The following is a 57,671-nucleotide window of genomic DNA, read 5'->3' on the forward strand; positions in this document are numbered from 1 at the left end:
TGTCGCTGGTGTCGTAGGCTGTGCCTGTTGAAGCATTTTGGGTATCTACGACTGTTGTATGAATCGTGTTCCCTTCTGTATCAACGTAGGTCACATTGACATTGCCTTTGACTTCCTTATAAACGTAGGTCACATCGGTGTTGCCTGGAACAACTGTGCCGGTTTCTTGTCCGCTTGTCAACTCTGGGACAAGTTCGTAGGTCTTACCATCTGCTGTCGTGATGGTTGCTGGCTTGTTGTCCGTTGTGTCGTAGGCTGTACCTGTTGAGCTTTCTGGTGTGTCGATGACAGGATCTTTGAGGACAGTGCCGTCTTCATCCACGTAGTGTACGGTTACGGTACCTTTGACTTCTTGGTAGACGTAGGTCACGGTCTTCGTGCCAACGGCTACTTCACCTGTCGTTGCATCAGAACTTGTTAAGTGACCTTCTGCGTCTACTGTACCAACGGTGTACTCACCTGCAGAAACAAGTTCATAAGTCTTACCATCTGCTGTCGTGATGGTTGCTGGCTTGTTGTCGCTGGTGTCGTAGGCTGTGCCTGTTGAAGCATTTTGGGTATCTACGACTGTTGTATGAATCGTGTTCCCTTCTGTATCAACGTAGGTCACATTGACATTGCCTTTGACTTCCTTATAAACGTAAGTGACGGTCTGCTTACCGAGTGCTAAATCTCCGGTTGTCGCAGCAGAGGTTGTGAGGTGTCCCGCACTATCAACAGCACCTGCTTCATAAACACCTTCTTCTGCTAATTCGTAGGTCTTACCATCTGCTGTAGTGATGGTTGTTGGGGCAGCCGTCTCGCCTGTAGCGTCGTAGGTGTTGTAGGTCACCACACTAGCGCTTTCTGTACCGATATCCTGTGTAGAGACAAGCTCGAGCGTATCCTTGATTGTCTCGCCATCTGTATTGACATAGGTCACTTCTACACTTCCTTGTGGGATGTAGTAGTAACGAACGTCAGAGAAGGTTGTGATAGCATTGTTTAGTGTTGCTTTATTTCCGACACTATCAGCAGCAATCATCGTCTTATCTGCATATGGCAGCATGAAAGTTACCTTGTAGGTGACAGGAGTCTTATCTGAATCCAATAGATTCTTATATGCTGTAACAGATACAGAAGAAGAAGAAGAAGAAGAAGAAAAGTACTTGCCGTCTGTCCGTGCGAGGTAGAAAGCGTTCGCATCATTTGCCGCAACGTCACTATAAGTGTAGTTACCGTTTGATGACTTCGCTGTCAAGTCTGTCACAGGAGTGTAGATCTTGTCTGTGTAGGTCGTATAGTCTGAGATGTTTGTAAAGAAAGTCTCTGCATCTGGGAGTGAACTACTTGTAGAAGGTGTCATGTACACCGTTCTTGATAGAGTCTGCTTGGTATCGACAACAGTCGCTTTGATGTAAAGCGTTATTTTTGCACCTGCTACTGTCGTCTGTACTTTCCTATAGCTGACTGAACCTTTGAAGCGTGGTTGATTGACGCTTACTGTACCTGACTCGTTGTTGGTTGACTTGACATAGCGGTAGCCGTCTATCTCTATCGGCGTTGTGGTATAGTCATAGCCTTGCCATGCTGTTTGTTTATAGGTATCCTTGATAGACTCATCTGTCAGTAGATTGTAGTAGTCTGTCTTTTGGTCAATGAGTCGTGGGATAACGAGGTTGTAGGTAGAATTTTTATTATCACTTGATGATGACAGTGCCGAGTAAGAGTTAGTATAGGTAGTGTTTGGGTCTGTTTCATTTAGCTGGATACTATTGTCATCTAATAAGGAGAAAGTCGTGTTTTCAAGTGTTTCTTTCACTCCTGAGCCACTGAAACGGTTGATAGAGAACTGCTTAGTGACTGTACCGTCTTTGTCATAGACTGTTACATAGATTTCTTTTGATTCCTTATCATCTGCGACATCATCATCTGCGATAGAGGCTGCGTCTTTGACTGAGAAAACATAGGTAGAGCCAGTGGCGTTGTTCTTCATGTTATTGAAGGTGAAGCGTCCATCTTCTGGGTCTTTTAGGACACCGTTTGATTGGTCAGGGATAGAGACTGAGTAGCCAGCGTAGGTATCATCACTTGTAGATGAGCTATCTGTATCAGTCGTTGCACGCTTTCTTCTGACTTTACCAGTGCTTGAGGCGTCGTTACTTGTGGTGAGATTGCTAAGCACGGTAGCGTCTACCTTGCTTGCTCTCAGAGTATCGGCAGAGTTTGCGTTTGTAGCTGTCGTATCTGCGACATTGACAGATAGCGTGTTTGTGCTTTCTGCGTCTGTGCTTGTAGCAGCGTTGTTTGATGTTTCATCAGTAGCTGTAGCAGCTGTTGCTGTGTCATCTGCTTTTTCAGTGGCAGTTGCCTTAGCAGATGCTGTGTTTGCACTTGTGCTTGCTGTAGCTGTCGTATCATCTGCTACTTTTGTTGTTTCTGTAGTATCTGCATCCTCTGTAGCTGTAGCGCTGTCGCTTGAGGATTTGTCCTCTACTGCTTCTGTAGCGCTTGCCTTATCAGCATCTGTGGTATCAGCAGTTGAGGCACTACTTTCCTCACTCTCGCTAGCCTTTGTTGCTGAATCTTCAGCTACAGGTGTGGTGCTGTTGCTACTTGTTTGGTCAGTGGCAAGATCTGCACTGGCGTCTGCTTGAGTTGTGGTAGTGCTCGCCTGATCGGCTTGTTCTGTGTCGCCACTACTATTTCCAGATGTCACGAGTGCAGACGATTTGTCTGTGCTTGCTGTGTTGTCAGCGGCTACTGACTCGTTTTGCCCAAGGAATATCAATGTTCCAATAAGCACTGAAGCCGTACCGACACTTAACTTACGAAGAGAAAATCGCTGGCGCGATTTCTTACTAGAATGTTTACCGTACATTTCAGAAGTACTCCTTTTCCATAAAATAATTTTTTACGCCTTATTTTACGTTATTTTTTCGACAAAATCAAGAAAAATGTTCAACTCTTTTTAAGGTTATAATAAAAAATTGTCATTTACTCAAGAAGTGTTTCATCAGGCTCCCAAGCCTGGCTAAAATCATAATCTTTGAACAGTGCTGCTAGGCCTGTAATCTGCTTGAGACGTAGGATTTCGTCCTTGTCCATACCCAGATGTTTTGAAATCCAGTTATCAGACCGCCCAAGCTCATGTAGGTCTTTGACGATGTTACTCATCAGGTCGACATCGTGACTGCCTCTAGCACGATTGTGTCGGATGGTTGATGCCATGCGATGTTCTAGTGGCTTATCAATCACGGATACGGGAAGCTTGCCCCCCTCTCTTTCATAGATGTCAGGATAGTCTTTCATGATTTGGTAGCGATGAAAGCCATCGACGATGATATAATTGTCATGACTAGCGTCATAATAGCAGACAATGGGCATGGTGTAGCCATCTGACAGGATACTATCATAGAGCAATTTCATCTCAGGTGGCGCTACTGCGTTGGGATTGTAGTCATTGGGTGTGATTTTCTCAATAGGAATAGCCTGCACGTGATAGACAGGGCTTTCATACTTCGTCATGTTTTTCCAGCTCCTTTATGCTTTTATACTTTTCCTTTATCCTATTTATCTTCTCCTGCTCCTGCCTTGTCAGACCAAAGCCCATAAAACGGCAGATGTGATCATTTTTTAGTATGCAAAAGCACATACGCTTCCAGCTAGGGATGTCCTTGGTTGTCGTTATGTCGTCGGTATTGTCTGGGATTTTATCCAGAAAGATAATGCGAGAGTTTTTGAAAATGGTGTAGTTGGATACACCGTTTCGCTTGATACGATAACCTTTTTCTTTTAATTCTGCGATAGTCTCCTCACTCAGACCTCCACCCACATGATGCCAAAAATGAATAGACTTGTTAAACTTTTGAATATAGTTTTTTTGTAGCCTTGGTGGTAGAGTGACAAGGAGAAATTGCGTGTAGGATTTCCACGTATGCCCAGGTGGCAAGACAGCTCTACGATAGGCGAGCGCTTTGGAGCGTCCATAGATATTGCCAAAATTTGCCCCTCGCACTCTTCCTAGTAGTTTTGTCCAGATTTCTGGATCGATGACGCGATATAGATTGAGCGAATCGACTGCATAGTCTTGAAAGGGAGAGGCGACACGCATCTGGGAGACAGATAGACCTGCCTTGTAGTACAAGTCATAGAGATGATTGTAGTCATAGTCAAAGCGATAGTAAGCATGCCAGATGTCTTCTACGGTCCAGTCGTAAAGAGGGGAAGCTGCCCAGACATTCTTAAATTGATTGGTAATCCAGCAGTTGTCTTTGTAGGCGTGCTTTTTGTTGATAAAACCGCTGTAACGCTGCATGGACTCGTCAGCTCGTATACCAAGTAGTGCAATCGTTTTTTTATCACCATGCTCTTTGCAATACCATTTACCAAACTGCTTTGCTAAATCTTCTTGGTGCATTTTGTAGCGATAGGTCGTCATGGGATTATTTTCGAGGGTGACAACATAGTCGTACTTTGGGCGCTCTCTCACCCAGATGTCCTCCTTTTCATCATCCCAAGGATACCAGAACATCTCATAATTGCTAACAGCGGTTCGACTCGCCATTGGAAGACAAACCCAATAACAGGAAACGTGAGGCTGCTTTGAGAGATACTTAAAGGTTCTATCGACATACTTTGTCGTCTCACTATACTGCGCCTCGAAGTCTTGATGAAAGATGCCAATGTGCTTCTCAGGATAATGCTCATCTCGGAAATCAAGTAAAAGACGAAGTAAAAGCCCACTATCCTTTCCGCCTGAAAAAGAGAGATAGATATTGTCAAACTCCTTGAAAATAAAATGAAAGCGCTCAAGCAGTGCCTCATAGACATTTTTATCCTGATACTTTTTATTCATTTTAACTTGGGTCATGGCAGTCCCTTTCTAATCTGCTAAATGTTTCTCTAGCGAACATCTTTGTTGTTTTGTTCGTCTTTAGACTTTTTAAGAACTTAGTAGACTAATGAGTGTCTACAAAGCCATCATTCGTTTTGATTGGCAAACTGGCTGTTATAGAGGTCAGAATAGAAACCTTTATCAGCTAGTAGGCTTTGGTGAGTGCCTTGCTCGATGATTTGTCCGTCTTTTAGGACAAGGATTTTATCTGCTTCTTGGATAGTTGATAAACGGTGGGCGATGACAAAGCTGGTGCGCCCTTCCATGAGTTTACTCATGGCTTTTTGGATGAGGAGCTCAAGACGTGTATCTACCGATGAGGTTGCTTCATCCAAAATGAGAATCTTAGGATCGGCTAAAAGAGCACGCGCAATGGTGAGGAGTTGCTTTTGACCGAGAGAGACATTGCTAGACTCTTGGTTCATCTCCATGTTGTAGCCACCAGGAAGCGTGCGGATAAAGTGGTCAACGTTGGCTGCAAGAGCCGCTTCTACGATTTCATTGTCTGTAGCTTCGAGATTACCAAAACGCAGATTTTCCTTAATCGTATCCTCATAAAGCCAAGCGTCTTGCAAGACCATACCAAACTGCTTGCGGTATTCTTGTCGAGAAATCTGGCGAATATCACAACCATCAACCTTGATAGCGCCACTAGTCACATCGTAAAAGCGCATGAGTAGGTTGATAAGTGTCGTCTTACCAGCACCAGTAGGTCCTACGATAGCAACCATCTCACCGGGATTGACTTCTAAGTTAAAATCACGGATAAGAGGTTTATCAGCGACATACTGAAAGTCGACATGCTCAAAGCTGACACGTCCGCTAAGGTCGTGTTCTAAGTGCTCTGTAACCTCTGAAACTTCTGGATCTTCATCTAGTACCTCAAAAATCCGCTCTAGAGAGGATTTGGCGCTTTGGAGGACGCTTGCAAGCTGAGAGATAGTTTGGATAGGTTGGCTGATTTGCCAGACGTATTGGACAAAGGCTTGCATATTACCGACGGTGAGTTTACCAGCGAGGACTTGCAGACCACCTAATAGTGCCACGATGAGATAGGCAGTTTCGTTGATAGCGTTTAGCACTGGCATCATGATACCAGAGACAAAGCTCGCTCTAAAGCCAACCTTGCGCAGCTCATCTGTAATGGCTTGAAAGTCCTTGGTAGAGGCTTCTTCACGTCCGTAAAGTTTGATAACGTTAAATCCTGTCAATTTTTCTTGGACAAAGCCGTTTAACTCTCCAACGAGATTGGCTTGACGTTTAAAATAAGGTTGTGATTTTTTCAGGATATACTGAGAGATGATATAGGTCAGCGGAACACAAACCAGAAAGACTAGGGCTAACTCGGCATTGAGGTAAAACACCATACCAAGGACAAGGACAATGGTAAGCATCGCCTCGATAATCTTGAGAACACTCTGCTGAAGTGCATTTGAGACGGTTTCAACATCACTGGTAAAGCGTCCTAGCATGTCCCCAAACTGATGCTTGTCAAAATAAGAGATAGGAATACTGTTGATTTTATGACTGAGGTCGCGACGCAAATCACGCACACTGTTTTGGACGACGTTGGTCATGAAATAGTTTGAACCGTAAGAACCAATCTCAAACAAAAAACCACGCATAAAGTAGATAATCAATATCACACCGACATAAGACACATTGATGTGCGCACCTTGAACACCTTTTGCCATATCAAGGAGATTGTTGGTAATCTCAGTGATGGCAAGACCAATAACAAAAGGCTCCAGCACACTCATAACAGCGCTAAGAATTTTCAAAAAAACAGCAAGGAACAAAGCTCCCTTGTAATGCTTGAGGTAATCCCACAAGCGTAAAAAGACACTTCTTTGTTTCATCATTTCCTCCTATTTCGTTGCTTGTGATTGATTGAGTTGGGAGTTGGCAATTTCACGGTAGATGGCATTTGACTTCATGAGTTCATCATGTGTGCCACGTCCTACGATTTCGCCCTCATCAAGGACAATAATTTGATCGGCATTCATGATAGTACCGACACGTTGCGCTACGATAAGCACGGTGCTATCGCCTGTTACTTCTTTGAGGCGGCGACGTAAGATAGCATCAGTCTTATAGTCAAGCGCTGAAAAAGAGTCATCAAAGATATAAATCTCAGGGTCTTTGACCACTGCACGAGCGATGGACAGACGTTGTTTTTGACCACCAGAGAGATTGCTCCCACCCTCAGCCAGATGGGTCTCAAAAGCTTCTTTGCGGCTTTCGATAAATTCTTTAGCTTGGGCGACATCAGCTGCCTGACGCAGGTCATCTAAGGTTGCATCTTCTTTACCATATTTGAGGTTATCTCCGATTGTTCCTGTAAAGAGCAGTGCTTTTTGCGGAATAAAACCAATCTTTTGACGTAGCGCCTTAAGGTTATAGTCTCTAACGTCCACACCATCCACTAAAATCTTACCGAGTGTCACATCGTAAAAACGTGGGATGAGATTAACCAGTGACGACTTACCAGATCCTGTCGATCCGATAAAGGCAATAGTCTCCCCAGGACTTGCCTTAAAACTGATATTATGTAAGACTGGGCTTTCTGTCTCTCCAGGATAAGCAAAGGTGACATTGTCAAACTCAAGATAACCACGCTCTTTGGTCTCTGTAATGCCCTTTTCATTTGGATCAATGGAAATAGGCATCGCCATAACCTCCTGAATACGACTGCTAGAAACAGCTGTCCTAGGGTACATCGTAAAAAGATTGGCAAAAAGCAGGAATGAAAAGAGAGCGTGAAAACTATACTCGATAAAGGCAACCAAATCACCAATTTGAAGTGAACCAGCGCCAAGTGGTTTAAGAGCAAACCAGACAATAGCAATAATCATAGCAACGATGATTTGTACAAAAAGTGGCTCTGTGAGTCCTGTCAATTTAAAGAGACGATTAGATGTCATTGTATAGTCGACATTTGCCACATCAAAGCGTTCTTCTTGAAAATCCTCTCTAGCAAAAGCACGGATAACACGAAGCCCTGTGAGGTTTTCTCGAACGTACTGGTTTATTTTATCCAAAAGCGCCTGCTGCTTTTCTGACAGCGGACGTGTCTTGATAGCGACATAAGCCACCACCCAGATGAGAAAAGGGATAGCAACAACAACCACCCACGCAAGAGAGGGGCTTGTCACTAAAATCATCATAATACTAAAGAGAATCATCAAGGGAGCTACTACACCCATCCGCAGCACCTGCTCTGTAAACTGCATCAAGACAAAAGCATCACTTGTCATACGTGTCACAAGTGACGGTACACCGATTTTTTCGTACTCATGGTGCGAATACTGTTGCAACTTAGTATACATATTATTTCGCATGTCACGAATCATCGTTGATGTCAAACGCCCAGAAGCATAGCTCAGCGTAACACGTCCAATAATTCCAAGCACAACGATAATCGCCATCATACCTGCCCAAAAATAAATTGCCTTGGCGTTTCCTTTTGTAACCCCTTGGTCAATCATGCGTGCCAGCATGGTTGGCATTCCTAGATTAACAACAACAAAGAGAAGTGCTCCTAAAAGGTCTAAAAACAACCACTTAGGATATTTTTTGATGTAAGACCAAATATAGCCCATAACATCTCCTTTCTTAATTTTCTAATTCACTTAGATACTCATAGCGCTCATACTTCTCAAGTAAGCGCTCGTTTGCATCGTCTAGCTCTTTTTGTAAATCTGATAGTCGTATAAAGTCACTACCGCACGTCTGCATCTCATCTTCAATTGCTTTGATATGCTCTTCTAACTGGCTAATTTCCTCCTCAATTGTCGCCCACTCTTGCTTTTCAAAATAAGACATACGCTTTTTAGCAGATTCTTTTTTTACGGCTGTGGTCGGTTTGGCATTTTGCTTTTGTTTTTCAAGAGTTGCTTGCTCAAAGGCTTTCTCATCGAGATAGTCTGTATAGTTCCCAACATAGGCACGCACCGTACCATTTTCAAAAGCTAGAATTTTGCTAGCAACTTTATCTAGAAAATAACGATCGTGACTGACTGTGATAACAGGACCAGAAAACTCTTGTAAAAATTTCTCCAAAACAGTCAAAGTAGCAATATCCAAATCATTTGTCGGTTCGTCAAGCAAAAGAACATTAGGCTTTTCAATCAGTAAACGTAAGAGATACAAGCGTTTTTTCTCACCACCTGAGAGTTTTGCGATTGTCGTGCCATGTGTTGATCGTGGAAATAAAAACTGCTCTAAAAGTTCTGTCACACTGCGTACGCCATCTCCAGTTTTGACCTCACTTGCAACCTCTTGGAGATAGCTAATGACACGCTTTGACTCATCCATATCAATCAGCTGCTGCGAGAAATAACCTATACGCACTGTCGCACCTAGCTCAACTTCACCAGCAGTAGGCTCTAAACGCTTAGTCATGAGATTGAGAAGTGTAGACTTCCCAACACCATTGTCACCGACAATCCCAATACGATCCTTATTTTGGATAAGGAGGTTAAAGTCGGATAAAATCTGTCTTTTTTCATAAGAAAAGGACACATGAGAGAAAGCAATTACTTTCTTGCCGATACGACTGGACTCAAAATGAAGGGCTAGTTCTGCCTTATTGCCCGCCTTTTTCAAATCAGTTTTCAAGTCATTAAAACGATTGATACGAGCTTGTTGCTTGGTTGCACGCGCTTGCGGTTGGGTACACATCCAAGAAAGCTCCTGTTTATAGAGTTGCTTTTTCTTGTGAAGCATACTAGCATCACGCTCATCCTGCTCAGACCGTAAGCGTACATAGTCTTGGTAATTACCTTGGTATTCAGTCAGCTGGCTATCTGCCAACTCAAAAATACGTGTAGCTACATTGTCCAAAAAATAACGGTCATGTGTAATAAAAACAACAGTCTTTTTACTGGTTTTGAGATAAGTCGTCAGCCATGCAATGGTAGCAATATCCAAATGATTGGTTGGCTCATCTAGTAAAAGCAAGTCCGAATCTCCAAGCAAGACTTGCGCCAACTGGACACGACGTCTAAGACCGCCAGATAAGCTTGAAATGCTACTGGTCAACTCTGAGATACCAAGCTTTGTTAGGACAGTCTTAACTTCGCTTTCAATAGACCAAGCATCAAGACTATCCATCTCCGCCATCACTGCCTCCAGTGCATCTTGCTTACTCTCATCATAATCCATCAACAAAGTCTCATAGCGATGTATCAACTGCATCTCACGTAGACTTGAATCAAGAACCGTCTCAAGTACTGTCTTGTCTTCATCAAAGTGAGGGACTTGTGTCAAGTAGGTTATCTTATAATCATTGGAGCATGAAAAAGGCGACACATCACCGTCATATCCTAGCTCACCAGAGATAACGTCTAAAAGTGTCGTCTTACCTGTACCATTCACTCCGATAATCCCGATTCGATCAAGATTACGAATGATAAAGGAAATATCCTTAAAAACAGTTTTATCACCCACCGACTTGGTCAAGTGTGTTACTAAAAAATCACTCATCTTGTCTCCTTCTCACAAACTCTAAAATAGAGTGTTGATCATTGGCTAAGTCACCATCCACAATCGCAAGCTCCACAGCTGACAAATGCTGTCCCAAACTAGGACCAGGTCTTAATCCAATCTGCTTGATAAGATCTGCTCCATTCACCACAATCTCTCGCTTATCGTAGATAGGCAATTGGAGATATATCGTATCAATACTCTCATAGTCAACCGATAACCCCTTTGCCTTACGCAAACGCTCCGCTAAGTACACTAAGTTTCTGCCATATTGGTAAAGCAAACGCCTATCAACAGACTGAACCAAACGCGTCTTATAAATGGTCATGATAGCCGTCACTTCTTTTTGAAAGTGACTAGAGGTTTTCCACGCTTTCAAAAAATCCTTAGGATGTTGGCAGTTCATCTGCAAAAGAAGTGCCGCCCAAGCTTGTGTCGAACTATCAAATGAGGGCAACTCCATCTCCTCAGTCATTGCAAGTAGAGCAGATGCTTTGTCTTGCAATTGTGGCAAATAGCGATAAGCTTCACACTTCACAAAAGTATGCAGACCTTTTTTCCAAAAAGGCGCCAAAAGCAACTTATCCAGCTCGATAAAGGAACGCTCTACTGAGATTTTCTCTAGGAGATATGCATGGCTCTTCATAGCTGAAAAAGTCCTCTCCTCAAGTCTAAAATCAAGACTTGCTAAAAAGCGCAGGCCTCGCAAAATCCTAAGTGCATCCTCACTAAAACGCTCCTGTGGCTCGCCGACAGCACGCAAAATTTTATCCTCTAGGTCACTCAGTCCTCCAAAATGGTCAATAACCTCACCATCTTGATCTAAAGCAAAAGCATTGACCGTAAAATCACGGCGTTTGAGATCCTCATCAAGTGAACGGACAAAATTGACCTGACTAGGACGTCTATAGTCTACGTAGACTTCCTCTGTCCTAAAAGTCGTAATCTCATACTCACCATCATCCTCTAGTACCAAAACCGTACCATGCTCAATACCAATATCCACTGTCCGCTTAAAAATCTGCTTGATCTCCTCGGGATAAGAACTTGTAGCAATATCAACATCGTGGATAGGGCGATTTAGCAAAGCATCACGAACACTACCACCAACAAAGTAAGCTTCGTATCCTGCCAAACGGATTTTCTGTAATATGGGCAAAGCCTTCTGAAATTCAGAAGGCAAGTGTGTCAATTTCATAGTAATTTTTCCAAACCATAAACTAATTTTTGCGCTGTTACTACTTTTTTAATTCCTAGGTTGACGCCACTCATAAAAGAGCTCCGATCATAGGAATCATGACGAAGCGTCAGTCCTTCGCCTTGCGCCCCAAAGATAACCTCTTGATGGGCAACCAGTCCTGGCAAGCGCACACTGTGAATACGAAAGCCATCATACTCAGCCCCACGAGCCCCTGCTAGAGACTCGGTTTCATCAGGAAGGCCTTGATGTTTAGACTGTCTTACTCGAGAGATGAGTTCTGCCGTCTTGATAGCCGTTCCGCTAGGAGCATCTTTTTTCTGATCATGATGCAACTCAATAATCTCGAGATCTGGGAAATACTGTGCAGCTTTAGCTGCAAACTCCATGAGCAAAATAGCTCCAATGGCAAAATTTGGAGCAATCAACCCACCCAGCTTTTTCTCAGCTGAGAAAGCAATCAACTCTTCTATTTCACTTTCTGTAAATCCGGTTGTCCCTACAACAGGAGCAAAACCATTCTCAAGGGCAAAACGCGTATTAGTATAGGCTACTTCTGGTACGGTAAAATCCACCCAAACATCTGCATTTAGTCCCACTAGCTCCTCTTTTTGATGATAGACAGGTACACCATCTAGCTCTTTTTGTTTAGCTATAGGTGATAAGAGAGCAACAAGTTCAAGCTCCTTATCCTTTTTGACCATGTCCAGTGCAGCACTCCCCATGCGCCCTGTAAATCCTGCAATGATGACTTTTATCGGCATTCTTATCTCCTTTTTTAAATTCTTGGCGTAACACCAAAACAAATCGCTCCCTCACCAAGGTGTGTAGCAATAACGCTGCCAAAACTAGTGATATCAACTTGATTATACCCTTTGTCTGCCAACATTACTCGTAAGCGCTTTGCCTTATCAAGAGCATGTCCTTCAATGATAAATATATCATAATCATGATCGCTAGCTGCAGTTGTCTCCTCTAAAATCGCAAGCATGCGCTTCATGATTTTCTTTTCTGTGCGAACTTTTTCATAAACGATGATTTTCCCCTCATCATCAAAATACAAAAGAGGCTTGATACTTAAAAGATTGCCAAGCATCGCAGCGCCATTTGATAAACGTCCCCCTTTGACAAAATGATTTAAATCATCTACCACAATATAAGCTTGCGTTTTATCAATCTGATAAGCAAGCTTTTTTAGAATAGTCTCAAAAACGACTCCCTCGTCTGCTAAGCGTAGGCAATTGATCACCATACGACCTAGAGGATAGGAGGTGATATGACTATCTGGAAAAGCAATAGTCATATTTTTATACTCATCAATTAAGAACTGAATATTTTGCCAAAAGCCTGAAATACCAGAGGATAGAAAGAGACCGATGACATGAGTAAAGCCAGCGCTTTCAATCTCACTTAAAATTTCTTCTAAATCTGCAAGACTTGGTTGGCTTGTTTTGGGAAGAGTCTTTGAGGTAGCCATTTTAGCATAAAACTCGCTAATGGTTAGATTTTTCCCTTCAACATAAGTTGCTCCGTCAATCGTGATAGGAATGTCAAGGATAAAAACATCCTCTCGTTCTGCAACTTCTTGCGGTAATACCGCTGTATTATCAGTAATTATAGCTAATTTCATTAACTGTTAAACTCCAAATTCAAGCCCGGACGGTCAAGGGCAATTTCTGTAACTTCATACGTTAATCGCTGCACCACATCAAGTAGAGGGGCTGCTATGTTTTCAACTTCTTCTTGACTAAAATCTCTTGGTGCATTAATCAAACGATTTTTGATATGAATTAACTGTGACACCGCACCACTAATGACAAACTCATCACGGACAACCATAAATTGCAAAACAGCAACAACACTTGTCTTAACTGCTATCTCGTCACGCTCTGAGAGCTGAAAAGTCACCTCAAAATTTGTCTCTGGGGTTCCGTTTTCTTTTTCCCACTCTAAATTTCTAGCATCATAGTGGTATTGATTTACAAATTCTTTTTCACGGGTAAGTTCCATGTTCTTCTCCTTATCTATCGTATGAGATGTCACCACAAATATAAATTTTTGTATCTCTTAAATGTTTCAAATTAAACAACCTCATTTAGCAAGCCAGATTCATTATAGCATATTTTAAGAAAGGATTAAAGTTCAAATTTCTTTTAGACTAGATTGCTATCAGTCAACACTAATCTAAATATTCTTTTAAGAAGTGACATTCGATAGGGCTTAGTGCTCTGTAAGTTCCGATTGCTAGATTGTCTTCTAGCCAAAAAGGTCCAAAACGAATGCGCTTTAAGTAGGTCACTCTAAGACCGTAAGCTAAAAACATCTTTTTTACTTGATGGTGCTTTCCCTCCTTGTATGGTCAGATAAGCGCTGCTTTTTGTTTGTCCAACTTCTAAGAGCTCTATCTGTGCTGGTTGACAGAGCGTCCCATCTGAAAAAGACACTCCGTTTTCAAAAAATGGAGTGCATCTTTTTTAAGTAATCCGTTTACCTCAACATAATAAGTCTTTTGAACATGGTGCTTAGGATGTAGCATACGAAAACCAAGAGGACCATTGGTTGTCAAGAGTAATAATCCCTCGGTATCACGGTCTAGCCTGCCAATCGGATATAGACCTTCTTTTCTATCCCTAGGTGCTACTAAATCTACAACCGTTTGATGTTTGTCATCACTGACTGCACTCACTACACCAGAGGGTTTATTTAACATTAGATAAATTTCTCCCTCAACAGAAATGGGGTTACCAGATACAGTAATCTTCTGCAGATGGCTATCAACGTTTAGATTTATTTTAGTAACCACCTGTCCATCAATACGCACTTGGTGAGAGCGGATAAGTCTTTTGACAACACTACGTGATCCAATATTTGCTTTTTCCAATAATTTGTCCAATCGCATGCCATTATTGTAGCACATCTTTTAAGATTTCAAAAGAGAAGCTGCCTCTTTATCCAAAACGAGGTAGAGATGAGGATGTCCTTTTAAGCTACTAGCTGGTAGTTCCAGTGTTTGCTTGCCTTCCACTAATCCTCTTATAGCTTCTGCTTTATCTTTTCCATAAGCCATCAGCACAATCTGCTTAGCTGCAATGATTGAAGCAATACCCATTGAAATCGCTTGCTTAGGTACTTCTTCGTTATCAAAGAAACGACTGTTTGCTTCAATCGTACTCTCTGTCAAATCAACCACGTGTGTCGTCTCATCAAAAGGCGTCCCTGGTTCATTAAAGCCTATATGTCCATTGCGGCCAATTCCCAAAATCTGAAAATCAATTGGATGTGTCGCAAGTAGCTCATCATAACGTTTCGCCTCAGCTGATAAATCTTCTGCTAAACCATTTGGCAAGTAGTGCGCTTTAAAAGGCTTTGCCTTAAAGAGGTGCTCTTCCATAAAGTACGCATAGCTTTGCGGATGACTAGCCGACAGACCCACATACTCATCCAGATTGAGACTGATCATTTGGCTAAAGTCCAAATCGCTTTTTACAATTTCCTGGTAAAATGTCAAAGGAGTGCTACCTGTTGCCAATCCCAAGGTTCTACTGCCTTTTTTCATACTATCTCTTAAGAGCTCAAAAGCTTTTTTACCACCTTCTTTAGCATCTGCTACTGTCACAATGTGCATGTTATATCCTCCTTTAGGTATAGACCAATATTTGTTATTATTATATGGTATAGACCAATATTTGTCAAGAAAAATCTCAACTATCTTTGACTTTTTTTGTGATATAATAAAAAAGCACCATTCATGGATAAATAAAGGAGAATTTTCGTGAATACAAATGATTTTGATTTTGATTTACCAGAGAAGTTAATTGCTCAGACTCCTCTTGAAAAACGAGATGGTTCCAAACTCTTGGTCATTGACCACAATAAACACACTATGGTAGATACCCATTTTGACCACATTTTAGATGAGTTAAATTCTGGCGATGCGCTTGTTATGAACAATACGCGTGTGCTTCCTGCCCGTCTTTACGGTGAAAAAACAGACACACATGGTCATGTGGAATTGCTTCTTTTGAAAAATACACAGGATGACCAATGGGAAGTTCTCGCAAAACCTGCAAAACGCTTACGTGTCGGAGCTAAAATAGCATTCGGTGATGGGCGTTTAACTGCTACTGTAGTTGAAGAATTAGATCACGGCGGACGTATTGTTTCATTTGCTTATGACGGTATCTTTCTTGAAGTTTTGGAAAGCCTTGGCGAAATGCCATTGCCACCATACATTCATGAAAAATTAGATGACCCAAACCGTTACCAAACCGTTTATGCTAAAGAAAATGGCTCTGCTGCCGCTCCGACTGCTGGACTTCACTTCACTAAAGATTTGCTTGCCAAAATCGAGTCAAAAGGTGTTAAGCTTGTCTATCTGACACTTCATGTTGGGCTAGGAACTTTCCGCCCAGTATCTGTCGATAATATCGAAGAGCACGAAATGCACTCTGAATTTTACACACTGTCTGAAAAAGCTGCTCAAACGCTCCGTGATGTGAAAACTGCGGGTGGACGTGTTGTTGCAGTCGGAACAACATCTATCCGTACGCTTGAAACTATCGGTTCAAAATTCAACGGCGACATCAAAGCTGACAGCGGTTGGACAAACATCTTTATCAAGCCTGGCTATACATTTAAAGTGGTTGATGCTTTTTCAACAAATTTCCACTTACCAAAATCAACACTTGTCATGCTAGTGTCTGCCTTTGCAGGACGTGAATTTGTCCTTGAAGCATACCAACACGCCATTGACAAACACTATCGTTTCTTTAGCTTTGGCGATGCTATGTTTATCAAATAACTCTTCAAAAAAAATGCAAAAGGAAAAATGATGATTTACCTCAAACGTTTACTGAGTATCATCCTTTTGTGTATTATCAGCTTTGTCGTTTTTCAACATGAAAAAAATAGCCTAGAGTTTGAAAAACACTACCAAAGCACACAGCAGGTACTCAGTTATTTTCAAAAGCATAACAAAGCCTATCAAAAACTACACCTTTTGGAGAAGATGCGCATGCGTAAGCACATGATGATAGGTATCAAGAAACTCCAGAAAGTCGGCTGGTCAGATGAAACAATTAAAGACGCATATCTGCGCTACCTCTCACAAAATACTCTTTCTAAAAAAGCTATCCATCGTGCACTCACTCAAACGACTATCATCGGCACCACTACGTTTAGGAGACTTTGGAAAACAGAACTAGCAAAAGTCGAAAACCAGCAGCCACTATACCGCCTAGAGCATGCCAAACACCTACTTGCTATTTTTTTAAGTCAAGATCATATGCCACAGGTCATCAGTGGACAACAACAGCAAACCAAAGCACTACTCACTCACTTTGATGATAGCCTCTCACCAACTGATAGTTTATGGAACGACTTAGCAGAGCTGACACAGATTGCTTATCCCAATGATAATTTTTCTAAAAACGATACATTAGCCATCCAACTTCATCAGTTTCGCTACATTATCTCTAGCCAGCAAGCCCAGTGGATTCGACGTCATTTTAAGACAGGAAATGATACAGATGCCGATGCCCTTGCTAAATATCTCGCTAAGCTAAATAGCTCTGACTACACACTAAATGAATCAGCTAGATACCACAACAAAGTGGCAAGCAAGATAACTCAAAACGGCATCCTAAAGCCTGTTTATGCGGACAATTGTAAAGAGAGTAATTTTAAAGTCCTCATCCACTTCCACAGTGAGTTCATCCTTTCAAAAAGTGGCGACTTTTTAGTCGCAACAGATGTCCAAAAAATCTCACAACGTGCCATTATCAACAGTGCCACTTTTAATTATGCCAATCAAAACGATGAGCGACACATTCAATTAGATGTAACCCCCATTGTTTACCACGAACCATACTTTATCACTAAAGCTATGACAGCAAACGGTATAACTTTTGTCGAACCTAGTTTAGAGGAACAAAAAGATAAGCACAATCGCATTTTCAGTCGAGAAGGGAAGTCTTCTAAACAACTCTCAAAAGCTTTGTCTAAAGCCTTTCAAAAACGCATCAAAACCTACCAAAAATTACTCACACCATCTCATAATACCCATTAATTACATCGAACCCTCTCATTGCAATTGTAGTGAGAGGGTTTTCTTATTGCTACGATGTCGTTAAAGCATAAATAAAAGTATTTTCAGAATAGGCAAGCGAAAGCTTTTGCATCTGAGAAATAGCCATTACTCCATTAAAAGACACTCTATCATTAGTGTGTTCTCCGATTAATGTTTGACTGTCTAGCTCCGATATATAAACCGCTACTTATCGACGTACTTGTCGTGTTTAGTTGAAAAGCATGCCAAAACATGATGATAAACACGCAAAGAACAATCAAAATCAGCAAAACCAAAAGTATACACACTGCAACAACATCCACTGGACGCTGTCGCCTCTTTTTATTATTTTTCATCACAATTCTTTTATAAATTATTTTCCCAAAACATATCCCTTTTATTTTTTGTCATATTGAAAAATAAAAACCATTGACAACGCTTCCAAATTGTGTTATTCTTAGCGTGAGGAGAGGACAGACAAAGCTTATTAACTTGCTATTTTTGATTCAGGGTTTATGTTTGTTGTTAAGCCAAAATAATTTTAATATTCTAACACGAAAGGAGGTTATGAGTTACAGCTTACCTAATCGGTATAAAAACAGAGATTTTGAACTGCCATACAATACTCCTTTATTCTGTATAGTAAGAAGCTTTGTATGGCAAATAGCAGATGTAATGTTAATTGAGATTTTTAGACATTGCCGAGGATAGTAGCCTATGACTAACAAAAACATTTTTCTAGGAAAATTAAAATACCTAGCCCTGTTTTTGGTTGCTGTTCAGAGTATACTATTTGCTCTGACAGCAATTTTTTTACAGGTGTATCTTACCAAAAAACATGGCAACAGTACAACCAAGATAATCAAACCCTAACACTATACCTTCAAAAGCTAACTCCAGTTCAGCAAGAAAAAGCATTCCGTTATTTAAATTCGAGAAATGATTTAGCTATTTGGACACATCGATTCCTTCAAGATGCTAAAGGAGATGGCATACAAAAGCACTATATAGATGCTATGGGAAATGCTGATTGTTTTTCTGATTTTAACTTTCACCATTCAAATGTTTTAACAAAGTCACAGCTAAAAGTCTTGCTAGAGCATGAGGATAGCAAGAAAACGATAGGACTTGACGAAGCGTCTCGTGATACGCTTTACGCGTTACCGAGGCCTTTATTTACCACGCCGATTGTTATTGATCGATTAGAGCAAGTTTATAAAAAAAGCAATACTTTAACAGGAATCTACCATGTCAATGGTTTAAAATCAGAAACAGACAAAAGTGAATTTATCAAACAGTTTGCAAATAACACAGGTTTATCAAAGGAAAACTTTCTCAAGGAAAAATTTGGTAGTCATCGTGATTATGGTCTGGTTCCTTTTATACTCCTAGGTCTGCTTTTATTTACAATGTTAACTTTGTTAATCGTATTGCTTGTCATTGTTCTTCAGGCTTATGAAACATTTGGTAGTCTAATCCTATTAGGATGGAGCCGAAACGCATTTTGGTCAGCATTATTTAAACCTATTATTTACCCATCACTTCTTAGCACACCCGTATTAGCTGTAGGCGTTTGGTGGTTGACAGGCTGGTCTCAAGTTAGCTACTCGATTTTGATCCCTATCATGGGGCATCTTGTATTTTCCATGCTGGCTTTAGCTACTATTTTGATTGTTCCTAGTTTGATTGTTTATTCAGTGACTGCCTTATCTGTTCTTTCTAAACGTTTTCCAAGTAAGTTATTGACTATTTTAGGTATTAGCTCTTACCTTGCATTAAGTGGCATCTTAATTGCTACCAGTTATAGCTTAGATGCTCCTTTGTATAGTTTTATGGATAATATCCATATTGCTAGAGCGTGGAAAAATGTTGAGAATATGCAAATAATTGATTCTTTTTCTGAGGGTGATGACCTAGGAACATTGGCAGGGACAAGTAATACATTAGAATCAAGTATGTATCATCTTTATACCAAGATAGGTCATGATAAAGGCGTTTATTTAATTCATAGTCAATACTATGGGCAAGATTTTTTGACAAATGTGACTGCTTATCAAAATCTTCCTAGTAAGCCATTTTGGTATCTTGTTTATTCTTATAATTATTTAACAGAACTAGGCTTTCGTTTTTCTAAAGAAGAATTAAATCAAATACGAAACGGCAGCAGATTGTATCTGATTCCAGATAGCTACACAAGCGATGAACAGAAACGCATGCAAGCATATTTAAAAGAGAGTGTCAAAGTTTATGAAGGAGATGTGGAGACACCGTTTACACAAAATCGTCAGTTCGTTTTTAAAAACTATTCCGCAACCAAAGATATTTTCCTTTGGTCCACAAATTTACAGCAAGGGGTAACCAGTAAAGATCCGATTATTTTTGTAGCTAGTCCTGAAAATCTTTATTTTATTGAGAGTGCAAATCTTATCGTTTCAGGTTTCAATGGTTATCTTAAAATAGATAATCAACGTATTCTGACTCGTGTAAAAAAAGAGATAACGACTCACTTCCCAGATCTTATGGATAACGCTATTCAATTCACGCCAGTCCGTCGCTATATCGACGGACGCCAAAAAGAGTTGAGTTATACTTTTTATTTATTTGGTAGCGTCATTTTAGCTATCCTAATGAGTTTAACCTCAATACTAACTGCCTTAGTATTGATATATCGGATAACTTATCAAGAACGTTTAATGGTACAATACTTCTTAGGATTTAGTTCATGGACACGTTATAAAGGAATTATGATTTTGATGATTGCTACTGCTATTATAGAAGCATTGATTAGTTTCTTATTGAAAACGAAATTGGGTATCGTTTCTGCTGCTTTATCTCTATGTTTGCAGTCTGTTCTTCTATATGGTTTTCTTTTGCGCAAAGAACAACAGAAAATCCTAAGTTTATTTAAGGAGTAAGCATATGCCAGCTATTTCAATCAGACAGTTATCAAAATATTACGGTGCAAAACATATCATTGAAAATATTTCATTTGAAGTTTCAGATAGAGAATTTGTTGCGTTGATTGGTCCTTCTGGTTCAGGAAAATCGACGTTGCTCAACCTTATTGGGTTGTTAGAAACTGTTGATAAGGGAAGCATCATGATTGATGGGGAGATTCTACCACCAGTTAACTCTAAAAAAGCAACTTATCTCCGTCGAAACGTGTTAAATTATTTGTTTCAGTCTAATGCTTTGATTTCAAATGAAAGCGTTGGTGATAATTTGATGTTAGCGCTTCATTACACTAATTTAACGAAACAAGAAAAAGAGAAACAAATAAGAACAATCTTATCAAAAGTTCACATGGAGTCTTTCTTGGAAAATCGTATTAATGAATTATCAGGTGGAGAACAACAACGAATTGCTATTGCTCGTGCTATCCTAAAGCCTGGAGACTTGATTCTAGCAGATGAGCCAACCGGCTCATTGGATCCTCAAATGGCTCAAATAGCTTTCGAATTGCTAAAACTGCTACGTGATGAATATGGAAAAACGATTATTTTAGTGACACATAATGTGAATCAAGCTCAACAATGTGATAGAATCATTGACTTAGAGCGGTTAAAAAATCTAGCACATATTGCTACATAGATTGCTCATTGTTTGGAAATATTCATGAAACATTTAATGATGACATTAAACTAGCATAAAAAATAAGCCTTACGGCTTATTTTTTATGCTTTTGCTTTCTGGTACAATTCATCAACTTTGTTCCAATTAATAACGTTAAAGAATGCTTTAATGTAATCTGGACGGACGTTACGATAGTTAAGGTAGTAAGCATGCTCCCAAACATCTAGTCCCAATATAGGGTGTTTACCTTCCATGATGGGGTGATCTTGATTAGCTGTTGAAATAACTTCTAGTTGACCTTCTGCATTCACCACAAGCCAAGCCCAACCTGATCCAAAACGCGTTGCAGCTGCTGCTGAAAATGCTTCTTTAAAAGCATCAAACGAACCAAAAGTTGCCTCAATCGCTACTTGTAAATCAGTTGAGATGACTGTTTTTTCTGGTGTCATCAACTCCCAAAACAGACTATGATTGAGATGCCCACCACCATTATTGATAACCGCTTGACGGATGTCAGCTGGAATCTTTTGGACATCCGACAAAAGAGAAAGCAAATCTTCTCCAATCTCGGGATGTTTTTCCAATGCCGCATTGACGTTAGCTACGTAAGTCGCATGATGTTTATCATGATGCAACGTCATCGTTTCAGCATCAATATATGGTTCTAAAGCATCATAAGCATAGGGTAGTTCAGGTAGGATAATTGCCATATCAAGCTCCTCTTTTCTATGAAGTATCCTTATTGTATCGAAAATATGCAAAGCTTACAAATAATTTGACCGAAAATTAAGCCTGATAGGTGATGAGCTGTAAGAGTACTTTATCAAATAAATACTCCTTATCGGCAGAACCTCTCTTAATAGCCTCATCCGTTTCAATCAAACGTTTGAGAGCAAATTTCAAAAAAGAAATGGATAAGGTCCTTGCATCACGCAGAGCATAACGCACTTGGTAAGGATTGACCTTACGTCCAAGATAATAGGACAAATCACTTGTTATCTGGCTTTCATTTTTACCTTGTTCAAACAACAATTTCACTTGTAAAAATGTCCTAAACTGTCCTAACATGACAGCAATAAGTTTGATGTCATCCTCACCTTGCAAACGCAAGTCATGTGTCAAAGCAAAACTTTCATCAACACGACCTAGGATAACCAGCTGCGTCAAATCAAAGATATTATCCTGAAGTGTTTTAGGAATAGCTGTAGCAATATCTGCCGAACTGATATTGTCTGTCTTTTTATAAGAAATTAAAAAAGCTAGATTTTTTTGAATCGCACTGTAATCATAGTTTGACTTGATGAGTAAATCCTCAAAGGCTCCATTCTCAAAGTGCAACCCTTCTTTGTGAGCGTATCGTTGAAAATAAGCTTTTAGTTCTGCTTCTTTAACGACAGTAGCTTCAATCACTTTGGCATCACGTTTGAGAAGTTTTACCAAACGTCGCTTTCCATCAAGCTTCCCTGGTGCGCATAAAATCAGGCGTGTCGTAGCCACAGGATTTTCAAGATAAGTTTCAAAACGTTTTAAGCTCTCCTCTTCCAGATAGTTTTTCTTACTGGTGGTGATGTCTAGAAAATTATCTAAAATAACAATTTTATAATCCGATAAAAAAGGTAAACTTTCAAGATCCATCTCTGCTACTAGATAGTCATCTTCGGATAAATCAAAATAGGAATACAGCAAATCACTCTTATCAAAACCAACTCGTTCAAAAAGCTTTTGTTTAATCTCTGAATACTGCCCCAGATCATCTCCTGCTAAAACAGTGATATTCCCCAGATTAGTTGCACTTAGTTGCTCTATTTCTTCAATTGCAATCATACCTTCATTATAGCATACATCACTGATTAGACCAACAGTCAAATACAACTAACAGCCACTCACACCTCACAAAAGATTGACAGAGAATTTTTCATTTTTCCCTCTATAATTCCCTCAACCTGTTTTTTACCAAATCCTCACTCACCGCATGATTATAAAACGGCAAACCAATAATGCGATAACGGTCATCATCCACCAGCGTTCTAGCTTCATCTCGTTCAGAAATCTGACGTAAAAACTCCTCTTTCCAGCCTTCTTTGCTATTTTCAAAGCTGTTATCCGAATCCAAGAATTGTTCTCCCTTTGGCTCAATGAAAATCTGCCATGAAACATTGCCTGTCTTTTTATCGTTAGCAAACATGAGAAAGTCTGGCTCGAAAGCACGACCATCTTCGAAGCTATAAATCTTAACAGCTTTTTCATTGCGAAGAAGATAAATATCTGTCCATTTTTCTTCTAGGTCTGCCATCAGTTCCTTAATAACTCGAACCAACATCTTTTCTTCATCTGTGCCGAAGTTGTCGTCATAAGCATACCAATCAAAAGCGTCCAAATCCTCGAAATACTGGGTTTCTGTGCGATTTTTTTGAGACAAGCCGAACTCCGCATCACTTCCCTGATTAATTGTGAATTTCCGCTTGATATTGGCTTCAAACAGGTCTTGAATCTTATAAGCTGTGAACTCATTTGAGCCATAAAATCTTTCTTCGAGTGCCACCAAGTCTTTTTCGATGTAGTGCAAAAGTTTTTCAGCGATGAAGAGTTTGTGCTCTTGACTCAGTTTATCTACCGCCTTTTTATCTCCCTCGATAATCAAGTCAATGTTTTGTAACATCGTGACAAAACCATCCAGACTCACCAAACCAGGAAATGCCTTGCTAAGGTTTTCAAAGGTGTAGGCTTTATTTCGATTGATAGCAGCTCGAACAATGTGATGCTCAATCTTCTTGCCAAACTTATACGGCAAACTGACAACATCTTCCGACACTAAGACAATATCCTCACCTTCAAAGGCGCCAATATCACGGCTGGATTGCGTTGGCAAGCTCACCTCAAAACGAGTCGGAATAATGGAATCATCCAAGAGAGATAGCTGCTGCTTTTCAACCAACTCTTTTCGGCTCAAACGCTTATTCATCCAAACAAGCCCATTCGTGTAAGTGTGGGTCTTCTTGAAGCTGTCTTTCAGGAGCAGTTCACGCTCTACCAAATTTTGGTCATCGTAAATACCAGATTCACGCAAGACTTGCTTGAGCTCAGAAATATAGCGTGGATTGTTAGCAGAGTGATAGTGAAGTTGCTCAATAACACGCAATTCATGGAGTTCATTTTCATCAAATTTTCGAGTGAATTTCTCGTCTAAATATCCATCAAAGACGAATGGATAATAACGAGCACCACGCCCTATCAACTGCTTTTCAGCATTGGTGGTCTTTCCAGCGACAAATCCGTTTTTGGTCATCTTGCTGTCACGAGTGTCATAGAGACGAACAATATCAAAGAGATTCAACACGTCCCAGCCTTCATTGAGCATATCAACGGCAAAAATAGCACGTATTTCATTACTGCTTTCTTCCAGAGTGTTGAGTTCTGTCAAGCTATTGCTGGTCTTGTTTTTACCGTCAATAAGTAGGAGACGCTCTCGTCTAAAATCCTCCTGCAGTTCCGCAACCAAGTCCTCGTCAGAAAGCTTCGATTGGTCAAAGAAGTCAAATGCCTGCTTTAAAATGCCTGCTTGAGCAAGCTGGCGCTGACGGACAATCGCTTGAGTAGTCAAACCTGTCATCATTTCTAAAAAGCTATCTAAATTGTCCTTGCTCTCTGTAATCTTTTACGACTTAAACATGACTAGAGGTTTGAGGTTAATGCCATGTTTAAGGGCGATTTTCTTGCGGAATTGACTGATAAGAATTGCCTGTAACATGCGTGTCGATACATCACTGTCTACCAAGTGGAAAAGAACATCCTTAGAATACTTATCCAAACGAAACTCTTTCAAGTCATACTTGTAAAGTAGGTGTTTTTTGTATTTTTGGGCAATGTTTTTATCTGTCAAATCAATGGTTGCTGTAAATTCAAAAAGGCTAGATTTTTTAGCTGTTTTCTGGATATTCTCAATGGTCGCTGTCCATGAGTTATTGTCCTTTTTCTCGCTTGCATTCAATCCGGCGTTGAGGTGGTGGGCTTCGTCAGCTAAAAGAACAACTGAAATATCTTCAAACTGTTCGTAAGAGAGGCGGTTTTCTCTTGGTGTATTCAGGTCTTGATGTAGTTTTTGAATAGTGGTAAAGACAATATTAATAGCGTCAGGGTTAGCATCAGAAAAGTCTGTCACTTCACGCACCGACACCACTTGATTATCAATGATAATCTTATCTGCAAAGAGGTACTTACTTGCTCCCTGTGTCAAAAAATTATCACGAGTTTTGGTTAAGATATTGTCATTATTAACGAAAAAGATAAAATGACGCTCGCCCTGCTGATACTTTTCAAGGATAATACTCGCCATTAAAAGGGTTTTACCTGAACCGGTCGCCATATTAAAGAGGACGTGTTCAGGTAGCACACGATTTTTTTCATCATTTTTATAATAGAGATAACGTCCCAACGCTTCTCTTTGATAGGTACGAAGGGAGTATTTGAGATTTTTCTCAAAACGAGACGACACTAAAGCCTTGAAATCTATAAAATCACTGGCAACATTGTAGGTTTCATATAAAAAATCCATATTTTATTCCTCCTCTCCGTAAAAGGCACGGTTGAGTTTTTTTTCTTGCTCTGAAATGCCGTAAGTCTGGTCGTTCATATCGCTATAATTGACATAGAGGTTATTATTATCAATAATTTCTGCCAAAATTTGCTTTTGCTCCGCCAAGCTAAACTGTGCAAATTCTTCCTCTTCCAGCTTTTTAGGGTCAATACGATAGGACAGGAAAGAGGATTTTTTAGCAAATTCAAAAAGTTCTAGCAACTCATCTGTTGTCCTAGCTTCTAAAATGGCATTTTTGAAATCTTGAGCGTCATTTTTCAATTCACAGTAGACAAAACTACCACCGCCAGACCAATTAACAGCTCTAGAGATGCCACCCTGCTCACCAGCGATAACCTTTTTTAGACGCTCCACAGAAACCGTTTCAATGTAGTCCATTTGCTCGATACCAATGTATTGACGGTTCATCTTATGGGCAACGGCTTGCGTTGTTGCAGAACCCATGAAAAAGTCGAGGACGAGGTCGCCTTCGTTGGTATGAGATTTAATAATATTCATCAAAAGGGTTTCAGGTTTTGGAGTGCTAAAAACTTTTTCTTCAAACAGAGCCTTCATCTCATCGGTAGCATCCTGATTTTGTCCCCAATCCAGCAGTAAGTCCGTTATAGACTTCTCTTTTCCTAATTCTTCTTCCGAAGCATATCTCCTAAAAGTATTAGCTGATGTAATGTACAATAACCCAGCTTCTGCAAATTTTGTAATATTTTCTTGAGATGTTCTCCATTGGGCTCTCGCAGAAAATTCATTTTGAGTTATTCCATCTTTTACGATAACATCTTGCAAAAAGGTAACTGACATTGTTTTATTTTTATAAGTTCCAGCTTTTATTACTATATCCTTTTCTTGTCCCTTATATGTAATTCCAGCCAAAATCACCCTTTCACTTTCTGGATTACTTACATTATCAACACGCTTTGTGGTATCGGTAGAGCTTGAAATTGACAATTTTTTTATTCGATTTTCATTTTTGGCAAAAACTAAAATAGTTTCCATAACTCCAGCAATTCTACTCAAAAATGATGGTTGCTTTTTCTTTTTCCAGTGTAGTGTTCCTATATAATTTTTTTCTCCGAAAATCTCATCTAGCAGTATATGTAAATACGGTTGCATACCTGTCCCTACAACTTTACTTGAATTAGCTCGACTCACATCAATGTGGACAAAAATCAAACCGTCTTCTGATAAGAGCTCTTTTGCTACCTCTAAACGATTTTTCATAAAAGTCAACCAAGTAGAGCGAGTAAAGCTATCATTATAGTCAAATGTATCTTCCGCACCTGTATTATAAGGTGGGTCAAGATAAATCAACTTCACTTTTCCTGCAAATTGTTTTTTCAGACTGTGCAAGGCAATCAAGTTATTCCCTTTAATAATCAAGTTGTCCGTGGCTGACAATTCTTCAACTTTATGCTCACCGTCTTTATCATAGCGTTTGAAGTTAGTCAAAACTTTATCATCTAAAAGCCGGTTAATTTCCGTTGGAGCTAGAATTTCATTGAAGAAAATCTCCTGACGCTTGGCGTCGTCCTTGGTCTGTCCGCCTTCCAGCACGCAGTCTTTATAGGGAAAATTCAGTACTACTTGGTTGTTTTCTGACAAGTATTTACCGTCACTGGTCGCTAGTCCAATCTTGGTTTTATAGGCAGTAAAGTTATCAGGCAGAAACTCCTTGTTGTTTAGGAACTGCAAGAAGGTATCTTTTTTGAAGACCAAGACACCATTTTCTAGAGACGAAAAGAAGTGCTGTGAAATTTTCGCCTCACTCATCAAGAGATTGAGGAGTGTTGGGTCGTACCGCCTTGCCAGTTCTGCCAATTTATTCTTGTTTAGTACGCCCTCCACTAAAAATTCATCCTTCTGCGATAGCAGGCGCTCCAGTTCTTGCTTCATAACCTTGGTCGTCCTCTCAACTTTTTTCATCGAAGGAGCTAATAGGATTCCTTAGTTATATACATAACTAAGGAAGATAGCTATCTTCCACTTTATTGTAATTATATTATACCATAGCTCAGAGTATTTTTGAGACAAGAAAAACCATCAAGTAACTGTTTAGATTATACTTATGCTTTTGTCAATGTAAAATCTCAAAAAGCTGACGTCAATTCTGAGTTTATCAATAAAGAGTCCTCTGTTCTTAGCTTTAAGGGAAGTCTTTTAGATGAAGTAAACCACCTAAGTATTTCTTTTTCCTCTGGTTTAACTTGTAAATGCAAAAGAAGGACATGACAAACTCTTTGGTTAAAGATTTTTTATCCCATTCTAAATAGCTTTGGATATTGCTCCTAAAATTAACCTCTTTTTACAAGTAACATATACTGAGGATAAACTTTTTTCGAAAATGAACTTTTGAATACTAGACGGTAAACTATTTTTGATATTAATGCATTTCTCCTTAAACCTAATTTGATACAAAAATAGGCGACATTACAGTATATGTAATATAGCCTTGATTAACTTAATGATATTGAATAAAAAGCTCTTTTTCTCGCCCTATTACCGCTATCTAACAGTCTCAAGGTGCCAAGTCTGCCATCCAATAAAGCGAATAGCGCCATGTTCGTCCGTTCGTAAGAACCTGCTGTTTACCTTTGCCAAACGTTCCAAAGTTTCCTGATGAGGGTGATGATAGCGATTATTCTGTCCAGCGGAGATTAGAGTCATCTTGGGTTTGATAGTTTCTAAAAAATGCATGCTTGAAGATCCTTTTGAACCATGGTGTCCTGCCTTTAGCACATCAACAGACAACTGCGGATAATGTTTTAATAGCACCTCTTCTCCTTCTTTTTCTAAATCGCCTGTGAACAAAAAGCGTGTTCCAAGAAGATTGCCATATAAGACCAGTGAATCGTTATTTTTACCGTCACCTTGGGTAAAAGGATACAGTACCTGCAAAGAGCTATTCATAATAGGCAATTGCTCCCCAGCGACCACGCTACGCACGTGGACTTGCATTGACTTTAGTCGATTGACAAAGTTACTATTTGTTAGACTACCAGGACTGACCAACACTTCACCAATCTCAAAAGTTTTAGCAACCACTTCCATATCTCCCATATGATCTGTATCGGTATGGGTGAGAAGAAGCTGATCTATCTTTGAGATACCTCTACTCTTTAGGTAAGGAATCAGAGTCCGTTCTGCATTGCTATCTGAATTGCCTTTCTGCCAAGTCTTTTTTTGACTAAAGGAAACCTTTCCGCCTACATCAATCAATAGTGTCTTTCCAAAAATATCTCTAATGAAGATACTATCACCTTGACCAATATCTACCATAGTCACTTCATTTGTCATAGGATGCTTGGTGATAAAAAGTAAACCTAATAACCCAAGAACAAGACATGCACACAGGTATTTACGCTTATGATAATCATACAATAGCCCCATCAAAACTAAAAGGACTAGTAACACGACGACACTAGGTGTCCCAAAGACTAAAGGTTTGCCAGCAAAATGCGAAAGAGAGGCAAGTATCGTATCCAATAACTGAAACATTTTGTTAAAGATATTTAAACAAATAATCGGTGATAAAAGAAAGGCAAACGTTAATAAGGGCAATATCAAACTCTCAAAAAGAAAAGCTAAGCCAACCGTCAAAAGGATAGATAAAGGCTGATAACTCGCAAAAAAATAAAGCAAAATGGGGAGCACCCCAAGTGGTATAACTAGTAAAGACACCCATTTGATGCGGTTTTTTGAGAAATGTGAAACATCAAATAAGGTCAACACAAAGGCAAAGCTAAAACTCATCACCCCACCTGTTGTTAACAAGAAAAAAGGCATGATAATAAAAGAAAGCATCACTGTAATAGCAAAATTATCCATTTTTTTGAGACCGCATTGCGTCAAAAATTGCTGAATAAGACTGCGAGTAACAGAGATACTAAATCCAGCGAAACCGCCATAAATAAAGGAAAATGGCACTTGCGCAAATAATACTCTCTCCCTGGTCATCCCTAGATGTAAACACAGTTTACGAAAAAGACCTACAAAGCAACTAACATGCATCCCTGATAGTGCAAAAAGATGAATAATGCCCAGATTCTTATACAAGTCCTCCATCTCATCAAACGACTTATCAAAATAGCCAAATAGCAAACCTGTCATATAGTGTCGCATAGGGGCTTGAAATCTTGAACACTGAATAATCGCTAGACGACGCCACTCTCTGATCCACCCTCGTGGAGTTACCACCGATATAGATTCCTGATTTAGAATTTTTTCTATTTTTAATAAACGGTTTATCCCCTGCGTTTTTAGAAAAGCACGATAATCAAATCCTGAAAAATTACGCTGTGAAGGAGCTTCCTCAAGTGTTGCTGTGACCCTCATACGCTGTGTATGATAGAGCGCTTCAAAGCTTCTCTTCTCCTCTTTGCTCTTTAAAGTATAAAAAGCTTGATAAGATCTGCCATTTCCCCTTGCTATAAAAGAAAGTAAATCACCATTGATTTTAATTGTATCAGGCAGTAAAACGATTGTCTCCAGAGTTTCAGGCTCTGTCTGATAGCTACTTTCAGATTGATACATAGTCATGCCAAAAAAGATAGCACTAGCTGACAAGATAAGTGCCACCTGAGCTACTCTTTTCAAAGAATATTGCCATAGCAAAAAGAAGCATGACATTATCAAAAGTAACAAAGCAGGCAATTGCCTGCTAAAGATAACATAATAAAGCTCAAGGAGAAGAGTAGCCATATAGATGGGAGCTAGGGGTAATTTTTTAATCCACTGTGACATCATTTTTTAATTTCTCCAGTGTCTTTGATCCGATACCTGAAACATTAGTCAGCTCATCTATCGATTTGAAACCACCTTGTGCATCACGATAATCTAGAATATCCTGCGCACGCTTATCCCCAATACCTGATATTTTTTTGAGTTCCTCTAAGCTTGCAGTATTGAGATTGATTTTATCTGTTGCGTTGCTTTTTGTTGTCTCAACGGTACGTGTACTTGTACTATCTTGATTGACAACACTGATGTTTTCATCAGACTTCGCCACGTAAACGATAGCTTCATCTGTCAACTTTTGAGCAAGATTAATTGATTTTTTATCTGCTTCTTGGTTGAGGTCACCTGCTTTAGCAATCGCATCTGATACACGACTCCCCTCTTTTAGAGTGTAAACACCTTCTTTTTGAACAGCCCCCTTGACGTCTACAACAATGACACTACTTGTCGCTTTTGACGAAGAATGACTCGTTTCAGTATTTGAGCTTGAAGCTAAAAAACTCGTCGATTGACTCGATAATGATGAAAAAGTTGTCTGTGCTTTTGGTCGCACTAGGACAACGATGAGACAAGTTACTACAAAAAGACCGCTCACTCCAAAAAGAACCGCTATAAGTACTTTTTGTTCCTTACATTTCTCACGAATGATTTCAAACATAAGATTCCTCCTACTTGTCTATTCGTAAAAAAACAAAAAAACAGCACCAAGTGCTGTGTATTATACTATTTAAGATGTTTTTCTGGCTGCCATACAAAGCTTGCAACCAAACTGAACAAAAGCGTACAAATGACGATAAAAATCGCTACTATCCCAAGTGGTATGCGATAGAGATAAGTCAGAGGGTGGCGCTTCTTTGCATCATGATAAAGAGTATTCTCACCATCTGCTCGGTCAAACTCCGTTTGGATACGACGTGCAACCTCTTCAATACCATCATCATTCAAGCGTTTAATATCTGAAATGTCAATAGGATTCCCAAAGTTCAAGTCAACACGCTCACCTAAAAGAAGTCCTTTAAAGGTCATTGGACCTGCATAGACAACAGGCACAATGCGTACCTTTGCCATCTTAGCAATGACTGCAACCCCTCCTTTAACATCTGTTGAATGTCGGCTACCGCTTGGAAACATAATCAAAGAGCGACTACTCTTTTTCAACATTTTAACTGGGTATTTGATAGCTTCTTGTCCTGGATTAGCACGATCAATGGGAAAAGCACCACACATACGAATCCACCAAGCTAGCATTCGATTAGTAAAGAGCTCTTTTTTTGCCATAAAAATAAATTTTTTAGGGCGTGTCGCAAATGCCATATAAATCGGATCCCACCAAGTTCTATGGGGTGAGACTAAGATATAATTATCAGACTGATTGGGAATTTTATCCTGATTGTGATAATGGTTGTTGCCATTAACAAGCCATAGTAAAAAAGCTACTAAGGTACGCAAATAAGTATAGAACACGTTTTCACTCCTTATTTTTACATAGTCTTTCCTATTTTACCACGCTTGATGTATTTTAGAAAGAAAAAATTAATGTACTTGTCAGTTTATTTTGCTATAATAAAGACTATGACTGATTCTATTTTAAAAGATGGTGAGCGTATCGATCAACTCTTTTCATCTGATGTCAAAATTATCCAAAACAAAGAGGTTTTTTCTTACTCAGTGGATAGTGTCCTTCTGTCACGCTTTCCAAAGATTCCTTCAAAAGGACTTATCGTTGACTTGTGTAGCGGTAATGGTGCTGTCGGACTTTTTGCTAGCCATAAAACAAAAGCAAAAATTGTTGAAATTGAACTACAAGAGCGTCTAGCGGATATGGCACAACGCTCCATTTTACTAAATCAACTGGGTAAACAAGTGACCATGGTCAATGATGACCTTAAACATCTGCTGCAATATGTTCAACGATCAAGTGTCGATTTGATTTTTTGCAATCCTCCTTATTTCAAATCTACCCAAACCTCCAAGAAAAATCTCAGTCCTCATTATCTCCTTGCACGCCATGAGATTGCAACTAATTTCGATGAGATTTGTGCTATCAGCCAGCAAGCCCTAAAAACAAAAGGAAGACTAGCCCTAGTACACCGTCCTGATCGCTTCTTAGACATCATTGATACCTTGAGACACTACAAACTCGCTCCAAAAAGAATCCAATTTGTCTATCCCAAGCCAGCTAAGGTTGCTAACATGCTTCTTATCGAAGCCATTAAAGATGGTTCTCAAGAAGGTATGAAGATACTGCCTCCATTGATAATTCATCAAAATAATGGCGACTATACCGATGCCATCTATACCATTTATTACGGAGAAAAATGTGACTAATTCAGAACAAATAGCTTACATGTATGTTCTAGAGTGTTCTGATGGGACACTCTACACCGGCTACACGACAAATCTTGATAAACGCATTGCTACTCATAATTCTGGAAAAGGTGCTAAATACACACGTACTAGACGCCCTGTTCGACTACTCTATCATGAAGCCTTCCCAGATAAAAAATCAGCTATGCGTGCTGAGAGTCTTTTCAAACAAAAAAAGCGACAAGACAAACTTACTTATATTAAAAAACATCAAACAGACTAAGCTTTTAGTCTGTTTTTTATGCTTCTTGCTTTCTAAGTTGATCTAATATCTGAATAAAACTTCTGATAGACTCAGGCAGTCTATAGTTTTTTGAGTAAGCATAGCTGACATGAAATTCAAACTGCTCCTCCTCAACCAAAGGAATCTTAACAAGCCCTTCCATCTGCGAAAAAAGTACAAAATCTGTTAAAAAGGTAATACCTAGATTTTCACGTACCATTTGACCAATAACTAGAGGATCTTCAAATTTAAAAAGTACCTTTGCTTTATTATTATAACGTGCGTTCAGTTTATTAAAGGCATCAAAGTGTATATGCCCTTCATTTAACATAATAAAAGATTCTTTTAAAACATCTTTGAAAGAAATCTGGCTTTGGTTAGCTAGAGGGTGCTTCTTAGAAACAAAGATATAAAACGGACGTTTATAAATTTCTTTTATTTCAAGCTTAGGATGTCCTAATGATTGCAAACTTCCCAATAAACTAAAATCCAACTCACCGTCAAGCAAATATTGGAGAAGTATATGAGAACCACTCATCGGTGTCAAAGTAAAATTGGTCATAAAATCAACCGACTCACCCATATCTATCAAAGAAGCGAGCAACTTAGCACGAATAATAGGCGGAATCCCTACTCTAATCTCATGATGGGCACTGCGCTCAATAGTTTTTTGAGCTACCTCAAGCTCCATCAAAATGGTTTGGATATGATTATCTAAAATCTCACCTTCAGCTGTCAGTTTTACCGAACGATGCGAACGATCTTTTAGAACCAAGTCGCAGTGATATACTTCCTCTAGGCGCTTTATCGCATAGGTAATAGTAGGCTGACTGACACCAAAAAATTCCGCTACCATGGTAAAAGAAGCCAGCTCTGCCAATTTATGGAAATATTCCAAATCTCTTGTATTCATGCACATTCTCCCTACCCTTATTGTACCATAATTTGACAATTGTTATAATGTTTTTTTATGACTTTTGAAAGAGTTGACTATAAGAAAAACAAAGTTTTATAATGGTTATCGTAAGATATTTTCTTATAATTCATCATACAAAGGAGTTCGTTATGAAATCACATGACATTTTGAATAACCCCTTTTTGAATAAGGGAACGGCATTTACTATGGAAGAACGCAAAGAACTTGGCTTAATTGGTATTTTGCCACCTTATGTGCAAACTATCGAAGAACAAGCTAAACAAGCTTACGCACACTACCAACGTAAAACGACGAATCTTGAAAAACGTCATTTCTTGATGGAAATTTTCAACACAAACCGCACACTGTTTTACTATCTCTTTGACCAAAACATCGTTGAGTTCAACCCAATCGTTTATGATCCAGTTATCGCTGAGTCTATCGAACAATACAGTGAACTTTTTGTCGATCCACAATATGCTGCTTATCTTGATATTAATCACCCTGAAAATATCGAAGAAACCCTTAAAAACGCTGCTGGTGATCGTGATATTCGCTTGATTGTGGCAACAGATGCTGAAGGAATATTGGGAATTGGAGACTGGGGTGTCCAAGGAATTGACATCTCTGTTGGGAAACTCATGGTCTATACTGCAGCAGCTGGCATTGATCCTGCTTCTGTTATGCCACTTGTCATCGATGCTGGTACTAACCGCGAAGAATTATTAAATAATCCAATGTATCTTGGTAATCGTCATGAACGCATTCGTGGTGAACAATATTACGACTTCATCGACCAATTCGTCCAAACAGCTGAAAAACTGTTTCCTAAATTATACCTACACTGGGAAGACTTTGGTCGCTCAAATGCCGCCAATATCTTAGACAAATACAAGGGTAGCATCCCAACATTTAATGATGACATCCAAGGAACTGGTATCGTTGTGCTCGGTGGTATCTTTGGAGCGCTTGATATTACAGGTGAAAAGTTAACAGACCAAGTTTATCTTTGCTATGGTGGGGGTTCTGCTGGTGCTGGTATCGCAGCGCGTGTTCATGCTGAAATGGTCGCTGAAGGACTTGAACCAAAAGAAGCTTACAAACGTTTCTTTATGATTGACAAACAAGGACTTCTCTTTGATGATATGGACGACCTCACCCCTGCTCAAAAGCCATTTGCTAAGAAACGATCTGACTTTGAAAATGCTGGTGACATGACAAACCTTCTGGAAGTGATAAAAGCAGTTAAACCAACTATTCTTGTCGGAACTTCAACAAATCCAGGTTCCTTTACTAAGGAAGTGGTTGAAGCTATGTGCAAAAACACAGAACGCCCAATCATCTTTCCAATCTCAAACCCTACTAAAAAAATCGAAGCAACTGCTGAGCAAGTCATTAAATGGTCAGATGGTAAAGCTTTTGTCGCAACAGGTATTCCATCAGATACTGTTTCTTACAAGGGGGTTGACTACCAGATTGGGCAAGCCAATAACGCTCTTATCTACCCAGGTCTTGGACTTGGTATGATTGCTTCAGAGGCATCATTACTAACAGATGAGATGATTGGAGCTGCCGCTCATTCTCTTAGTGGTCTTGTTGATCCAGGTCAACCAGGCGCTCCAGTATTGCCTCCATTCCAATACGTTACCGAAGTATCTATCAAAGTGGCAGAAGCTGTCGCTAAAAAAGCTCAAGAACAAGGACTTGCCAAAACCAAAGAAAAAGACATGACCAAAGCTGTCCGCAACCTCAAGTGGTATCCAAAATACTAATTGAGGAGAATCGTTGTGATAAAATCTAAAATTTGGAATACAAAAATTTCCGGTGTAACTCTCCCCCTCTATCTAGGATTTGTCCTTATCCTAGCAATTACTATTGCCATGGACAAACTTCCTCTTAACATGTTAGGTATTACTTTCATGTTAGTTCTTTTAGGTCATCTCTTTTATTGGATGGGAGAGAAGCTTCCCATCTTCAACTCTTACCTAGGAGGTGGATCCGTTTTTACATTAATTGTTGCTTCTGTTCTAGCAACCCTAGGATGGATACCCAAAAATGTCATTACCGCCACATCTACCTTTATGAATAACTGGGGGTTTCTTGACTTCTATATCGCCGCTCTTATCTGTGGCTCTATTCTAGGAATGAATCGCAACCTTTTGGTCAAAGCTTCTGTACGCTTTATTCCTATTTCGTTGATTTCAATGGTGATTGGTTTCTTCTCTGTTGGATTTATCGGTATACTTTTAGGGCAAAGTTTTGGACACTCTGTAATGTATATTTCATTTGCACAGATGGCTGGAGGTATGGGAGCAGGGATTGTCCCATTGTCTAAGATTTATGCTAGTGCTATCCATGGTAATGCCGCCACCATCCTCTCCCAATTAGCTCCAGCAACCACTCTAGGTAATATTTTAGCGATTATCGGTGCAGTCTTTATCTCAAAAGCCTTTGCCAATAGTAGATACAACGGACATGGTGTTCTCATTTCGGTCGATAAAGCAGACCTTAAGAAAGCACAAGTAGACCTTGATGCGATAAAAATAGGCGTTGGCGTCATGTTTGCCTCCTCTCTATTTTTAATCGGTGTTATTCTCAATGCTTTTATTCCTAAAATTCATAGTTATGCTTTTATGATTATTATTGTCTTCATCTTAAAAGCACTCAATGCTGTTCCAAAATCACTAGAAGAAGCTGTTGTGATGTTTAATCAGGTCATCATGACAAATTTTACCCACGCTATCCTTGCTGGTATTGGGCTTTCCATGATTAACCTTTCCTCCCTAGCTCACGCTATGACATGGCAATTTATGCTCCTCAGCCTCACTTCTATTGTTGCCATGGGACTCTCCAGTGCTATCATCGGAAAATGGATGGGACTTTATCCTGTAGAAGTTGCTATCGGAGCTGGCATGATTAACAACTCGATGGGTGGTACAGGTAATATCGCAGTACTTTCTGCTGCTAATCGTATGGAGATGATTGCTTTTGCCCAAATGGCCAACCGCCTTGGCGGAGCCATCATCCTCATTCTAGGTGGTATTCTTATCCAATTCTTTAGCTAAAAAACTAACCACCTATGCTAGCATAATTTTTTACAAAGTATCATCAATATAAAAAAACCGTCCCTATCAACTAGAGACGGTTTACTTAGTTCTCATCAATAACGAGACGAACTTTCTTGCTTTGAGTAGGCACCGAATAAACAATCGATCTTATCGCCATAATAGTACGTCCTTTTTTTCCAATAATATGACCAATATCTTTGGCATTGAGATGGAGATGATATTCTAAAAAATCTGGAGTATCTTGCACCTTGATCGTAAAATCTTCTGGTACTGAAATTAAAGGCTTTACAATAGCGATAATGAGATTTTCAATGGTATCCATAAGCTGTCACTCGTTTTATTTTGAGAATTTTGAATCGTGGAATTTTTTCATAACTCCAGCTTTAGAGAGAATGTTACGAACAGTATCAGATGGTTGCGCACCTTTAGCCAACCAGTCAAGAACGCGTTCTTCTTTCAGTGTTACTTGATTTTCAGCTACAAGTGGGTTGTAAGTGCCAACTGTTTCGATGAAGCGTCCATCACGTGGAGCACGTGAGTCTGCTACATTGATACGGTAGAAAGGTTTTTTCTTAGAACCCATGCGAGTTAAACGAATTTTTACTGCCATTTTAAATAATCTCTTTTCTATTGATTGGTTAGTAGTGCTCTATCACTCTACCTAAACTAGTATAGCATGCCTTTTTTATCATGTCAAGAAAAAATCTTGACACCAATTAAAAAATATCTATAACACCATAATGAAATTTCTGATTAGGACGTACGAAACGCTTAAATCCATACTTTTCAAAAACATCATCTTTAAAATGCGCTTTGATAATAACTTTTTCCTTTGCTACTCGCTTCATCTCCGCTAATAATTCTGTCGTTAGAGGAGATGGATTTGCAAGAGATGCTAAACCTGCCAAATTATCTGCTTCTCTTATCTCATAACGAAACATGGGGTCACAGTAAACAACATCAAAATGATGATCGGACTGACTTTTAAGGAAAATCAGATTATCTTCATGAATTGTCTTGATGGAGCGCATAGCTACATTTAACTGACTGTTAGACGATTGATAGTTTTTTAATCCTAAACTAACCAAAATATACGGGATTTCTTCCGATTCTATCGCTGTCACATCATGTCCAGCTGCCGCCATGACAATACTATCAGAAGCCAACCCCATGGTTGTATCCAATACCGTTTTTTTAGTAGAACCTATCAGATTCCACAAAGGATCATGATGAGATTTTACCCTAATCATAGCGGTATCAGGATGAAAAAACAATACTTCCCCGTTAATACCTTGAAAGACTACCTTATCTTTGTAAACGACCAAAATACCGTCACAATCCCACATAAGACGCTTCAAGCTTTCTTTTCGGCGTTCTTTATAAGCTACTTTCAAACGCTCTGCTAAAGACTTTGCTTGTTTTTCTTGCATATTATTAGGACAAAAAGATGTCGTCACACAAATAACCACCAGAGAAAATCCTTTCCTAATAATCTAATACATCTCTACAAATCTACATTTCTCAGTTTGTCACGATTTTCAAAAATGTCGTTTCTTTTCATTATAACTAAAAATAAGGGGGAAAATCCCCCCTTATTTTTAGACAATACCTTGTGCTGACATAGCTTCTGCAACTTTAAGGAATCCAGCAACGTTGGCACCAACAACAAGGTTACCTTCCGCACCAAATTCTTTAGCTGCTGCTGCAGAATTATCGTAGATACCTTTCATGATGTCATACAGTTTAGCATCTACTTCTTCAAACGACCAAGGTGTACGTTGGCTATTTTGAGCCATTTCAAGAGCTGATACCGCTACACCACCAGCATTCGCAGCTTTGGCAGGACCAAATGAAACACCAGCTTTTTGGAAAACTTCGATAGCTTCAAGTGTAGAAGGCATGTTTGCGCCTTCTGTAACAGCAATAACACCGTTAGCCACAAGAGCTTTCGCATCTTCTTCATTGATTTCATTTTGTGTAGCACATGGGAAAGCAAGGTCAGCTTTGATTGACCAGATTGAGCCTTCACCGGCAGGGGTAAACGTTGCACTTGGACGAGCATCAGCGTATTTGACAATACGTGCGCGTTCAACTTCTTTTAATTGTTTAAGAAGATCGACATCAATACCCTCTGGGTCATAAACATAACCAGATGAATCTGAAACAGCAACAACTTTAGCACCAAGTGATTGAAGTTTTTCAGTAGCATAAATAGCCACGTTACCTGAACCAGATACAAGAGCTACTTTGCCAGCAAAGTCTTCACCGCGATCTTTGAGCATTTGTTCTGCAAAATAAACAGCTCCGTAACCCGTTGCTTCTGTACGAGCAAGAGAACCACCGTAAGTAAGTCCTTTACCAGTAAGAACACCTGTGTATTCATTTCGAAGGCGTTTGTATTGACCATAAAGGTAGCCGATTTCACGTCCACCAACACCGATATCACCAGCAGGAACGTCAGTATCAGCACCAATATGTTTGCTCAACTCTGTCATAAAGCTTTGGCAGAAACGCATAATTTCGTTGTCTGATTTCCCTTTAGGATCAAAGTTTGAACCACCTTTACCACCACCGATAGGTTGACCAGTCAATGAGTTTTTAAAGATTTGTTCAAAACCAAGAAACTTGACGATTGATTGGTTCACTGATGGGTGGAAACGAAGACCACCTTTGTAAGGTCCAATAGCAGATGAGAACTGAACACGGAAACCACGGTTTACCTGAACTTGACCTTTGTCATCAACCCAAGGGACACGGAAAGAAACGATGCGTTCTGGCTCAACCAAACGTTCGAGAAGATTTTCTTCGATATATTTTGGATATTTGTCAAAGACAGGTACCAAAGACTCAAAGACTTCTTCAACGGCTTGCAAAAACTCTGGCTCGTGAGCATTTTGAGCTTTCACTTTTTCAAAAACACTAGCAACATATGCTTTTCCTGTTGTCATTTGTAAATTCCTCCATATATATCATTTACATAGAATATTATAAATTTTCAGAATATTATTGTCAAGCGTTTTTTGATATTTTTTTATATTTTTTTTGAAAAAAACGTTTTCTATGTTAGATAATGTCACATTTATAAGCTTTCTTGACTTTTATGGCAATTAAAGTTACAATAAAAAACGTGATTTTTTACAATATGTGAGGTTTTTATGAAATATTTTTCCTTAACAACTGGAGCTATCTCCCTACTCTTTGGAATTTATTTATTTACTAGCCCGTTAGCAACTGTTTCTACCATTGGTTGGATTTTGGCTGTATTTATCTTTATCTATGGAATCAATGGTATCACTACTTATTTTCATCACATCAATAATGAACGAAACGTTTGGATGCTTATCCAAAGTACTTTCTCTGTTATCTTTGGGCTCTTATTAATTACTGGTTCTACTTTTGCTCGTTCAAGCATAGTAATTATGATTTTAGCATACTGGATGCTTGTTAGTGGGATTTTGCGTTTGATTACAGGTTATCAACTCAATCGAGCAGGTTTTCCGAAATCAGACTCCAATCATTATTTCGTCAGTGGCATTCTTGCTATTATCTTTGCAATTATCTTCTTTAGCTCACCTATTTTATCAGCTGCTATTATTGGACGATTTGTAGCACTTATACCAATTGCTATAGGTATCTCAAGTATTTACACTTTTATCCGTCTTTAATAGGCAACAGAACTTATTAGCAAGGTCTGTTTATTCTAACACATCAAAAAAGATTAGGATTTTGTCCTAATCTTTTATTTATTGCCTTTATTACGGATAACAAAGCCATTTTTTTTCTCACTTGATGTGCGATGTGGACGTTTATTATCTTTATTTTCAAAGTCTCTACGATTTCTATTAGATGTACGCTTAAATTTATGATACTCTTTACCATTATCGTTGTAACGCTTCGATTTGTAACGTCCATTTCCGCTTTTATTAATAGCACCTGAAGGTTTAAATGGCAAAGGTTTTTCACGAGCAATTTCAACAATAGGGAGACTATCTGGATCTTGTACTGTTAAAGTCAAGATATAAAGAGCTAACTCTTCTGGAGTAAACTCTTGTGCAAGCTTGACAGCATCACCTTTAAACTTATCAAACTGTGCACGAATCGTATCATCTGCAAAATCACGTTCAATCTTTTTAAGTGCGACACGTTTTTTGGCTTTGAAAGCTTCCTGAGCTGTTGCAGGTTTCAGACCCTTCATGCGTTTTTTAGTCAATTGCTCAATAATAGAGAGGTAACCCATTTCATTTGGTGCCACAAAAGTGATTGAGCGACCATGCTTACCAGCACGACCGGTACGCCCAATACGATGCACATAGCTTTCAGGATCTTGAGGAATATCATAGTTATAGACATGAGTCACACCTGAAATATCCAATCCTCTAGCTGCAACATCAGTCGCCACTAAGATATTTAGATTATCATTTTTAAAATCACGAAGAACACGCAGGCGCTTACCTTGATCAAGATCACCATGAATACCCTCAGCACGGTAACCTCGTAACTTTAGACCACGTGTTAATTCATCAACACGACGTTTTGTTCGTCCAAAAACAATAGCAAGATCTGGTTGCTCTACATCAATTAAACGAGTCATCGTATCAAACTTTTCTTGCTCTCTGGTACGGATATAATATTGTTCAACAAGGTCTGTTGTCAACTCTTTAGCTGCTACTTTCACATGTTTAGGATGAGTCATAAACTGCATACCAATACGCTTTATCGGCTCTGGCATAGTAGCTGAAAAAAGTAAAGTCTGACGGTGTTCAGGTACACAGTTGATGATAGCTTCAATATCATCTAAAAATCCCATATTAAGCATCTCATCTGCTTCATCAAGAATAAGTGTTTCAATATGAGTCAAATCAAGTGCTTTACGCTTAATTAAATCAAGGAGACGTCCAGGTGTTCCTACTACAACATGTGCACCTGATTTTAGTGCCTTAATCTGCTTTTCAATACTAGAACCACCGTAAACAGATCGTACCCTAACCCCTTTATCACGTCCAAAACGGAAAAGTTCCTCCTGACTTTGTACAGCCAGTTCACGTGTTGGGGCGATAACAAGCGCTTGGATTGTTGACTCTGCGACACGGATTTTATCCAAAGTTGGAAGTCCAAAAGCAGCTGTTTTTCCTGTACCTGTTTGCGCTTGTCCGATAACATCCTCTCCCTCAAGCGCCAAAGGGATGGTCAACTCTTGGATAGGTGAAGGCTCTTTAAAGCCAGCCTTTTCAATGGCTGATAAAATCGTATCCGACAATTTTAATTCTATAAATTTCAATGTACTCTCTCTTCTAAAAAGACAGTGCGAAGCTGTCTTATCTCTCTTTATTTTTCGTGTTACAAGCTGCAACTCTCTTAGTGTATCATACTTTCTCCAAAAAAGATAGATAGAGCTTTAAAAATCAAAATCTTTTTCGTATCACAAAGGGAAAAAATAACAAAACCAAATCCTATAAATAGAGCACAACCAAATAGCTAATCTTCTTTTCTCAAACCATAACAAAAGAAACAATAAAAAGCATTTCAAATGCTTCTAGCTACCAAGGCTTAAGTTGTCATCTCTGTTTAGCTAAGTAATGTAGGCATAACAGATACTCCATAAGAAAAAGAGAAATAACGATAGATAATCCATAGTAGTTCCCCACTTTTTTGCCATTATCCTCTTATCTTTCAAAAAAATTAATAGAAAAATCCCCTACAAAATAATATAGAGGATAACTGTTTTATTTACATAAGACAGCGCAAGCCAGCGCTTTTGGAATTTTGAAGAATGCTATTGTCATTTTTGAATTGTAAGGTTTCTGCTGAATCCACACCAGCAAAAGTCCATATTCTCAGCTCATTATCAAAATGACCGAAAGTTTCTACTGAAAAGCGTAAAGCAGATTGGTAAGGGATAGAGGCTATACTCTGTTTTTTACTTGCTATACTTTACTTAGCTACTAAAGTTAAACGTTTTTTTGTTAAAACAATTAAATCTCGTATTAAAGTAAAGACTAAATTGACCTGTTTTCCCTCAAAAAAGACAAAATCTAAGTCTTGTGTTACTTTATCGCTATTTACCTGAAAAGTATTACCTATCAGTCCTGAAAGTAACCCTATGCATATCTCCTTACATTTTCTCTTCTAATACTACATCTGGGTACTTGTCTGCAAACCAGCGCAGAGCAAAGTCGTTTTCAAAGAGGAAGACAGGGTGTTCAAAGCGATCCTTAGCCAGAATATTACGGCTTGATGACATTCGCTCATCCAACTGTTCCTCTGAAATCCAACGTACAGTTTTCTTACCCATCGGAGTCATGACTACCTCAGCATTGTATTCATTTTCCATACGATGCTTAAAGACTTCAAACTGGAGCTGACCGACCGCTCCTAGCATATATTCACCCGTTTGGTAGTTGGTGTAAAGCTGAATTGCTCCCTCTTGAACTAACTGCTCAATCCCCTTGTGGAAAGATTTTTGTTTCATAACATTTTTCGCCGAAACTTTCATGAAAATTTCAGGAGTAAAGGTTGGCAAAGGTTCAAATTCAAACTTATTCTTACCGACCGTTAAGGTATCTCCAACTTGATAGGTTCCTGTATCATAGACTCCGATAATATCGCCCGCAACGGCATTTTCGACATTTTCTCTGGCCTCTGCCATAAACTGAGTCACGTTAGACAACTTGACCTTTTTACCTGTCCGTGTCAAATTGACATCCATCCCTCGCTCAAATTTGCCAGACACAATGCGGACAAAGGCAATGCGGTCACGGTGGCGAGGATCCATATTAGCTTGGATTTTAAAGACAAACCCTGAAAAATCATCCGAAAGTGGCTCAACGACTTCCCCATCAGTCTTCAAATGCCCGTGAGGTTCTGGAGCAAATTGGAGGAAAGTATCAAGAAAGGTCTGGACACCAAAATTAGTCAAGGCAGAACCGAAGAAAACAGGGGTCAAATCACCAGACAAGATAGCTTCTTCTGAAAATGCATTTCCTGCCTCTTGAAGTAGTTCAATGTCCTCTTTAGCTTGTTCGTAAAAAGGATTACCACTAAATAGAGTATCTCCATCTTCGACGCTAGCAAATCGTTCATCTCCTTTGTAAAGTTCCAAACGATCATTGTGCAAATCGTAAAGCCCCTCAAAAGATTTTCCCATGCCAATTGGCCAATTCATGGGATAACTTGCAATCCCTAACACTTCCTCTAGCTCTTCTAGCAAATCCAAGGGCTCCCGACCATCACGATCCAGCTTATTGATAAAGGTAAATACAGGAATATTACGGTGTCTGACAACTTCAAAGAGCTTTTTAGTTTGCGCCTCAATTCCCTTAGCGGAGTCTACTACCATGACCGCTGCATCTACCGCCATCAGTGTCCGATAGGTATCCTCTGAAAAATCCTCATGTCCAGGTGTATCTAGAATATTAATACGCTTTCCAGCATAGTCAAACTGCATAACAGAAGAAGTCACCGAAATTCCCCGCTGCTTTTCAATATCCATCCAGTCGGACTTGGCAAAATTTCCTGTTTTTTTCCCCTTGACCGTACCTGCCTCACGAATCTCGCCTCCAAAATAAAGGAGTTGCTCAGTGATAGTCGTCTTTCCTGCATCTGGGTGGGAAATAATAGCAAAGGTACGGCGTTTTTGTATACTTTCTTGTAAACTCATCATATCTCTCTTTTATAAATATTAGATTTTTACGCTGTCATTTTTACTTACCTTCTAAAGAGGCAACAACTTTATCTAAATGCATAGAGTTTGAACCCTTTAATAAAATCTGATCAGTTGGTCCAAGTATGCTTTCTAATAGCTGAATCATCTCATTCATCTGATCCTCTGTGACAGTCTTTTTAAAATAGTAAACCTTACCAATTGGAAATATCTGACTAGCAAGATTAGCTAAGCCAGCAATATCCTCACCATAACACACCAGTGTATCAATCGTGTCAGGCGACAAACTCATAATCATTTGATTATGTAAATTTCGTGATTGTTCGCCTAGCTCTTTCATATCAGCTAGCACTGCTATTTTCTTTCCTGAAGGTTCTTTTGAAACTGCTGAAAACGTCTCTAATATTAGGCGCATAGCAGTTGGATTAGCATTATAAACGTCTGACAATATGTCAGCACCATTCTTAGCCTTTTTCCATTCTGTTCGATTTTTAGTAAGCGTGATATGCTCAAGAGCATCCTTGATATCCTCATCAGCTACCGCAAGCAACTTCCCAACATAAGTGGCAATCATGGCGTTTGTAGCGTTATATTTTCCCGTCACAGGAAGCTTGATAGCTCGTTCCATAACATTACACTTAAACGTAAGACTATCTTTATACTCGACTACTTCCTGAACTTGAAGTTCTGCATTTTGACCAAAAGTTATAACCTTTTGCTCTGTTGGGAGGTAAGGATCAAGCACTGGATCATTTGGTAATAACACGATACCGTTTGAATCCATACCATCAACAATTTGAAGCTTTCCTTTGGCAATCTGATCACGACTACCAAAGAAAGCAAGATGCGCTTCACCAATTAATGTCACAACTGCAATACGTGGCTTAGCTAAGAGTGATAAGAGATGAATGTCTCCCATACGATCCTGTCCCATTTCAAGGACTATCTTTTCCGTATCATCAGGCATATGCAAGATAGTATAGGGCAGACCTATTTCATTGTTATAGTTTCCTTGAGTCTTGTAAGTTTTATAAGTAGTCTCAAGCACACTAGCAATCATATCTTTAGTACTCGTTTTACCATTAGAACCTGTGACAGCAATCACGTCAACACGCATTTTTTCGAGATAATAAGCTGCTAACTTTTGCAAAGCCTGTAGGCAATCGTCAACTAAAATATAGGTAACGTTTTCCAATGGGTGTTCTGATAAGGTTGCAACTGCTCCATTTAAAAAAGCTGTCTCGATAAAATCATGACCGTTTCGTGTTCCCTTTAAAGGAACAAAAAGACTTCCCTTTGTCACTTTTCGACTATCAAATTCTATTGATACTATGGGAACGTCTTCAGCATCAGAGAGCGTCTGGACACTGTCAACAACTTTAGCAATCTCAGATAATGTTAATTTCATACGTTTTTCCTTTATTAACTGTTAGTAACAGTATATCATAAAAAGTAGGTAACCACCAAGTCGTAAATAAAGAGACTTATCATTTCTCAATCACAAAATAGCATATCATTTCCTCGCAAAAATTCCGAGATAAGTATAGGAATAGTTAGCAAGTATATCTCCTCACATATTTCTATCTAGCTTCTAGATAACAAACACTCTATTTTTTCGTCTTATGTTGACATTTTTGAATAAAAAAAACTAGGCAAAGCCTAGTTTTTCATTATTTACCAAGATAATATTCGTTTGTAACGTTCAAGTCATCATCGAATTCGAACACAAGTGGTGGGAAGTTAGGAATTTCAACATCCATAATTTCATCATCTGACAAGTGTTTGATATGTTTAACCAAAGCACGAATTGAGTTACCGTGTGCTCCGATGAAAACATTTTTACCATCTTTAAGTGCTGGTGCGATTTTATCTTCCCAGAATGGAAGAGCGCGTTCCAAAGTAACTTTCAAGTTTTCAGCGTCTGGGATAACAGAGTCATCAAGTGATGCATAACGACGATCAGTATGTGCTGAATATTCATCGTCTTTAGCCATTGCTGGTGGTAATACATCATACGAACGGCGCCAGATATGTACTTGTTCATCACCCCATTTTTCAGCGGCTTCAGCTTTATTTTGACCAGTCAAGCCACCGTAATGACGTTCATTCAAGCGCCATGATTTTTCAACTGGCACCCAAAGTTGATCAGAAGCTTCAAGTGCAAGATTAGTCGTTTTAATTGCACGTTTCAAAACAGATGTGTAAGCGACATCAAACTCGATGCCAGCTTCTTTAATCAGTTTACCAGCATCAATAGCTTGTTGTGTTCCTTTATCCGAAAGATCAACATCAGCCCAACCAGTAAAAAGGTTAGCTTTATTCCATTCTGATTCACCATGGCGTGCAAATACCAATTTTACCATTTAGATATATCTCCTTTTTATTTAGGCAATCGCCTTTACTTACTCTCCTATTTTACACAAAAATAGGGGAAAAATCTAGTTTTAGTATAAATTTATTTTTTGGAAGCGTTTTATATTTAGACTGTTTATCAAGAGTTTCCCACAACGTTCGGATTTAATGAATTTCAAAAAGGACTATTGCCCTTTTAAGACTAAAATGATAGAATAAAACAAAACTTTCTTGGAGGATATTATGGTTTCAACTGCAACACATATAGGAAATTTTCAATTTGACAATTGCTTGATGAATGCTGCTGGTGTGTATTGTATGACTCGAGATGAACTCACACAGGTCGAGAGATCTGTTGCTGGATCTTTTGTCACTAAAACAGCAACACTAAAATCTCGTTTGGGCAATCCTGAACCACGCTATGTCAATACCAATCTCGGTTCCATCAATTCTATGGGACTTCCAAATAATGGAATTGATTATTATTTAGACTATGTTATTGAGAAGCAGAAACAAAAAGACAGTAAGCCTCATATCCTCTCTTTAGTCGGCATGTCACCAGAAGAAACACATACTATCCTAAAAAAAGTGCAAAATAGTAGTTATCAAGGGCTTGTGGAGTTAAATTTATCTTGCCCAAATGTTCCAGGAAAACCTCAAATTGCCTATGATTTTGAAACAACAGACACTATCTTAAGGGAAGTATTTAGTTACTATACCAAGCCTCTTGGCATCAAGTTACCACCTTACTTTGATATTGTACATTTTGACCAAGCTGCCGCTATCTTCAACCAGTATCCTCTCGTTTTCGTAAACTGTGTCAACTCTATCGGAAATGGGCTTGTCATTGAAGATGAGACTGTTGTCATCAAACCTAAAAATGGTTTTGGTGGGCTAGGTGGTGATTATATCAAACCAACTGCACTCGCTAATGTCCATGCCTTTTATAAACGTCTTAATCCCTCTATTCAAATCATTGGAACCGGTGGTGTTAAAACAGGTCGTGATGCTTTTGAACACATCCTCTGTGGTGCTAGTATGGTGCAGCTAGGCACTATTTTACAAAAAGAAGGGACACAAGCTTTTGAGCGTATCACAAAAGAACTTCAAACTATCATGAGTGAAAAAGGCTATGAAAGTCTCGATGATTTTCGTGGAAAATTACATTATATGGACTGAAATAGAAAAGTTGAGCTTGCCTCAACTTTTTAGATTTTATCAAAAAAACTATTTAGAAAGCTAATGCTATGACCATATCCACTAACGATAATTGCAATACAATTCAGATAATCCTTAAAGCTGGGAAAATTCTCGTTGAGAGTGGTGCTGAAATTTACCGTGTTGAACAAACCATGGGCTATCTTGCCAATGCCCTTGGAATGAAAGATTTTGATGCCTACGTCATTAGTAATGGTATCATGGCGTCTGCTATCAATACGCACGGACAACAAGAAGCCGCTATTCTTAATGTTTATGAACAGCATATCAATCTCGGAAAAATAGAAGCAGTTAATACTCTATCTCGTCAATTGATAGCTACCTCCAATCCATCTGCTAAGACTATCCTCAAACAATTGAACGCCATTGACCAAATGAAAGATTACAATCTTTATTATTATTTATTAGCCTATTTTATGGGAGCAGGTGCTTTCTCGCTTGCTCTAGGTAGCTCTCTTAGCGACTCTTGCGCAGCTGCTCTTACTGGTCTATTTCTTGGCTTAACCCTTCATAGTATTGCGCATTTTGTCCATACAGGTTTTTTATTGACCATCATCGGAAGCTCAGTTGCTTGCCTATCGGTCAATCTATTGCATCTTATCATCAGTAACAATCACCGTAGTCTTATTCTCCTAGGAGCACTGATGGTATTAGTACCAGGAGCTATTTTTACAAGCTCAGTTCGAGAATTTTCACAAAATAATTTCTCGACTGGACTAACACTTCTCATGTCATCTCTTTTTATCTGTATTTCCATTTCTGTTGGGGTGGTTGCAGTGACTGAATTATTCTCTTTTGCCAAGCCTTTGCAACAAAATTTTTCAGCTGATACAAAGACATTCTTTGAACTCATTATTCGTGCCATCATGGCGGGTATAGGAACCATAGCCTTTGCTATTTTATTTCAAGTTCCCAAACGTTATTTTCTTGATTTAGGTAGTTTAGGGGGCTTGTCATGGCTCTTGTATCTGCTCATCATGCAACACAATCACATAGAAGCTTTGGCGGTCTTTATCCCTGGACTTTTGGGTTCTTTTTTATCACGTATTTTAGCTACCAAAAGAAAGTGCCCTATGACTATCTTTTTATCAATCAGCATGATGCCTTTAATACCAGGATTAAGCTTATATCGTGCCATCTACTTTTTATTAACAGGTGCCAATCAATTGGCCATCGTTCACTTGCGATCTTGTTTTATCACTGCTCTGATGATTGCTATAGCTATTAATATTGTCCAGCAATTCCCAAAACACTTTTTTAACAATCGCTTTTTATCATAATGAAATCCCTTTAATCAGATGATTAAAGGGATTTATCTTACCAATCTCTGTCATATTCCTCTTCTTCTTTCTCTTTTTGATCAGCTTCAGATATATTTTTGATTGGTTTTGGAATGATATTACCATCTGCATCAACTTCTGGCTTAATACTACGCATATAAACTACCAACAAAGCTATTTTAATAATGGTAAATAAAAGTAAAATCACTAAAAAGAGATAAAATACAGTGTTCATCTACTAGCCTCAAGCTCTGACTGTCTTACTAGAACCGTCTTTTTGATAAAGATTAACAAGTCCTTCCTTACAAGCACGTATCATATCACCAGGTTTCACCACTTCTGGGACAGTAATCGTCAGTAGCTCCATTGGTTTTGGCGCACGCTCAATTTTGTTGCCCTCAGCATCATGCAAATCTTTAATATAGCACTCAAAGTGGCGAAAACCTGGTCCATAAAATTCAACAGCATCTCCTTCAAGGATAACATTACGCTGACGAATAGTTGCAGTCATGTTTTTAGGATTGAAGGCAACAACTTCACCAACAAATTTATACTGCGGAATTTTACGACGTGCACCAAAAAGTTGTTCATTTTCTGTCGGTGTTTGATAGTAAAATCCTGTTGCTAACTCACGTTGAGCCACTTTCCATAATTCATCGATCAAATCTTCTTTGATAGCTTCAAACTTCGCTGGGCTTTCCATATAAGCATCCACTGCTGCTTTATAGCAATTAGTTACAGTTGAAACATAGTGAATAGACTTCATACGCCCTTCGATTTTAAGACTATCGACTCCATTTTCAATCATATCTGGAATATGGTCAATCATGCACATATCAACAGCAGACATTGAAAATTCTTCAGGAATCTCACCTTTTAATGAGCGACGTTCTTGTCCAAACGGCATGTCGTAGAGATTGTATTTCCAACGACAAGATTGCGAACAACCACCACGATTAGCATCTCGATGACTCATATGGTTTGAAAGAACACACCTTCCAGAATAAGAAATGCACATAGCACCATGAACAAACGCTTCAATCTCAATGTTCGTCCGCTTGCGGATTTCAGCAAGCTCATCCATAGAGACCTCACGCGCAAGAACAACACGCGTAAGTCCTAGTTCCTTCCAAAACTCAAAAGTCTCATAGTTAGTCGAAGAAGCTTGTGTAGAGAGATGAATTTCAAGACCAGGTGCCTCTGTTGCACAAATCACAATAAGTGCTGGATCAGATACGATAACCGCATCTAATCCCATATCACGTAATTCACGAAACCATGCACCAGCACCGATTTCATTGCCCTCGTGGGTAACCATATTAGCAGCTACATAGACCTTAGCACCTCGCTCATGCGCATAGTTGATGCCTTCTTGCATCTCCTCCATTGAAAAATTTCCCGCTCTACTACGAAGTCCATAAGCTTGCCCACCAATAAAAACAGCATCTGCACCATAGTCGATAGCTACTTTTAATTTTTCAAGTGTCCCAGCTGGCGACAAGACCTCTGGGCGTTTCAATACTTTTGTCATACGATTCTCCAATTTTCAAGATTGTAAGGTGTATAAAATGATATATCAGCATGCCCTGAAATAGGAAACTCTCTCACGCTAATACTAGAAGTTACTTGACCATATCAGGGTCAAAATCATAAAATCCTGTATCTAATCCACGTCCTACAGGATGCAGGCGGTGAACCTCTTCGTCAAACAGGAATGCTTGAGCTTGACTAAAGTTTCCCACTTGTATCAAATCACGCGCTTTAACAAATAGCTTTGCAATAGCTACAAAATTTTCACCTGGACAATAGATACCATCTAATTTCCAATGTGTAAAATGATGCTCAACCAACTCAGATAGTTTAGTCATCATATCAATATCGTTATTAATAAAGATATGAGTACCATGTTTATCCTCATAAATGGAGTAGTGGCTATTTTCATCATTTGGCTCTGACAAAAATAAGCCACGTTCACGCGTTTTTTCATCATCAACATGCGTAAAGTTATAATAATTTTGTAACAACGGACGTTTAGAATGGTGAATAACAGAAGCGCCATACACCAAAATTTCGGCAGGAAAATCGAGATTTTCTGACATTTTAAAAAGCTCTTCAGAAGGAATCTCACGAGCTAGTACTGTCTCAACAGCCCCATGCTCGCCCCAAAAATTGACCTGACGACTAGAAGTGACAAAGACAGACGTATCATAAATTAACTTAAAATTGTAACCATCGCGTTTATTCACATAAAAAACACCTGCATCTCCAACAACCAGATAATCCACTTTGATTTCTTTCATCAAATCAAGAAAAGGTTTGATGTTGTCCATCATATCTTGGTGCATGAGGGCATTGCAAGCAACCGTTAATTCACATCCTGCATCATGAACGAGTGTCGCAATATCACGTAACTCGTCACAAGTAAAATTATGAGGGAGCCGAAGCCCATAATTTTCTTCGCCAACATAGATACGATCCACACCAGCAGCTAACAATGCCTTAACTTGCTCAATGGACTCTGCGGTAGCGGTAATGATTATTTTTTCCATAACATTTTTATTTTACCATAAAAGAGGGAAAATGCCTATCAAATGGCTTAAAGTTTCTATATTCCAATAATCAGGTGGTAACGATAAAACTTGATTTGGAAGTCTTGAAAGAGGAGACTAAGAAAGCTAGAATAGCTATTGATAACCCTTATTTTAAGTTTAACGAGGAAGACGGTGTTTATTTTTTTAATAAGCGTAAATACCTTTTAGACCGCCCTAAAAGCCGTCTATTTGAGGTATCTAAGAAATGTCATTTAGCAAAGTATCGCAAGTTAGCGCATTGGCCTTTGGTATCTGTCATTTTAAAACAAAAGAATATTCAAGATATTATCTATCGGCAGTTAGCTAGAGATAGAAATCAACTCATAAATGAAGAAGATTTGGAAGTGATGAAGTCTAGTGGCTATGTGTTGTAATGATGCGTAATAATTATTTTGGGAACTATATACTAGTTTACACCAGACACAATATGTAGTGTTTATGAGAATATCAAAAAAGGCGACTTCCAAGCGGAAATCGTCTTTTGATTAGATTAAATTTGCGTAAGGTAAACTTTTTATATATTCTTCCATATAGCACCAATCTATCTCTCCTAGGATATTTTTCGGAAGATATAATTCTGTGTTTTTGAAACGGTCTCCACTCCAGCTTCTACCGAAAGAATATTTGTAGCGTTCTTTGTCTAAAATAGTTATCAAGAACATTGCAGTATATTTGTTCAGATGTTTGCTATACCCAACAGAAGTTTTCCCATTCATCCCTATGAATGGCTCAGGTTGGTAAGTTGAATATCCTCCGCTTCCATCGCCCAAATTCACAAAAACTATGCCGTTTCCATTAGAGATGTACTCTTCGTTCCCTTCTTTTGAAACAAATCTATCAAAACCGTTGTCTTTTTTCTTCGCAGCAATATAGGGAATATCCGTACCTTGTATAAGGTCAAATGTAGTAGCTCCTTTTGTTCCTTCTATGTTATCAAAAACATCTCTTATATTAAAATAACCCCAGTCTATTTCATCTATATTTTTATCAGGTGCAAGAAATGTAGTTGTGGAATTGCTCAATTTTTCATTTACGAAATTTGAAAGTAAATTTATTTCTTGAAATTCTGAAAGCCCTGTTTCTTCAAGTAACGATAATTCTTGTTTTGAACAATAAAGAAGATAATCAGATATAGTTTTAATAAAATCACTATTAGATAATTCATCATAGTTTGTTCGAGAATGAGCGTATATAGTCCATTCATCTCCTTTTTTGATTTTAGTTCGTATGATATTATAACCATCCGATGTTTTTCCATGAGTAAGTTCGTCTAATAACTTTTCTTCAATATCATTCCAGTGGTTATATATATCTGTTCTACCCTTGTTTTTTGATAGTACAAAACCATCATTTTTCAAATCATAAAAAACAACATCGTTATTATAGTTATGAGGTAGATGCGTTTCAAAAACAGCTATTGCTGTGCTAGTTGAAGCATTAGGTTGAAATAGGTCTTTTGGCATATTGATAACATACTTCAAGGTATGCTTAGAGAGAATATTATTTCTAAGTGTTTTATCCTTGAAATACATTGATAATGGAGCAATAATTACCCCGTATCGAGAACAATTATCTAGCAGTTTTCTCAGAAAAGTTATCTCTTTTGGAGTAGGGTCGTCTTTATTTTCTTTACCTGAATATGGGGGATTGATAAATCCAACTGTGGGTTTTACTTCTCCTAAAATTTTGTCAACACCTTTATCGTTGATAGAATCAAAGTTATATATTCTTGATTTACCATCTCCCCTGAATAGCATATTAGAAATCGCACAAATATACATAGTAGAATTGATTTCAAAACCCAACAATTGATTTTCTTTTATGTTCTTCTCATCTGCACCTTTTATTGATAGTAATTTATTCATCCCTGCAATCAGAAATGCACCTGTTCCACAACAAAGGTCTAAAATAACATCGTTTGCTTTTAATGGAATTAACCTTGTAAATAAACCTGCTATATGTCTTGGTGTTAGGACTATTCCTTTTTTTACATTCGATACTCCTGCAAATTTTAGAAACTCCTCATAAAACTTACCCATAATATCGTAATTTGAATTAGTTGAAAAATGATTATTAAATAAAGGAATAACTTTTTGATTTAATTCATCTAAAATTTGTTTAAGAATTGAGGTATTCTGTAGATTCACATCTGTTTTTATTGAGCCTAGCTCTCCTTCTAGAGCTTTTAGTTTGTTTTCAGGAATACCTTCTTTTTCCAAAATTCCTTTTACTGTAGGATATAGGTTATCAAGTATTTGAACAGGAGTATAATTAGGATATAAATCAGAAAAATTATTGTAAACGTTCTCAGATTTATTGTAGAGACAAATCATCAATACAGCAAGCAGTGTAGGTCGTTTTTGCGAATCAATCGACCTTAATAGATTATTTACCTTCTTACTTACTCTGGTTATATCTTCAATCGCTTTTTCTTCGTCAAGATTATTGAATAACGCTAAAAATTCTGTTTCGGTAAGAAAATTAGAAACCTTATCAATATATTTGATGTTTTGTTTTGCATCTATATAGTAACAGCTAAATTTGTGTTTGTATTCATCATATACATCTCCACTAACAGCAACTCCAATTATTTTCCATGTGGAGAACTCTTTATTAGCAAACTTACTTAGATACCATTTCAGTCCTGCCACACATCCTTTTTTGATGTTATCTAATTCATGTTCTTGTATTGTTGGCTTTTCTTCAACGAGAATCAATAACCTTTTTTCTTTATTACAGTAAATTCTATCAGGTATGCCAACTTTCCCATTCATTTCTTTAGAAGAGTGTGATAGAACTTCAATTATTTCACTTGTTAATTTCGATTCTGTCTGACTGTCATCCCAATCAGAAACGTTATAACCTAATTCTTGAAGCTTTTGAGTGACGCTTGGTGTGACTATCTTATCTTTTCTAACCATTACGCCACCTCTCTTTTCAATACACCAGAAAAGACTTCCCCACAAAAATGTGAAAAAGTCTGTTTTAGTGCTTGACAAAAAACACGTCCGATTACACAATCAGTGTGCTGTGCTGTGCTGTGCTGTGCTGTGCTGTGCTAATGTATTGTACCATACTAATCTCCTTAATCAAGCATTTTTCTTCTGAATGAGATGTAAAACTTTATATCCTTGTTCTGTTATCTCATACTTACTACGTTTGTTCTGATAATTTATCAGAAAGTGCCCCTCCCCCAATTCTCAAGGTTCAAGGGGAAATTTCGTAACCATTTTCCTTCCTCGTTAAGGTTTCAAAAAAGATTTATATATATTATTATACTAAATAAAGGTCATTAATGTAACAGTTTAAACATCGAACTACAAAAATAACTTTAAATTCTCAACGTGAAAACACATAAAAACAGCTACTTTAACCAATTTAGGATAAAAGAACTGTTTTTATTTCTTATTAAATCAAAGTTTATAGAGTTTTTATCTTTTATCACTTGCTAAATGGAATATATAACTTAAAGTTCTTCACAAACTGCTCCTATATCCATATCTTCTCTGATATCGTTATGATAAAAATGAGAAATTATATTACAAATCCTACTATCTATGATATAATAGATAGGAATGCTTAAAGGAGAATGCTATGCTAGCACCTATAAAACGTGAGCAACAGACGCTAGATACTGAGAATGACGCTCATACCAGCCCTAAATCCCAATCATTTAAAAAGATTGACACCAATGCAGCTAAATATAGAGATTTGGTCTTTTTTGCTCAGATTTCTAGCTTTGCTATTAGTACTGTTTTCATTACATTTTTATTCTTGACTATTCGTTTCGTTCCTTTTTGGGCGATGGTTTTTGCTTTATCAGCTAGCTTTGGCTTAAAAATTGGAATTAAAACACTTATAACGATTTTTAAATAGTGTCCTCCTTATCGTGAGGATGCTTTTTTGATAAAAAATACTCCAAAGATTAGATAAAAATCTAAACTTCGGAGTACAAATAAAGTCCCCTTTTTTAATCTTTTGTAGTCTCAAGTGTTGTATCTTTCGGCATTTTTGTTATTGCTTTTGCTTTATCAACTTTTACATCCTTTAAATCAATAACAATATCATCTACTTCAGCTTTCACATCTTCTGTAGCAACGACTTCTTTTTCTTCTTCTGCAACTGCATGTACTTTTGATTTGATATGTTCGATGACATCACTAGCTTTGCTGACAACTTCATCACTTTTTTCTTTGACAACAGAGACAACATCTTCTTTTGTTAATTCACCAGATTCGAATTTTTCTTTGTAATCATAAAAAGTATCAACAGCCAAGTTAGAATACTCATAGGCTTTTTCTTTTGCTTTTTGATGATAACTTTCAGGATTCTTACGATAAGCTTGATAAGCTTTCATCGCACGATTTTTAACTTCCTTTCCTTTTTCGCTACTCAAGAAATAGGCAGTTGTTGCACCTGAAGCAATTCCAACAATAACAGTACTTATCCACTTACTCATAATTTTTACCTCCTCATTTATTTTTTTAAAAGTTTGCTAGCTACTTTGCCAATAGCAAAGGCAGAGCCAACTTTAGCAACGTTACTTGTAACACTACTAGCACGATTTGTAAAACTACGTGCCTGTGCATTGAGATCTGATACGCTCTCTGATAAGTCAGCAATGGCAACAAACAAAGGATCAACTGTTGCTACTTTATCATTGACATCCTCGACTAAGATATTAGCTTTAGCTAAAATATCATTTGTCTGATGTAAAGTGACATTGATGTCTCCCGTGAGTACCTGTAAGCTCGTCTTTGCTTCATCAACAGCATTTGATAATTTGCGTAATAACACAACTACATATAATACCAAAACAGCAAAGGCAATAGCGATAATGAGAACCGCTGTTTTCTCCATATTAGCTTTCCTCCTTATTTTTCCAAATAATAGGGAACAATATCCCTTAGACGACGATAAACAACAAAAACAATACCAAATATAACCAAAAGAACAGACAGCCACTGTGATACACGTAAACCCATAAAATAAAGGCTATCAGTACGCATACCCTCTATGACGAAGCGACCACAACCATACCAAATGAGGTAAAATGCTGTAAGCTCACCCTGTCTCCAGAAGTGTCGTCTGTGACGCGTTGTCACAATGAAGACAAATCCAATAAGATTCCAGATAGATTCGTAAAAAAAAGTTGGAACACGGTAACTGCCATCAATATACATTTGCTGTCTAATAAAAGCAGGAAAATAATCTAAACTTTTGACTGCTTTTCCATAAGCTTCTTGGTTAATAAAATTTCCCCACCGTCCAATAGACTGTGCAACCATCACACCAGGTACAGTGATATCCAAAAAATGAATAGGATTTATCTTGCGACGATGAGAAAAAACAAGTAAGACTAAAAGTCCTGTAAGTAACCCTCCATAAATCGCAATGCCACCATTCCAAATCGCTACAATCTCATCTAAGTGCTTACGATAGTAACTCCATTCAAAAGTAACATAATAAG

Annotated in this window: 48 protein-coding genes and 2 pseudogenes (1 of these 50 running past the window's edge); 13 read left to right on the plus strand and 37 right to left on the minus strand. The window is 38.6% G+C overall.

Features of this window, described 5'->3' with window-relative positions:
• From NXS10_RS04790 to NXS10_RS04845, 12 genes and pseudogenes are all read right to left on the minus strand, one after another.
• Positions 1–2,860: MucBP domain-containing protein (locus NXS10_RS04790; protein ID WP_259138263.1), on the minus strand; the 2,860-nt coding region annotated here is incomplete at its 3' end.
• Positions 2,861–2,976: 116 nt separating this feature from the next.
• Positions 2,977–3,507: an IbrB-like domain-containing protein gene (locus tag NXS10_RS04795; RefSeq protein ID WP_259138265.1), complete on the minus strand. Its 531-nt coding sequence runs from the start codon at positions 3,505–3,507 to the stop codon at positions 2,977–2,979.
• Positions 3,494–4,852 (minus strand): DUF3440 domain-containing protein, encoded by a 1,359-nt coding sequence (locus NXS10_RS04800; protein ID WP_259138267.1) that lies wholly within the window; start codon positions 4,850–4,852, stop codon positions 3,494–3,496. The genes NXS10_RS04795 and NXS10_RS04800 overlap by 14 nt, the downstream gene beginning before the upstream one ends.
• 110 nt (positions 4,853–4,962) lie before the next feature.
• The gene (locus tag NXS10_RS04805; protein ID WP_259138268.1) at positions 4,963–6,735 is read right to left on the minus strand and encodes an ABC transporter ATP-binding protein; all 1,773 of its coding nucleotides are present in this window, start codon (positions 6,733–6,735) and stop codon (positions 4,963–4,965) included.
• Between the two features lie 9 nt (positions 6,736–6,744).
• Positions 6,745–8,478 carry an ABC transporter ATP-binding protein gene (locus tag NXS10_RS04810; protein ID WP_259138270.1) on the minus strand — a complete coding sequence of 578 codons (1,734 nt, stop codon included), beginning with the start codon at positions 8,476–8,478 and terminating at the stop codon, positions 6,745–6,747.
• 13 nt (positions 8,479–8,491) lie between these two features.
• Entirely contained in the window at positions 8,492–10,363 is a 1,872-nt protein-coding gene (locus NXS10_RS04815) for an ABC-F family ATP-binding cassette domain-containing protein (RefSeq protein ID WP_259138272.1), read from the minus strand.
• Complete coding sequence (locus NXS10_RS04820) at positions 10,356–11,561, minus strand: CCA tRNA nucleotidyltransferase (protein WP_259138275.1); 1,206 nt, start codon at positions 11,559–11,561, stop codon at positions 10,356–10,358. Before NXS10_RS04820 ends, NXS10_RS04815 begins: the two co-directional genes overlap by 8 nt.
• Positions 11,558–12,325, minus strand: coding sequence for a 4-hydroxy-tetrahydrodipicolinate reductase (gene dapB, locus NXS10_RS04825; RefSeq protein ID WP_259138277.1), 768 nt, complete (start codon positions 12,323–12,325; stop codon positions 11,558–11,560). Before dapB ends, NXS10_RS04820 begins: the two co-directional genes overlap by 4 nt.
• A gap of 14 nt (positions 12,326–12,339) precedes the next feature.
• The gene (locus tag NXS10_RS04830) at positions 12,340–13,191 is read right to left on the minus strand and encodes a DegV family protein (protein ID WP_259138279.1); all 852 of its coding nucleotides are present in this window, start codon (positions 13,189–13,191) and stop codon (positions 12,340–12,342) included.
• Positions 13,191–13,571 (minus strand): DUF1149 family protein, encoded by a 381-nt coding sequence (locus tag NXS10_RS04835; protein ID WP_259138281.1) that lies wholly within the window; start codon positions 13,569–13,571, stop codon positions 13,191–13,193. The genes NXS10_RS04830 and NXS10_RS04835 overlap by 1 nt, the downstream gene beginning before the upstream one ends.
• A gap of 169 nt (positions 13,572–13,740) precedes the next feature.
• Positions 13,741–14,460, minus strand: a pseudogene (locus NXS10_RS04840) (pseudouridine synthase).
• A 21-nt stretch (positions 14,461–14,481) separates the two neighbouring features.
• A complete protein-coding gene (locus tag NXS10_RS04845) occupies positions 14,482–15,186 on the minus strand; it encodes a glucosamine-6-phosphate deaminase (protein WP_259138283.1) in 705 nt (234 codons plus the stop codon).
• 147 nt (positions 15,187–15,333) lie between these two features.
• Between NXS10_RS04845 and queA the strand changes: the two genes are divergently transcribed.
• The 4 genes from queA to NXS10_RS04870 all read left to right on the plus strand — a co-directional run bounded on the left by queA (position 15,334) and on the right by NXS10_RS04870 (position 21,219).
• Complete coding sequence (gene queA / locus NXS10_RS04850) at positions 15,334–16,362, plus strand: tRNA preQ1(34) S-adenosylmethionine ribosyltransferase-isomerase QueA (protein WP_259138285.1); 1,029 nt, start codon at positions 15,334–15,336, stop codon at positions 16,360–16,362.
• A 30-nt stretch (positions 16,363–16,392) separates the two neighbouring features.
• Positions 16,393–17,628: a DUF3114 domain-containing protein gene (locus tag NXS10_RS04855; RefSeq protein ID WP_259138287.1), complete on the plus strand. Its 1,236-nt coding sequence runs from the start codon at positions 16,393–16,395 to the stop codon at positions 17,626–17,628.
• 1,016 nt (positions 17,629–18,644) lie between these two features.
• Positions 18,645–20,543, plus strand: coding sequence for a bacteriocin-associated integral membrane family protein (locus tag NXS10_RS04865; protein WP_259138289.1), 1,899 nt, complete (start codon positions 18,645–18,647; stop codon positions 20,541–20,543).
• 4 nt (positions 20,544–20,547) lie between these two features.
• Positions 20,548–21,219, plus strand: a complete 672-nt coding sequence (locus NXS10_RS04870) for an ABC transporter ATP-binding protein (protein ID WP_259138291.1) — start codon at positions 20,548–20,550, stop codon at positions 21,217–21,219.
• An 83-nt stretch (positions 21,220–21,302) separates the two neighbouring features.
• Here NXS10_RS04870 and NXS10_RS04875 read toward each other — a convergent pair whose 3' ends face one another.
• The 8 genes from NXS10_RS04875 to NXS10_RS04910 form a co-directional block, all read right to left on the minus strand.
• On the minus strand, positions 21,303–21,911 hold the full coding sequence (locus NXS10_RS04875) for a superoxide dismutase (RefSeq protein ID WP_259138293.1): 609 nt from the start codon (positions 21,909–21,911) through the stop codon (positions 21,303–21,305).
• Positions 21,912–21,987: 76 nt separating this feature from the next.
• Positions 21,988–23,025 (minus strand): DNA polymerase III subunit delta, encoded by a 1,038-nt coding sequence (gene holA / locus NXS10_RS04880; protein WP_259138295.1) that lies wholly within the window; start codon positions 23,023–23,025, stop codon positions 21,988–21,990.
• A gap of 103 nt (positions 23,026–23,128) precedes the next feature.
• Positions 23,129–24,811 (minus strand): HI_1054 family type III restriction endonuclease, encoded by a 1,683-nt coding sequence (locus NXS10_RS04885; RefSeq protein ID WP_259138297.1) that lies wholly within the window; start codon positions 24,809–24,811, stop codon positions 23,129–23,131.
• Positions 24,812–24,856: 45 nt separating this feature from the next.
• Positions 24,857–25,753 (minus strand): DEAD/DEAH box helicase family protein, encoded by an 897-nt coding sequence (locus NXS10_RS04890; protein WP_259138299.1) that lies wholly within the window; start codon positions 25,751–25,753, stop codon positions 24,857–24,859.
• 3 nt (positions 25,754–25,756) lie between these two features.
• Positions 25,757–27,685: a DNA methyltransferase gene (locus NXS10_RS04895; protein WP_259138300.1), complete on the minus strand. Its 1,929-nt coding sequence runs from the start codon at positions 27,683–27,685 to the stop codon at positions 25,757–25,759.
• A 609-nt stretch (positions 27,686–28,294) separates the two neighbouring features.
• Positions 28,295–30,532: a DNA internalization-related competence protein ComEC/Rec2 gene (locus NXS10_RS04900; RefSeq protein WP_259138564.1), complete on the minus strand. Its 2,238-nt coding sequence runs from the start codon at positions 30,530–30,532 to the stop codon at positions 28,295–28,297.
• Entirely contained in the window at positions 30,516–31,184 is a 669-nt protein-coding gene (locus tag NXS10_RS04905; RefSeq protein ID WP_259138302.1) for a helix-hairpin-helix domain-containing protein, read from the minus strand. Before NXS10_RS04905 ends, NXS10_RS04900 begins: the two co-directional genes overlap by 17 nt.
• Positions 31,185–31,249: 65 nt before the next feature.
• Positions 31,250–31,990 (minus strand): lysophospholipid acyltransferase family protein, encoded by a 741-nt coding sequence (locus NXS10_RS04910; protein WP_259138304.1) that lies wholly within the window; start codon positions 31,988–31,990, stop codon positions 31,250–31,252.
• A 108-nt stretch (positions 31,991–32,098) separates the two neighbouring features.
• Between NXS10_RS04910 and NXS10_RS04915 the strand changes: the two genes are divergently transcribed.
• Positions 32,099–32,854 carry a tRNA1(Val) (adenine(37)-N6)-methyltransferase gene (locus tag NXS10_RS04915; RefSeq protein ID WP_259138306.1) on the plus strand — a complete coding sequence of 252 codons (756 nt, stop codon included), beginning with the start codon at positions 32,099–32,101 and terminating at the stop codon, positions 32,852–32,854.
• A gap of 19 nt (positions 32,855–32,873) precedes the next feature.
• Positions 32,874–33,116, plus strand: a complete 243-nt coding sequence (locus tag NXS10_RS04920; RefSeq protein WP_259138565.1) for a GIY-YIG nuclease family protein — start codon at positions 32,874–32,876, stop codon at positions 33,114–33,116.
• A 16-nt stretch (positions 33,117–33,132) separates the two neighbouring features.
• On the opposite strand, the gene NXS10_RS04925 is transcribed toward NXS10_RS04920, so the two are convergent.
• The gene (locus NXS10_RS04925) at positions 33,133–34,029 is read right to left on the minus strand and encodes a LysR family transcriptional regulator (protein ID WP_259138308.1); all 897 of its coding nucleotides are present in this window, start codon (positions 34,027–34,029) and stop codon (positions 33,133–33,135) included.
• A 152-nt stretch (positions 34,030–34,181) separates the two neighbouring features.
• On the opposite strand from NXS10_RS04925, the gene NXS10_RS04930 reads away from it, so the two are divergent.
• On the plus strand, positions 34,182–35,804 hold the full coding sequence (locus NXS10_RS04930; protein ID WP_259138310.1) for a malolactic enzyme: 1,623 nt from the start codon (positions 34,182–34,184) through the stop codon (positions 35,802–35,804).
• A gap of 15 nt (positions 35,805–35,819) precedes the next feature.
• Positions 35,820–37,097, plus strand: a complete 1,278-nt coding sequence (locus NXS10_RS04935) for a 2-hydroxycarboxylate transporter family protein (protein ID WP_259138312.1) — start codon at positions 35,820–35,822, stop codon at positions 37,095–37,097.
• 85 nt (positions 37,098–37,182) lie between these two features.
• Here the strand turns inward: NXS10_RS04935 and NXS10_RS04940 are convergent, their stop codons facing one another.
• From NXS10_RS04940 to gdhA, 4 genes are all read right to left on the minus strand, one after another.
• Entirely contained in the window at positions 37,183–37,422 is a 240-nt protein-coding gene (locus NXS10_RS04940; protein ID WP_259138314.1) for a KH domain-containing protein, read from the minus strand.
• 15 nt (positions 37,423–37,437) lie between these two features.
• The gene (gene rpsP, locus NXS10_RS04945) at positions 37,438–37,710 is read right to left on the minus strand and encodes a 30S ribosomal protein S16 (protein ID WP_259138316.1); all 273 of its coding nucleotides are present in this window, start codon (positions 37,708–37,710) and stop codon (positions 37,438–37,440) included.
• Positions 37,711–37,816: 106 nt separating this feature from the next.
• Positions 37,817–38,569 carry a class I SAM-dependent methyltransferase gene (locus tag NXS10_RS04950; protein WP_373318028.1) on the minus strand — a complete coding sequence of 251 codons (753 nt, stop codon included), beginning with the start codon at positions 38,567–38,569 and terminating at the stop codon, positions 37,817–37,819.
• A gap of 129 nt (positions 38,570–38,698) precedes the next feature.
• Positions 38,699–40,048 (minus strand): NADP-specific glutamate dehydrogenase, encoded by a 1,350-nt coding sequence (gene gdhA / locus NXS10_RS04955; protein WP_259138317.1) that lies wholly within the window; start codon positions 40,046–40,048, stop codon positions 38,699–38,701.
• Between the two features lie 207 nt (positions 40,049–40,255).
• Here gdhA and NXS10_RS04960 point away from each other — a divergent pair, with 207 nt between their 5' ends.
• The gene (locus tag NXS10_RS04960) at positions 40,256–40,765 is read left to right on the plus strand and encodes a DUF308 domain-containing protein (protein ID WP_259138319.1); all 510 of its coding nucleotides are present in this window, start codon (positions 40,256–40,258) and stop codon (positions 40,763–40,765) included.
• A gap of 74 nt (positions 40,766–40,839) precedes the next feature.
• On the opposite strand, the gene cshA is transcribed toward NXS10_RS04960, so the two are convergent.
• The 5 genes and pseudogenes from cshA to NXS10_RS04985 form a co-directional block, all read right to left on the minus strand.
• Positions 40,840–42,378, minus strand: coding sequence for a degradosome RNA helicase CshA (cshA, locus tag NXS10_RS04965; RefSeq protein ID WP_259138321.1), 1,539 nt, complete (start codon positions 42,376–42,378; stop codon positions 40,840–40,842).
• Between the two features lie 445 nt (positions 42,379–42,823).
• Positions 42,824–43,202: pseudogene (locus tag NXS10_RS04970) on the minus strand (PH domain-containing protein).
• Positions 43,203–43,212: 10 nt separating this feature from the next.
• Positions 43,213–44,757: a peptide chain release factor 3 gene (locus NXS10_RS04975; protein ID WP_259138324.1), complete on the minus strand. Its 1,545-nt coding sequence runs from the start codon at positions 44,755–44,757 to the stop codon at positions 43,213–43,215.
• A gap of 43 nt (positions 44,758–44,800) precedes the next feature.
• Positions 44,801–46,168, minus strand: a complete 1,368-nt coding sequence (locus NXS10_RS04980; RefSeq protein WP_259138326.1) for a UDP-N-acetylmuramoyl-tripeptide--D-alanyl-D-alanine ligase — start codon at positions 46,166–46,168, stop codon at positions 44,801–44,803.
• Positions 46,169–46,430: 262 nt separating this feature from the next.
• A complete protein-coding gene (locus NXS10_RS04985; protein WP_259138329.1) occupies positions 46,431–47,123 on the minus strand; it encodes a phosphoglycerate mutase in 693 nt (230 codons plus the stop codon).
• 232 nt (positions 47,124–47,355) lie between these two features.
• Here NXS10_RS04985 and NXS10_RS04990 point away from each other — a divergent pair, with 232 nt between their 5' ends.
• On the plus strand, positions 47,356–48,291 hold the full coding sequence (locus NXS10_RS04990) for a dihydroorotate oxidase (protein WP_259138332.1): 936 nt from the start codon (positions 47,356–47,358) through the stop codon (positions 48,289–48,291).
• Positions 48,292–48,359: 68 nt separating this feature from the next.
• The gene (locus tag NXS10_RS04995; RefSeq protein WP_259138334.1) at positions 48,360–49,610 is read left to right on the plus strand and encodes a threonine/serine exporter family protein; all 1,251 of its coding nucleotides are present in this window, start codon (positions 48,360–48,362) and stop codon (positions 49,608–49,610) included.
• A gap of 37 nt (positions 49,611–49,647) precedes the next feature.
• On the opposite strand, the gene NXS10_RS05000 is transcribed toward NXS10_RS04995, so the two are convergent.
• From NXS10_RS05000 to NXS10_RS05010, 3 genes are all read right to left on the minus strand, one after another.
• Positions 49,648–49,845, minus strand: a complete 198-nt coding sequence (locus NXS10_RS05000; RefSeq protein ID WP_259138336.1) for a hypothetical protein — start codon at positions 49,843–49,845, stop codon at positions 49,648–49,650.
• A gap of 9 nt (positions 49,846–49,854) precedes the next feature.
• Positions 49,855–51,141, minus strand: a complete 1,287-nt coding sequence (locus NXS10_RS05005) for a peptidase U32 family protein (protein ID WP_259138338.1) — start codon at positions 51,139–51,141, stop codon at positions 49,855–49,857.
• A 91-nt stretch (positions 51,142–51,232) separates the two neighbouring features.
• Positions 51,233–52,159, minus strand: coding sequence for a peptidase U32 family protein (locus NXS10_RS05010; RefSeq protein WP_259138339.1), 927 nt, complete (start codon positions 52,157–52,159; stop codon positions 51,233–51,235).
• A 74-nt stretch (positions 52,160–52,233) separates the two neighbouring features.
• Here NXS10_RS05010 and NXS10_RS05015 point away from each other — a divergent pair, with 74 nt between their 5' ends.
• Positions 52,234–52,575: a hypothetical protein gene (locus NXS10_RS05015; RefSeq protein WP_259138341.1), complete on the plus strand. Its 342-nt coding sequence runs from the start codon at positions 52,234–52,236 to the stop codon at positions 52,573–52,575.
• 111 nt (positions 52,576–52,686) lie between these two features.
• On the opposite strand, the gene NXS10_RS05020 is transcribed toward NXS10_RS05015, so the two are convergent.
• Positions 52,687–55,122: an HsdM family class I SAM-dependent methyltransferase gene (locus NXS10_RS05020; RefSeq protein ID WP_259138343.1), complete on the minus strand. Its 2,436-nt coding sequence runs from the start codon at positions 55,120–55,122 to the stop codon at positions 52,687–52,689.
• A 673-nt stretch (positions 55,123–55,795) separates the two neighbouring features.
• Here NXS10_RS05020 and NXS10_RS05025 point away from each other — a divergent pair.
• Positions 55,796–56,077 (plus strand): DUF3270 family protein, encoded by a 282-nt coding sequence (locus tag NXS10_RS05025; protein ID WP_259138345.1) that lies wholly within the window; start codon positions 55,796–55,798, stop codon positions 56,075–56,077.
• A gap of 94 nt (positions 56,078–56,171) precedes the next feature.
• Here NXS10_RS05025 and NXS10_RS05030 read toward each other — a convergent pair whose 3' ends face one another.
• The 3 genes in view from NXS10_RS05030 to lgt are tightly spaced (at most 17 nt apart) and all read right to left on the minus strand, a layout consistent with a single transcriptional unit that may run on beyond the window.
• On the minus strand, positions 56,172–56,660 hold the full coding sequence (locus tag NXS10_RS05030) for a YtxH domain-containing protein (RefSeq protein WP_259138347.1): 489 nt from the start codon (positions 56,658–56,660) through the stop codon (positions 56,172–56,174).
• Positions 56,661–56,677: 17 nt separating this feature from the next.
• Complete coding sequence (locus tag NXS10_RS05035; protein ID WP_259138350.1) at positions 56,678–57,061, minus strand: DUF948 domain-containing protein; 384 nt, start codon at positions 57,059–57,061, stop codon at positions 56,678–56,680.
• A gap of 14 nt (positions 57,062–57,075) precedes the next feature.
• A protein-coding gene (gene lgt, locus NXS10_RS05040; RefSeq protein WP_259138353.1) for a prolipoprotein diacylglyceryl transferase crosses the window boundary here: on the minus strand, positions 57,076–57,671 show its 3' portion. The gene runs 187 nt beyond the window's last position; the window shows 596 of its 783 coding nt (coding positions 188–783); the start codon falls outside the window, past its right edge; the stop codon is at positions 57,076–57,078.

Origin of the sequence: Streptococcus sciuri, from assembly GCF_024814375.1 — a bacterium.
GTDB lineage: Bacteria > Bacillota > Bacilli > Lactobacillales > Streptococcaceae > Streptococcus > Streptococcus sciuri.

Coding starts and splice junctions, on each gene's coding strand:
- NXS10_RS04795 (WP_259138265.1), bottom strand. CDS start 3,507: ATGACGAAGTATGAAAGCCCTGTCTATCACGTGCAGGCTATTCCTATT.
- NXS10_RS04800 (WP_259138267.1), bottom strand. CDS start 4,852: ATGACCCAAGTTAAAATGAATAAAAAGTATCAGGATAAAAATGTCTAT.
- NXS10_RS04805 (WP_259138268.1), bottom strand. CDS start 6,735: ATGAAACAAAGAAGTGTCTTTTTACGCTTGTGGGATTACCTCAAGCAT.
- NXS10_RS04810 (WP_259138270.1), bottom strand. CDS start 8,478: ATGGGCTATATTTGGTCTTACATCAAAAAATATCCTAAGTGGTTGTTT.
- NXS10_RS04815 (WP_259138272.1), bottom strand. CDS start 10,363: ATGAGTGATTTTTTAGTAACACACTTGACCAAGTCGGTGGGTGATAAA.
- NXS10_RS04820 (WP_259138275.1), bottom strand. CDS start 11,561: ATGAAATTGACACACTTGCCTTCTGAATTTCAGAAGGCTTTGCCCATA.
- dapB (WP_259138277.1), bottom strand. CDS start 12,325: ATGCCGATAAAAGTCATCATTGCAGGATTTACAGGGCGCATGGGGAGT.
- NXS10_RS04830 (WP_259138279.1), bottom strand. CDS start 13,191: ATGAAATTAGCTATAATTACTGATAATACAGCGGTATTACCGCAAGAA.
- NXS10_RS04835 (WP_259138281.1), bottom strand. CDS start 13,571: ATGGAACTTACCCGTGAAAAAGAATTTGTAAATCAATACCACTATGAT.
- NXS10_RS04845 (WP_259138283.1), bottom strand. CDS start 15,186: ATGCACATTGTGACAGTAGCAGATGCTAAAGAAGGTGGTAAAAAAGCT.
- NXS10_RS04855 (WP_259138287.1), top strand. CDS start 16,393: ATGATTTACCTCAAACGTTTACTGAGTATCATCCTTTTGTGTATTATC.
- NXS10_RS04865 (WP_259138289.1), top strand. CDS start 18,645: ATGGGAAATGCTGATTGTTTTTCTGATTTTAACTTTCACCATTCAAAT.
- NXS10_RS04870 (WP_259138291.1), top strand. CDS start 20,548: ATGCCAGCTATTTCAATCAGACAGTTATCAAAATATTACGGTGCAAAA.
- NXS10_RS04875 (WP_259138293.1), bottom strand. CDS start 21,911: ATGGCAATTATCCTACCTGAACTACCCTATGCTTATGATGCTTTAGAA.
- holA (WP_259138295.1), bottom strand. CDS start 23,025: ATGATTGCAATTGAAGAAATAGAGCAACTAAGTGCAACTAATCTGGGG.
- NXS10_RS04885 (WP_259138297.1), bottom strand. CDS start 24,811: ATGACAGGTTTGACTACTCAAGCGATTGTCCGTCAGCGCCAGCTTGCT.
- NXS10_RS04890 (WP_259138299.1), bottom strand. CDS start 25,753: ATGGATTTTTTATATGAAACCTACAATGTTGCCAGTGATTTTATAGAT.
- NXS10_RS04895 (WP_259138300.1), bottom strand. CDS start 27,685: ATGAAGCAAGAACTGGAGCGCCTGCTATCGCAGAAGGATGAATTTTTA.
- NXS10_RS04900 (WP_259138564.1), bottom strand. CDS start 30,532: ATGTCACAGTGGATTAAAAAATTACCCCTAGCTCCCATCTATATGGCT.
- NXS10_RS04905 (WP_259138302.1), bottom strand. CDS start 31,184: ATGTTTGAAATCATTCGTGAGAAATGTAAGGAACAAAAAGTACTTATA.
- NXS10_RS04915 (WP_259138306.1), top strand. CDS start 32,099: ATGACTGATTCTATTTTAAAAGATGGTGAGCGTATCGATCAACTCTTT.
- NXS10_RS04920 (WP_259138565.1), top strand. CDS start 32,874: ATGTATGTTCTAGAGTGTTCTGATGGGACACTCTACACCGGCTACACG.
- NXS10_RS04925 (WP_259138308.1), bottom strand. CDS start 34,029: ATGAATACAAGAGATTTGGAATATTTCCATAAATTGGCAGAGCTGGCT.
- NXS10_RS04930 (WP_259138310.1), top strand. CDS start 34,182: ATGAAATCACATGACATTTTGAATAACCCCTTTTTGAATAAGGGAACG.
- NXS10_RS04940 (WP_259138314.1), bottom strand. CDS start 37,422: ATGGATACCATTGAAAATCTCATTATCGCTATTGTAAAGCCTTTAATT.
- rpsP (WP_259138316.1), bottom strand. CDS start 37,710: ATGGCAGTAAAAATTCGTTTAACTCGCATGGGTTCTAAGAAAAAACCT.
- gdhA (WP_259138317.1), bottom strand. CDS start 40,048: ATGACAACAGGAAAAGCATATGTTGCTAGTGTTTTTGAAAAAGTGAAA.
- NXS10_RS04960 (WP_259138319.1), top strand. CDS start 40,256: ATGAAATATTTTTCCTTAACAACTGGAGCTATCTCCCTACTCTTTGGA.
- NXS10_RS04975 (WP_259138324.1), bottom strand. CDS start 44,757: ATGAGTTTACAAGAAAGTATACAAAAACGCCGTACCTTTGCTATTATT.
- NXS10_RS04980 (WP_259138326.1), bottom strand. CDS start 46,168: ATGAAATTAACATTATCTGAGATTGCTAAAGTTGTTGACAGTGTCCAG.
- NXS10_RS04985 (WP_259138329.1), bottom strand. CDS start 47,123: ATGGTAAAATTGGTATTTGCACGCCATGGTGAATCAGAATGGAATAAA.
- NXS10_RS04990 (WP_259138332.1), top strand. CDS start 47,356: ATGGTTTCAACTGCAACACATATAGGAAATTTTCAATTTGACAATTGC.
- NXS10_RS04995 (WP_259138334.1), top strand. CDS start 48,360: ATGACCATATCCACTAACGATAATTGCAATACAATTCAGATAATCCTT.
- NXS10_RS05000 (WP_259138336.1), bottom strand. CDS start 49,845: ATGAACACTGTATTTTATCTCTTTTTAGTGATTTTACTTTTATTTACC.
- NXS10_RS05005 (WP_259138338.1), bottom strand. CDS start 51,141: ATGACAAAAGTATTGAAACGCCCAGAGGTCTTGTCGCCAGCTGGGACA.
- NXS10_RS05010 (WP_259138339.1), bottom strand. CDS start 52,159: ATGGAAAAAATAATCATTACCGCTACCGCAGAGTCCATTGAGCAAGTT.
- NXS10_RS05020 (WP_259138343.1), bottom strand. CDS start 55,122: ATGGTTAGAAAAGATAAGATAGTCACACCAAGCGTCACTCAAAAGCTT.
- NXS10_RS05025 (WP_259138345.1), top strand. CDS start 55,796: ATGCTAGCACCTATAAAACGTGAGCAACAGACGCTAGATACTGAGAAT.
- NXS10_RS05030 (WP_259138347.1), bottom strand. CDS start 56,660: ATGAGTAAGTGGATAAGTACTGTTATTGTTGGAATTGCTTCAGGTGCA.
- NXS10_RS05035 (WP_259138350.1), bottom strand. CDS start 57,061: ATGGAGAAAACAGCGGTTCTCATTATCGCTATTGCCTTTGCTGTTTTG.